Here is a 47,441-nt window from a genome sequence, read left to right as displayed (position 1 = left end):
CTGCTGGAAATAAAGTATCTTTAACTGTTGCTGATCCTAGAAGTGATGTAACTGAACAAGAGATAAAAGATGCTATGGAGGTTATTGTAACTAATAACATATTTGCTCCAAATGGATCTGAGTTAGTTGAAGCCCTAGAAGCTAGAGTTGTTAAGACTGACACTACTGATTACGATTTAGAAGTATAGGAGGGATTTTCTTGGATAATATGCAGACTTTGATTGCCAACGTTGGATTTCCCATTGCTATATCAATGTATTTGTTGATTAGAATTGAAGGAAAGCTAGCTAGCCTCACATCTAGCATAGATAATTTATCTTATAATATTTCTCATTCTAAGAAGTAGTTTTATAGTCTGAGATTTAATTTAACCCCTTAGATTAGTAAATGGATAAATTCCATGTGGTGCTAATCTAAGGGGTTATTTTACTTATTCCCAAATACATTTTCTCCAACTTCTTCTTCAAACTGCTTCACATATAGGGAATGATAATATCCTTTTTGCTTTAACAACTCTTTATGGCTTCCTTTTTCAACTATTCTACCATTTCTAACAACCAATATAATATCTGCTTTTCTTATAGTAGACAATCTATGAGCAACTAAGAAAGATGTTCTATCCTTAAGTAAATGAGAAATAGCATTTTGAATAATTTGTTCTGTTTCAGTGTCTATAGATGAAGTAGCTTCATCAAGTACAAATATCCTAGGATTTGCAAGCACTGCTCTAGCAAAAGATATCAGCTGCTTTTCACCTGTAGATAAATTAGATCCACCTTCTCCTACCTGACTATCATAACCTTCTTTCATGTTCATAATTACCTTGTGAGCTGATACTATTTTAGCTGCTTCTTCAACTTCTTCATCTGTTGCATCAAGCCTTCCATAGCGTAGATTTTCTCTTATAGTTCCTGAGAATAAATGTGGATTTTGAAGTACATAACCAATGTTATTGTGTAACCATAACTGAGATCTTTCTCTATAATCACGTCCATCTATTAATACATTTCCTTTGGTAGGCTCAAAGAATCTACACGCTAAGTTTACTAAAGTACTTTTTCCTGCACCAGTTTCTCCAACAAGTGCTACTGTAGTTCCTGCTGGTATTTTAAAATTAAAGTTTTCATAGATATATTCATCTCCATCAGGATATTTGAAATATATGTCTTTAAACTCTATATCACCTTTAATATCTTCCCAATTCTCTTTTTTAGGAGAAAATGAATCTCCATACTTTTGTATTACTTCTTTGCTATCCACTATATCTGGAGTTTTTTCTAATAATCCAAAAACTCTCTCTATATTGGCTTGAGTAGATATAAATTCTGATATGTTTTTAGCTAATTGCTGAATTGGTTCAAATATGCTTATTGCATAAGATATAAATGCCGATAGTGTACCTATTGCCATCAAATCATCAATTACTAAGTTTCCACCTTTTGCAAGGACAAAAGCTACAGCTAAAGAACTGAAAAATAGTATTATTGGCATATATATAGCATTTAATCTTGTAGCTCTTATACTTGTTTTATACATTTTATCTGTTATTTTAGAAAACTCTTCTAAATTTTTATCTTCTATTACAAGTGTTTTAGAAGTAATAGAACCTGTTATACCTTCGTTGAATGCTCCTGTTATTTTTGAGTTTATTTTTCTTACATCTCTATTTACATTTAATATTTTATTTTGGAAATATACTGTAAGTATTGCTATAAACGGTACTATTACTATTACATACATAGCCAGCTTTGCATTTAGCATAAACATTGCTATAAATACTCCTAATACATATGTAACAGACCAAAATAAATCAACCAATCCCCATCCTATCATTGATCCAATTTTATTGGTATCACTCATTACTCTAGCCATTATATATCCTACTGGTGTAGTGTTATAGTATGAAAATGATAGCTTTTGTAGATGCATAAATGTAGCTCTTTTTAAATCTTTACCTATATTCATTTCTAAGTATATTGAAAATCTTGTAAATATTACTACAAATATTACTTGTAAAACTATGGCTAATACATATACAATTATAAACTTATCTATCCCATCTGTACTCATAGGAGCTATAAAATTATCTATAGCGTACTTCTGAAAAATAGGAAACATTACATCTACAAAAGCAACAAATAAGTTTGCAGCTATGGCACATATAAGATGTAGTTTATATTTTTTTAAAAATGGTTTTAGCTTTGCCCATACCTTTATAGAAAAGCTTCTTTTATATTCTTCTTCCTCAAAATTCATTATTTATCACCACCCTTTATTTCATTTAAGGTGTCTGTTATTTCGTCTTCTACGCTTGATTGCATGTCGTAAACCTTTTTATATATTCCATTTGTTTTTATTAGTGAATCGTGATTACCTCTTTCTATTATTTTTCCATCATCTAAAACTATAATATAATCACAGTGCATAAGTGTAGTTATACGATGTGATATTATTATTACTGTACTATCTTTTACATGAGTTTTTAGCTCATGTCTGATTTTTGCATCTGTTTCTGTGTCTACTGCTGATAATGAATCATCAAATACTATTATTGGACTATTTTTAATCAATGTTCTAGCTATAGCTACTCTTTGCTTTTGTCCACCAGATAAAGTAACTCCTCTTTCACCTACTATAGTGTCATATCCCCTACTAAAGCCTAGTATATTTTCATGAACACTGGCAACTGTAGAAACATCTTTTATAGATTCAAAGTTCTCATCTGCATCTATATTCGATGCTATATTTATATTTTGTTTTATAGTTTTTGAAAATAAGAAAGGCTCTTGTAGTACTACTCCTATGTTATGTCTTAAATAATCAAGTTTTATATTGTTTATATTTACTCCATTTATTAGTATTTCACCACTATTTTCATCTAGGTTATATAGTCTATTTAACAAATGTACTATTGTAGATTTTCCAGAACCAGTACCACCTAAAATCCCAAATGTACTTCCTTTTTGTATTTTAAATGAAGCGTCTTTAAGTACAGGTTTGGTTCCATAGTAATCAAATTTTACATTTTTAAATTCAATATCACCCTTCATATCTGGAGTAGTAGCATCTTCACTATCTATCTCTTCTTTAGCATCTAGTATTTCTTTAATACGATTTATAGATACTCCTGCTTTACCCATTTCTGAAATAATTCTTCCAAGAGATCTTACTGGCCACACTAGCATTGAATTATAGAATATAAATGCTAAAAGTTCTCCTAGTGTCAAAGCTCCTGACACTGTTTCAAAGCATCCAAATACTACTATAAACATTACTTGAAGACCTGAAAATAAATCTCCTATGCCCCAATACAAACTAAGTACGCGTCCAAGCTTAACCCATAGTCTTGAAAATCCTATATTTTTTTCATCAAATCTTTCAATTTCATAAGATTGCCTACCAAAGGCTCTTACAACCCTTACTCCTGTAAAATTTTCTTGTACAAGAGATGATAATTCTCCTTCTGCTTCATCTGCAGCCTTAAACCTTTTTTGTATAAGACTATAAAATATTACAGAGTAAATGATTACCATTAATATAAAAGCTACTGCTATTAAAGATAGCTTTACATTCATAGAAAACATTAGTGTAAGTGAAATTAGTATTAGAAATATTATTCTGATAAATTCCAATAATTGAATTCCTAAAAAGCTTTTTACTACTTCCATATCAGAAGTACATCTTTGGATTATGTCTCCTGTTGGATTTTTCATGTGCCAGCTAAATGGAAGCCTACTAATATGGCTGTATAATTTATCTCTTAAGTTTTTTATAGTACCATCTGACGCTTTTGCCATATATACCTTGTAAAAGTAGTTACATATTCCAGATAAAATTGAAAATACTACCCCTATTATTGCTGGTATGTACAGGTTTTGTCTTAAAAATTCCCTACCACCTATATTATCTATTATGTTTAATGGCGCATCCCCAATTATTGAATCTACTGTAACTCTTATTACTTGTGGAGTAATATAGTTAAATCCAATTCCTAAAATAGTTATTATTGCCGCTATAAGAAAGTATCTTTTTAGCCCATATGTAAATTCAATTATTATTTTTATGTTACTTTTATTTTCTTTCATATATATCCTCCTTTCTAATGAAATATTTATGTTTTAAGTTTATAAAAACAGTATGCCTATAATATTTTTTTTATATAATCTAGATTATATTTATCTAGTATGAATTTTTATTTTACCCATACAAAATAAACTCCAACCTTTTATTATTCAATAGAATAATGTAACTTACCTTTAATTATTTTTTAGGGATATAAAAAGTTTATTATAATTTCATGTGTAGTATAGGGAATGGATTGCCTTGATCATCAAGTTCTGATCTCTTAAATGTAGCAAATCCCATATGTTCATAAAATCCTACGCCTTGTATATTCTGTTCATTTACATCTACATATTTTATATCCAAATTATTTATCGCATAATCTATAAGTTTTTTACCTATCCCCTTACCTCTACTATCATTACTTACAAATAGCATTTCTATCTTACTATCATGTACTCCCATAAAAGCTTTTATAGTACCTTCTTCATTTCTTACACATAGAAAATTGCTAACATAATTAGCACCTTCTATAACTTGAGGTTTTATTGATTTTACATCACTCTCACTTAAAAAAGTATGTGTTGCTCTTACTGATGACTCCCATACATCTAGTATATTATTCATGTCATCTTTATTAATATTATTTAAACTTTCTATTTTTATCATTTAAGAATTCCTCCTAAGACTATTTTACACTTAATATTATAACTTAAGTATCATTTTTGAGGTTTATCAAGATTATTTCTGTAAAAACTTTGCTATCTACAAAATGAATTATTACAAAATTTACAACCTAACATGTATCCTAGAATATAAAAAGAAAGCACTAATTTTAATGCTCTCTTTTTTTAACAAGTATTACCTACTAATTTATTAATTAAATCCAGGTAGCTCATTTATATCTGCAAATCTATTTTGTATTGCATGCTCACGAAGCACTGCATATAACTCAGCACGTGTAGACTCTATGTATGGATTTACATAAAAAATCCCCCTTATTATTTTCATGCCTTGTTTATCAGCAAGTCTTTGTTAAATAGTATCATATATTTTCTAACATATTATTAAACAACTTCCACTCGTAATTGTTAAAGTATACTTTTGGATTTAAATTCATTTTTTTCGAAAAACTTATTATTGCCATAAAAACTTTTGTAATAAAATAGAATTCTTCCAATTCATTTTTATTAATTTTATCATCACAAATAAATTTGATTTCTAAATTATTATTACAAATATCAACTAATATATCTTTAATGTATTGTAACTCCCTCATTCCATCTACATTGTATCCTTCTTTTGCCACTCTAGTATGTTTTATATCCAATTTATCGCTTAGAATCAATGTAAGCGCAATAATATTATCACTATCAAATCCGTCACTATGTATCTTTATTGCCTCTAATACTAAATCCTCATTTTCTAATATAATATTATTGTTTTTAAAATATTCTTTTGCAAATTTATAGCTTCTTAACGAATGATTCTGTTTTCCTTCTATTGCACCAGCATCATGTAATAAGGCTGCTATTTTTGCTTCTTCTATAAAGCTCTCGTCATAATCTAATCTTTTCAATAAGGATTCAACTAATTTTGAAACATTTTTAACATGGTCTAAATTGTGATGTGCCCACCCTTTATCTAAATCTTCAAATTCAGATATTTTATTATAAACTTCAATTATTGTTTTATCATTTTCTATCTTATCAAATTTATTCACTCTATTCCCCCTTCTAAACTACAATTTATCTGTGTAATATAAAAACAACCTTTCTTCTTAATTTATAGCCATGGTTAAATATTAAATTATATACACTATAAGTTATTATATATAATATATCAATACAATAAAAAGTCCAACAACTTAATTTGCTGGACTTTCATTATTAATAAGTAAATCTAATATAATATCACTACTATAAATTATTTTTTCTTAATAGTGGTTGGGTACTACATCTAAATGATCCACCAAAACTTCTAGAAACCTTAAAATCAATATACTCTACCCTAATCCCCTTTTCTTCTAATTGCTCACCAATAAATTTAAACTTTGAATCTGTAATGTATACATTTTCATTTATAGGAAGACCATTGACCGCCAGATCAGATGAATCTTCAAGAGTTACATTTATCTTTTCCCAGTCACTAAGTTCTTTTGGAATACCATTTAAGAATGCCTCTTCACAAACTATCATTAACCCTCTTCTAACAAAACTGATAGCACAGTCTAAGTGTAATATTTTTGGATGAAGAGGTACTTCTACAACCTTATATCCAAAATTAGATAATAAATTTCTTAGCCAGTTTATACCATTTTTGTTAGATGCTAAGCCAGATGTTCCTACAAAAACAGTCTTATCTAAAACAAGTATATCTCCACCCTCTAAAAAAGGTCCTTCCTCTGATTCTTTTCCATCAGAAATATCTGGCTTAGGTATTGATAAGTATAAACAATTATTTTCATTTGATTCTTTCACTAAAATATCTCTAGCTGGAAGTATCTCATTTCTTCTGTGAGTAAAACGTAAAGACCCTTCTATAACTAAATTCCCAATAGTGAAAAATGGATCTCTAATAAAGAAATTACAACATCCAGCCTCTTTTTCAATTTGCTTTTCATAGTCTGTAAGTAAACGAGGCTTTACTACTTCAACATTATATTTTTCTAACACATTTTTTAAATTTTCTCTTTCTTGCTCCCATTCTATTTGCTCCTTAGGAAATACTTCTGCAAAGTTTTTGCCATAAACATCCTTATATAAATCTAAACTTTCTTCAGTTAAAAAATCTGAATCCATAAAATTGTCACTTTCCGCAAACATAAATTCAGATTGTGCTAATACTACTTTTTTTAAAGGTGCAAATTCACTCTCAACTAAAATATTATTTTGTTTTGTATTATTCATATTAAAAATTCTCCTTGTATCTATTTATATCCTATCATTATTATGACTTGATTTATTATATATATTAGGGTATAGTGTTACACTATAGTCAAGGAGGTTTTATGAATAATATAAATGAGCAAAATTACTTCACAACTAGTGAATTTGCAAAGCTAGTTGGAGTTACAAAGCATACATTATTTTACTATGACAAAATGGGAATATTTTCACCTGAAATAAAACTTGATAATCAATATCGATATTATTCAGCTACTCAAATAGAAATATTTCTTGTGATTTGTACACTAAAAGAATTAGATATGACCTTGAAAGAAATAAAATTATATTTAGATAATCGTGATCCAAATAAATTAGTATCTCTTCTTGATTTAAAGGAAAGAGAAATAGATAATAAAATTGATAAATTAATTAGGATGAAGAATTTTATATCTCAAAAATCTAAATTAACTAAGTCTATAATATCTATTGATAGTAGTAAAATTAATATTACAAAAGAAAAGGAAGAAGTTTTATTTATAACAAAACCATCACTTTCAGATAATAATAAAAAAATTGCCAATGGGATTGGAAATCATATTAATAATTGTACTAATAACAATATCGTACAGCCTTATTCAATAGGAAATATGATAGATGTAGAGAGTATCTTAAAAGATAGTTACTCTGACTATCAATACTTTTTTACCAAAATCATTACTCCTGATAAAGATACTGATTATTATATAAAGCCTGCTGGACATTATATTACAGCTTATCATGCTCTTGGATATCATACTATTGATGATACCTATAAAAATATTCTTAGTTTTGCAAAAAATAATAACTTAAATTTGAGGGGATATTTTTTTGAAGATATAATTTTAGATGATTTATCAGTAGAAGGATATGAAAATTACGTAATTAAAATATCTATCAAGATTTAAATCTAAGATAGGTGTTTTGAGCCATGTAATAATTTGCAAAGCTTATAGCCTATTTAAATTTTATTTAATAATATTATATTGTTATATAGCTCATACTACTAATAACACTAAATATAAGGGATGATTCTTTTGGAGTTTAAAGGTATTTTGCAGGCTTTAGTTACTATATTAGAATGGTTATCTATAATAATAATAATTTATGGTGTAATGATACAGTTTGTAGGCTTTATAAAAGCTGAGCTTACATGTAAGAAGAGAAGCTTAGCTACTCAGAAAGTTCTTATGCTTAAAAACTTTTTAGGTATTTATATATTATTTAGCCTTGAGGTACTAATATGCGCAGATATTATAGAGTCTATTTTAGATCCTAGTCTAAATCACATACTTAGCTTATCCGCTATAGTTATAATTAGGACTGTTATTTCCTATTTTTTAAATAAAGAAATTGAATCCGAAGATAAAACTTAAAGATATCTCCGCTTATGGTGCTGTATGTAGAAGTAGATGTTGTGAACTCTTTAGTGAATATATATATATAAAAGGACCATTTCGTATTAATATACTGGTACTAGTATAACGAATATGGTCCTTATATAATAAAAAAACAATTCTTAGTCTAAGTTTATTTCCTCATATGCAAATTTATTTTTATCTTGATCCTACTTCAGGTACACAAAGTTATTATATTGGATTAGCACCCAAAGTCATTATGACAATGGTTTTTGCAACAACAATCATTGCAACAACATTTCTTACAACAGCAATCATTGCAACAACACTTCTTACAACAGCATTTACTACAGCAACATTGCTTAATTTCAACTTTAGCCTTTGCTATATTATTGTTAGGGTTTGGATCTGGTGTTGTTGAAGTAACCTCTGCAATATTTCTTAGTATACAAATACATGTTGGCTTTATGATACCTATTAAGATAATAACTCTTGAAGTTAATGCCGGCAATGTTCCTATATCAAGACTTCCAGTCCATGGCTCAAATGTAATACCTCCATCTACTGAAAATTTTACTCTTGCAAGACTATTTGCAACATTATCTATTAAAACAACATTTTGAGCATCTGATGGACCTCTATTCGATACTATTATTGTAAATTCTATTGTTTCTCCTATACAAGCCTTTCTCTTATTTGCAAATTTTAATACAGAAATATCTGCTGTTTCATTTGCCTCTACTTCTATTTCTACTGTTGAAGTATTATTGTCTGGATTTGGATCTGGTGTAGGTGAACTTACCATAGCTGTATTTATAATCACACCTACTGCTGATTGACTTACTGTTCCTCTTATTACAACAACTCTTACCTCTCCTGCTCCTAATGTTCCTATATTAATACTTCCTGTCCATGGATTAAATGTTACTCCTCCATCTAATGAGTACTCTGGGTTTAATATAGAAGCTGGTATATCATCTGTTAGAACTACACTCTGAGAGTCAGATGGACCTGCATTTGCAATCTCAATGTTAAAACTTAGCACCTCTCCTGGTACGGCAACTTCATCATTACTTCTCTTAACTACAGAAATATCTGCTGATGGAACTACCTCTATATCCAATGTTGAAGTATTATTATCTGGATTTGGATCTGGTGTAGGTGAGCTGACAACTGCTGTATTTATGATTACACCTGTTGCTGCTGGGCTTACTGTTCCTCTTATTATAATAAATCTTATCGCTCCTACTCCTAATGTTCCTATATTAAGGCTTCCTGTCCATGGATTAAATGTCACTCCTCCATCTACTGAGTACTCTGGATTTAATATAGAAGCTGGTATACTATCTGTTAGAACTACACTTTGAGCTACAGATGGACCTGCGTTTGCAACTTCTATCCTATAGTTTAAAACTTCTCCTGGTACGGCGAATCTATCACTACTTTCTTTTAGTACAAATACATCTGCTGATGGAGTTACATTGGTTTCATCAGTTGAAGTGTTATTGTTTGGATTTGGATCTGGTGTAGGTGAAGTAACCATTGCTGTATTTATAATTACACCTACTGCTGATTGACTTACTATTCCTCTTATGATTATAATTCTTACCTCTCCTACGTTCAAAGTACCTAAGCTTAGACTTCCAGTCCATGGCTCAAATGTTACCCCTCCATCTACTGAAAACTCTGGATTTAATATAGAATCTGGTATAATATCTATTAAAGTAACATCCTGTGAAGCAGATGGTCCTGCATTTGTAACTACTATTGTATAACTAAATTCTTCTCCTGGTACTGCAGTAGCTGTATTACTAGTCTTTACAACACCTATATCTGCTGATGGAATAATAGGTGTCGTTACTGTTGATGACTCAATAACTGGTTCTGGTACAAGTGCACTTACTTCGGCCGTATTTATTATTACTCCTGTAGCTGCCTGATTTACTAATCCTTTTATAATTACTCTTATTAGTTGACCTGGTGCTACTGTTCCTATATTAAGACTTCCTGTCCATGGCTCAAATGTTACTCCTCCATCTACTGAGAACACTGGATTTAAAATAACAGCTGGTATATTATCTGTTAAAACTACGCTTGTTGCATTAGATGGCCCTTCATTAAATATTTCAATATTATATACAAGCTCTTCTCCTGGTACTGCTATATCACTATTAGCCACTTTAGTAATAGAAATACCTGCCTGTGGGTTAACTGGTGTAGTAATAGTAGATACGTTATTGCTTAAATCAGGGTCTGGTGTAGATGAAGTAACTGTTGCTGTATTTACTATAATTCCCGTAGCACTTAAGCTAACTGTTCCTCTTATTACAATAGTTATTGATTCTCCTGCAACTAATGTTCCTATATTAAGACTACCAGTCCATGGATTAAATGTTGCTCCTCCATCTACTGAAAACTCTGGATTTAATATAGTAGCTGGTATATTATCACTTAACACTACATTCTCTGAACTTGATGGTCCTAAGTTTACGACCTCAATTGTGTATGTTAATACAGTTCCTGGAACAGCTGAGTTAGGTACTGCTGTTTTTACCACTGCAAGGTCTGCTATCGGGCTTACTTCTACTTCTACAGTAGACGTATTATTATCCGGATTTGGGTCTAATGTAGTTGAAGATACTATAGCTGTATTTATGATAGTACCTACTGCTCCTTGGCTTACTGTTCCTCTTATGATTATGACTCTTATCTCTCCTACTCCTAATGTTCCTATACTAAGACTTCCTGTCCATGGATTAAATGTTACTCCTCCATCTACTGAAAACTCTGGATTTAATATAGAAGCTGGTATACTATCTGTTAGAACAACACCTTGAGAGACAGCTGGTCCTGCATTTGCGACTTCTATAGTATAGCTTAATACCTCTCCTGGCATAGCAACTGGTTCATTACTTTGCTTTACTACAGAAATATCTGCTGTAGGAGTTACAGGCGTTTCATCAGTTGAAGTGTTATTGTCTGGATTTGGATCTGGTGTAGGTGAAGTAACTGTTGCTGTATTTATAATCACGCCTACTGCTGTTTGACTTACTATACCTCTTATGATTATAATTCTTACCTCTCCTACGTTCAAAGTACCTAGGCTTAGGCTTCCAGTCCATGGCTCAAATGTTACCCCTCCATCTACTGAAAACTCTGGATTTAATATATAAGCTGGTATACTATCTATTAAAGTAACATCCTGTGAAGCAGATGGTCCTGCATTTGTAACTTCTATTGTATAACTAAACTCTTCTCCTGGTACTGCAGTATCTGTATTACTAGTCTTTGTTACACCTATATCTGCTGATGCAATAATAGGTGTTGTTACTGTTGATGAATCAGTAACTGGTTCTGGTACAAGTGCACTTACTTCAGCTGTATTTGTTATCACTCCTGTAGCTTCCTGACTTACTAATCCTTTTATAATTACTCTTATTAGTTGTCCTGGTGCTACTGTTCCTATGTTTAGAGTACCAGTCCATGGCTCAAATGTCATCCCTCCATCTACTGAGAATACTGGATTTAAAATAGCAGCTGGTATATTATCTGTTAAAACTACACTTGTAGCATTGGATGGACCTTCGTTAAATATTTCAATATTATATACAAGCTCTTCTCCTGGAACTGCTATATCACTATTAGCCACTTTAGTAATAGAAATACCTGCTTGTGGGTTAACTGGTGTAGTAATAGTAGATACGTTATTGCTTAAATCAGGGTCTGGTGTAGATGAAGTAACTGTTGCTGTGTTTACTATATTTCCTACAGCATCTAAGCTAACTGTTCCTTGTATCAAAATTGTTAATGAATCTCCAGCAGCTAATGTTCCTATATTGAAACTTCCAGGCCATGGATTAAATGTTACTCCTCCATCTACTGAGAATACCGGGTTTAAAATAGTAGCTGGTACATTATCACTTAGTACTACGTTCTCAGCACTTGATGGTCCTAAGTTTATTACCTCAATTTGATACAGTAATAATGCCCCTGGAACTGCTGAGTTAGGTACTGCTGTTTTTACCACTGCAAGGTCTGCTATCGGGCTTACTTCTACTTCTACAGTAGACGTATTATTATCAGGATTTGGGTCTAATGTAGTTGAAGATACTACAGCTGTATTTATGATAGTACCTACTGCTGCTTGGTTTACTGTTCCTCTTATGATTATAGCTCTTACCTCTCCAACATTCAAAGTACCTATACTTAGACTTCCAGTCCATGGCTCAAATGTTACTCCTCCATCTACTGAAAACTCTGGATTTAATATAGAAGCTGGGATACTGTCTGTTAGAACAACACCTTGAGATATAGCTGGTCCTGCATTTGCAACTTCTATAGTGTAGCTTAATACCTCTCCTGGCATAGCAACTGGTTCATTACTTTGCTTTACTACAGAAATATCTGCTGTAGGAGTTACAGGCGTTTCATCAGTTGAAGTGTTATTGTCTGGATTTGGATCTGGTGTAGGTGAAGTAACTGTTGCTGTATTTATAATCACGCCTACTGCTGTTTGACTTACTATACCTCTTATGATTATAGCTCTTACCTCTCCTACGTTTAAAGTACCTAAGCTTAGACTTCCTGTCCATGGCTCAAATGTTATACCTCCATCTACTGAAAACTCTGGATTTAATATAGTAGCTGGTATGTTATCTCTTAGAGTAACATCTTGTGAATCAGATGGGCCTGCATTTGTAACTTCTATAGTATAACTAAACTCTTCACCTGGGACTGCTGTATCTGTATTGCTAGTCTTTGTTACCCCTATATCTGCTGATGGAATAATAGGTGTTATTACTGTTGAGACTTCTGTAACTGGCCCTGGTACAAGTGCAGTTACTTCAGCCGTATTTATTATGACTCCTGTAGCTGCCTGGCTTACTAACCCTTTTATAATTACTCTTATTAGTTGCCCTGGTGCTACTATTCCTATATTAAGAGTTCCAGTCCATGGATTAAATGTCATACCTCCATCTAATGAAAATACTGGATTTAAAATAACAGCTGGTATATTATCTGTTAAAACTACGCTTGTTGCATTAGATGGACCTTCGTTAAATATTTGAATGTTATATACAAGCTTTTCTCCTGGAACGGCTATATCACGATTAGCCATCTTAATAATAGAAATACCTGCTTGTGGGTTTATTGGTGTAATGATAGTAGATACATTGTTGCTTAAATCTGGGTCTGGTGTAGATGAAGTAACTGTTGCTGTGTTTACTATCTCTCCCGTAGCATTTAAGCTAACTGTTCCTTGTATCAAAATTGTTAGTGAATCTCCAGCAGCTAGTGTTCCTATATCAAGACTACCAGTCCATGGGTTAAACGTTACTCCTCCATCTACTGAAAACTCTGGATTTAAAATAGTCGCTGGTATATTATCACTTAGCACTACGTTCTCAGCACTTGATGGACCTAGGTTTACTACCTCAACTGGATATGTTAATAAAGTTCCTGGAACAGCTGAGCTAGGTACTGCTGTTTTCATTACTAAAAGATCTGCTATTGGGCTTACTTCTGTTTCTACAGTAGATATATTATTATTAGGATTTGGATCCGCTGTATTCGAGGATACTATAGCTGTATTTGTGATAGTACCTAATACTATAGGGCTTACTGTTCCTCTTATTAGGATAACTCTTACATCTCCTACTCCTAATGTTCCTATATTAAGGCTTCCAGTCCATGGTTGGAAAGTTCCCCCTCCATCTACTGAATACTCTGGATTTAAAACAGTAGCTGGTATACTATCTGTTAAAACCACATTTTCAGATGGAAATGGTCCATTATTTACAACCTCTATAGTATAAGTTAGCTCTCCTCCTGGATTCACTATAGTTGGCTCAGATGTTTTTACAACTGCAATATCTGCTGTAATTACTTCAAGAGGAACTGGATTAGAATCTACTGAAAAATTTCCTGGTATACCACCCTCTACAGGTGTATAGGAGTAATCTATAGTTGCTATATTATCAATAGGATTTGGATCAGGTATACTTATAACTAGAACCTCAAAAGTTACTTCAGCACTTGTTTCACCTTCAATATCTGGTAGTGGGAAACCTATATTAGGATCTACCCCTGCCATGGATACTCGATTAACTGTTACACTATCCGGTATAAATTCTAAACCATTTGGAATAGAATCCCTAAAGAATACATTAGTCAAAGAACTGCTGCAATCATTTGGTAATTTGACTGTATATGTTACCATATCGCCTATATTTGCAGTTGGTGTGCTGATTGTTTTTACTGGAGTAAATGTTGGTACTGTGACTTCCCTTAAAGAAACATCATCAATAGCATAATCATTACCAACAACAGCTTCACCTTCACTGAAAAATTCCACTGTAAGTTGATTATTATTTTGAGAATTAATGACAGTCCCTATTTCTTTCCACTCTGGTGCATTTGTATTGACTGGAATTAGAACTCCTAATGTTTGTTGAAACAGTATATTACCGTTTTGATCAAGTATTCTAACACCTAACTGTGCTGGTGGAAAGCCTGTTACCTTAAATAGATTTAAAATCCATGTACTAAATAAATAATTAGTATCCGGTATAACCGGCACTGTTGACTTAAAAAATACAGACCCTGGTTCAAAACCATTTACTACCATCATTCTTCCTGTTTCATTGCCCGTAGTATGATCAGCAATACGCCACCAAGCTCCTATAACATTACTCATTGCATTATTCATAATATTTTGTACTGTATATTCTCCATCTATAGGTGTAAACTTAGTTGGGTCTGGTACTACGTACGTAAAATCTGGTGTAACATTTGGATATGGTGCGGTAGCTGGTCCTGTATTAGCTTGTGTACCTGGTGGAAAAAATCCAAATGTTCCATTGTCTGCATCTGTAATAAGGTTTATATTTGATACGGATACACATGGATCCAATATATTTTGTATTGGTGTATATATTACTGCACCATTTAGTATACTTTGATTTGTTATATCAGCACCTGTTACTGTTATTAATATTGTATTAGGTACTGTATTGTCTAAATTTGTTGCTCCTGTAGGGGGATTTGAAACAAAACTAATAGGCGGTGTTGTAGCAACAGGGATTGGGCCTAATACTGCTGTCGCAAAATTTCCCGGTGTTGGTACTCCTCCTGTAGTTCCATAAGCCTCTACAATTCTATAGTTACCATTTGGTACATTAATAAATGAATAATTTCCTGCAGCATCTGTAAGAACAACTAGCCTAACACCTGTTGCTATATTTTGTAATACAACAGCTACATTAGCTATTCCTGTGTCTCCAGCGCTAATAGTAGCACTTCTATCTCTGTTAAAAACAACTTGGCCGGATACGGTTGCCATGTCATCACTCCTTTAAATCATAAAATTTTGTGCCCATAATATATTATTCTTTTAAGATTTTTAATGTGACATTTTCATACAACAAGTGCGCTATTTTAGCATAAACTAAAAGAATATGCTATTTATACAACTTATACTAACTAATTTCAACATAAAAACCATATTGACGATTTCATCAATATGGTTTTTATTTTAATAAATATACTTCTTTTATTAATCTATAGACTTTAAATATTCATTCATTACTTTTACTAATCCTTCAAAATCTCCAAATTGTATATCATGCCCAGCCTTCTTAAATTTCTCTACTCTAATACTCTTACTTCCTAGATTATCTACATAATTTACTATGTCATCACTACTTACAAGACTCTCCTCTAATTCTCCTTTTAAGATTAACGCCGGACAAGTAATATTTTCTAATTTTTTTGCGAAATAAATTTGCTCTGATTCATCCTCTATACCTTTCAACACATCATAAGTTATAGATATAGAATCACAATGCTCGTCGTAAAAATCCATAGATTCCTTCGCCCATCCATTTGGCATCTTTTTATGCTCTGGAGGATATTCATCTACTATAATACCTTTAAGTGATTCTGAATTAGAAACTGCATATCCTAATTCATAAGATACTCCTCTTGAAATTCCCATTATGCAAAATTTATCAAATCCTAATCCCTTTGCTACTGAATCTATATCTTTAATATGTTGTTCCAAAGTATATCCACTTTTAGGCGAACCACTTTTTCCTCTCCCTCTAAATGAAAATGCTACACATCTTCTATTATTAATTCTGCTCATCAGATTAACATAATCCTCAGCTGATTCTGATAATCCTGGACAAATTAATAATGGAGTTGTATTTGTATTCATTAAATCATTATCAATATAATGAATTTTTACCCCTTGATTATTAACAAAACCTTGCACAAATTCCATCTCCTCAGTCCCTCCTATATAATACACTAAGTATATTTAACTGAAATATATCTTTTTTCAATTAAGTTAGCTCATACTTCACTCTTTATCAACATTAAAATTTTATATTCTCTTAACATCTACGACTTCATGGTCTATTAATTCTACATAATATTTTGAGATACCTTTATTTATGCTTAAAAAGATTATAATTGAACCACTTTGCTCAATTATAACTATAAATTTATTCTTTCTACATTTTTTTTCATTTTATGTATCATTTTTACACCATTCTTAATATGATATATTGTGTAGGTTTTATAGAGCTTATACAGATTAATCCAAATACTAATTAAATAATAGGAGTGATTTATAATGTATAATTCCGAAAATAAAGATATGTGTAACTGTGGTTGGAAAGACGACTATAAAGATATGTGTAACTGTGGTTGCCAAGACGACTACAAAGAGCAAGACTATATGAGTGACTGCGATTACTTTGACTCTCATGTAGCTAGCTATCAACCTAGCTCTGCTCCTTATGATGATAATAAATGTAAATGCTGCTGTAGACCTGAATATAGACCTGATTATAAGCCAGATTACAAACCTTGCAACTGTGACAAATGCTGTGACTGCTGCGAGCATAAAAACCCTTCTCATGAGTACTTTGAATGCTGCGAATGCGTAAAAAGATGCTGTAAGTGCGGTTGCTGTATAAAATGGTGTTGCAAAAGAGAGAAGTAAAACTAAGTAATTTCAAATAATAAGATACTTTATTTACAATTGTTAATAAAACCAGCTAACTTAAAGTAAGTTAGCTGGTTTTATTTTATAATTTTTAAATTTTTGAAGTTTTTTTAATCTAACTACAAAGCATTTTATTAATAAGTGTTAAACTTACCTTTTTTATCTAAAACATATATAATAAAAATTCCTGCTAGTAGTACAATAGTAGCTCCAAATCCTGCTTCTGGTCCGAAAATCCCTCCAGAGATAAAGTTGTTTCCAACTAAATTTAAATCTACTAAAGTTCCAACTGAAGTATCTATTCCACTTACTTCAAATCCAAATAAATTTCCTTGTGCAAAGTTCCATGCACTGTGCATTCCACATACAGCCCATAAATCATTAGTTTTAATAACATATAGTCCAAAGAAAATACCAACTAAGGTTATATTTAAAATTGCTATAATGCTTACATTATCATTTCCTAAGTGAAGTAATCCAAAGAACGCTGAAGATATAATAAGACCTATTGCTACATTATATCTAGCCCCTAAAACATTCATAAGCCATCCTCTTGTTAATATTTCCTCAGTGCCTCCTTGTATTATCCAACCTATTAATATTATACATATAGGTAGTATTGCTGAGCCTCCTATTGGTTGAATATCATTTGTTTCAACAGTTACACATCCAAATAAAAATAATATTAATACAACTAAACTCATCATAGCTATACCTATAGCAAATCCAAAGGCGTATTTTTTAAGCCAATTATTTTTATAAAAACCTATGGAAGATAACTTCCTTTTTTCTATCTTTATAACTCTAAAAAATACTACTAATGATATAAAAACAAATGATAATAAACTAATTAATAAGTATAGCAATTCTTGATTTGATTTAAAGTACGATATTATACTTAAAGAAAGATAAATTGGTAGTATACCAAATCCTCCTATAAGTGAACCTCCATACATAAATATCATAGATAATACTAAAGCCCAAATAAAATTAGGTAGTTTTTTACTTTTCTTTGCCTCATTAATAAGGCTTTCATTTCTATTAACCATTATATTCCCCCATTCTTTAAGTTATCTTTTCCTAACTTATTTATATTGTAGTCTACTTATCAATAGAATTTATAATTATTTCTGAAAATAATAACTTTTAACTATACTTGTATATTGGATTTATCCCAATAATCAAAGGTTGCTTTGGGTCCATTATTAACAACACACATTCTAAAATTCTCTTTCAATTTCGGTAGTAATTCCCATAGTGGATCATATTTTCTATAAGACATAACAAGCTCTATAATCTCCTGTTCTATAGCAGTGTTTTGTAAAAGCTTAGCGTATATATCGTCTATTTTTTTATGGTTTCTATTATCATTTACAACTAATACACCATGCCAATCAAATAATATCCCTTTTATCATTAACTACTACCTCCTAACATATTAGACTTTAATATCATGCTATTCTTAAATTAATTATATCAGAACTTAGATTTCATAAAGTGTTCACTAAATAGGCGTTTTCCAACATAAAAAGAGTAGTAATTTTAATCTTACTACCCTTTTTAGATTTAATATTTTATATATACTTTTAAAACTTTCTAATTTCTCTCTTTATACTTAAGCTCTTAATTCTATTCTTTAATTATTAGTTCATAAAATGCTGATATAGATTTTATTGTCTCTAAATTAACTTTATCTAGATAAAGATTTATATTTTCTATTAAGTCCCTTGTATTTGATTCATTATATTTGAAGTTGTTAAGTTCTTTTTTTAGGATTTCCATATTATAATAATTGTACTTCATTTTTAAAGAGTACTTTAAAGCGTGTATAATTAGTATTTCTTTAATTTGATCTTCTTTAAATAATCTGTAATTACTCCCCTCTCCCCTAGCTGATTCAATTAATCCGATATTTGCCCAGTGGCGTATTGTTGTGATTTTTACATCTGTAATTTTACTGATTTCATTTATTGTCATTAACTTATTTTTATCTTCTTTTAAATTTTTGCTTTTATCATTCAGATTTTCTAAAAGATTTATCCCAACTCTTTCTAATCTAATTTTTTCATTATATAAATCAGCTTGAGATTTTGTAATCATCCACAATGCTTTATCTTTGTTGCCTTTCATATATTCTTTTAGCAAATCTCCAGTAAATGCTAAGCTATATCCTTTTATCATTGTTCTAATACATGTAAAATAGTCAAGATGTACTTGGGTAAATACCCTATAGCCAGAATCAGTTCTTTTAACTGGTGGGATTATTTCCATATCTTCATATACTCTAAGTGTTGATGTACTTATATTTAATTTTCTAGCTATATCTATAGGTCTATATTCCATTTATTACTCCTTTTATTAAAATAAAGATTAAACTATTATATAATGTTTTTAATTAAAATTCCTTATTTTTAATGTATTTATTTATAAAAAGTTTATAATCGAAAATATACTAAAGATATAAACAATACATACTTTATTAATTATATATTTTGTTAAACACAAAATAGCACTTATTTTTTATTAAGTGCTATTTTACTCATTAGTTAATATTAATATACAATTAGGTATAACTTGCAACAGCATATTTACAATGCTGTATATTTGTTTATTTTCACTAGCAACCCAAAATATTAATTATTACCATCTTCGTATAGATGCTCTAAGTTAATTGAATAAGAACTATCTGAACCTATATTTACTTTTTTGCATTTACCTGTAAACAAAAAATTTAAAGCATAATCTACTTCTTCTTGAGTTAATTCTTCATGCTTTTTATCTGGATAAAATTCCATAACATCCTTCATATCACTCTCATTAGCATTTTCAAGATTTTTTTTAAGTTCTTCTTTAGTTATTATTTTACGTTCTTTATTAGGCTCTAAAGTATTTTTATCATTTACAGTTTGCTCATTTTCTTGATGTGATGAAGCTTGATTTGCATATACTCTATTTTGATTATTACCTACATTTAATGATATAAGTGAAAATGCTGAAATAGTACATACACATATAGTTATAAGTGTTCCTTTTTTACGGCTTTTAAAATTCATAATTCCATCAACTCTCCTTTTAATTAAATTAATTTTGCTAGTATTAAACTGAGAATAAAGCATAGTAGCCTTTAGAGTATTTCTATATCTTAATGTGTTAACTAACACCAAAGCATACTCTTTTGTATCATCTACATTAGATTTTTTAAGCACTTTTTCATCACAAGAAAGTTCACATTGATCATCAAAGTATACTTTTAATATTTTTACTAATGGATTAAACCAGTGAACTGCACAAGAAATCATTAATATCAGCTTTAACAAATTGTCTTTTCTTTTTAAATGAGTTAACTCATGTCTAAAAATCCACTTTAATTGATTTTTATCATAGTCGTTATTAGGTATTATTATTTTACATCTTAAAGTATTTATTAAAGCTGGTGAAGAAAGTCCATCCACTTTAAGTACATCAATATTTCCTTTTATTTTTAAAGCTTTCTTTTCTTCTTCAAAACTATTTATTATTTTATCGTCAGTAACTTCGTAAGATATATTTCTTATTTTTTTATAAAATAGAATTTGTTTATATATATTTCTAAAGATAATATAAACAAACCCAAGCATCCAAATTACAAATAATATTTTAACGTAATTTAGTGAAGTGCTATTTTCATTATTTATGTAGTACATACTTTTTAGAGTTGTATTATTTTGATTTTGAAACTCAACAGGTAAATATACTTGAATATTTGATATAAAAATCATTCTTAAAGTTATCAATATGCAAAATATATAATTTACATTGTAAGTATATTTACTTAGAATTTTATCTTTTAATAAAGCTATTAATATAATTGGTATGCTTATGTATATGCTTGTTTTTAGAATATCAAATATGATATAACTCATAGTAATTACCTTCTTCTTCTGATTTTAGAAATCCTTTTACCACTATTTGTATAATTCATTAGATGTGATTACTTTTTATAGCACCTTCCTTTCTTACGGCAACTATCCACCTTTTGATTAAAGTATAGTGCGACAATTGCCTACCGTCAATATATTTATTTAATAATTCTATAAAAAAATCCAACAACTTACGGTTACTGGATTTCTTTACAGTAATAATCTTATCTTTTTTTAATTAATTTATAGCATATCATAGCTAATATAAATGCTACTATACTTATTTGAATAACTGTGTCAAACCCTATGCTAGCGTATATTGCACTAGGTCCATCACCTGAAATAACCCCAATTGATGTAGATGAATTAGTAGGGCTTATTATAAAATATGATATTAAGCCTATGCACAAAGAAATTACAGCTGATATCGATGTATGCTTTACTATATTCCAATTACTAAACATTTTAAATCTCCCCTTTTATTTTTTCTAATTCGAGTACCTTTTGAATACATTTATCATCCTCAATACTTTCTCTTCTCTTAACATCCACAACTTCATAATCTGGGGTAGTCTTAAATTCTTCATTACATACTCCATCCCCAGTTAAGAACATATCAGTAGTCATCCTTACTATCAATCCACTATTTTCTAGATTAAATAATATAGGAGTAACTCCTCCACCATCTCCACCTGTTCTTTCACCTATTAAAGTTGCAAAGCCCGTTTGTTTACAAAATATTGCAAAGGATTCTGCTGATGAATAAACTATGTCATCAACTAAAAGGTATATATTTCCTTTAAATTTAGAAGTCTTATCAGAAGGTATTGTTAATTTACTTTCAAAAAATAAATTAAAATCCTTAGTTACTTCTTCTGGTGCATTTTCTAACACTTCTTTTGGTAGTTTGTTTATATTTTGAAAACTTAATCCGAGTTTGTCATAATAATTTATCATGACTTCATTTTTATATCTAGCCAATACATATCCTGTCGAAGTTATGTCTTCAGTTATTAGTTTCTTTACTATATTTCTCCAATATGCATCATTACCACCTGAGTTACCTCTTATGTCTATAATAAGTGCTTGATGATTTTCTAATGTGTTTATATACTCCCCTATAATTTCCATATCAAATTTAATATCTTCTTCATTTATATACATTTGGGGTAGATGCATATATCCAACTTTGTTTTTTATTACATCTTTAACTGTTACGTCTTTTTTTACTATAGGACTTTTATTATTTTCACTTGTGGTTCCAATTGATTTATATCTATCAACTACTTTTTCATCTTCTAAAAAGTCAAACTCTCCAGAATCTGTATATATTTCTTTAAAAAACTCATATATACTTTCATCATTAATTGTATGAGTATGTCCATTGTTTAAGTCTGATAATATACTCGTCATTTCTGATATAAATTCTTCATCATTTTTAGTATTTTTAATTCTCTCTAAATATTTTTCCTTATTAGCTAACCAATCAACATTATTAACTCTTTTATTGACTTCTAGATATGGATAGCCTTCTTCTATTACTTTGTACAAATATTTAAAGTCTTCGATTTTTTCACTTTGAGATAATGATATATCTTTTGTATCTGTACACCCAATTAACAAAGTTGTTATTATACATATAAAAGATAATATTTTCTTCATTATATCCCCTCCTTTTATATAGTCTATCTATTCTACATAATATTTGGAGGTACCTTTATTTCTAACTTCCATTTATATTTATAGTTCAAACAATTTTAGTTGATAGTAAATTTACCATAAAAAAACTCATATCTTAATAGATATGAGTTTTAATGTACTTAAAATTACATAGCTCTAGCAGGAAATATTGCATCTAAGAATCCAATAACAACGGCTGCTAATGCTGCTCCTATAATAGATACGCCCATATTAGGAACTAAAAATTGAGCTAAATATATTATTATTGCTGCAATTACAAATCCTTTTATGCCTTTTCCAAAAGGAGATGCATCAATTCCCATAAGCATTTCTACTATATAATCTAATCCTGATATCACAACAGCAGCTATTAAAAATGACCACATTCCACGTATTGTAAACCCTGGAGTTACAAATGAAGTTATCATTAAAATAACTGCAACTAGCAAGAATCTTCCTATCCATCTTAATAGACTACTATTATTGTCTCTTTGTTTATCATCATATGCCATAGAAGACACTCCTTTAATAAAATAATATTTTTATGCTTTATACAAAACTTATAACTTATTCATTATTACTTCTTTATTATTTTATCTTTCAATTATATGTTAACCAGTTTATTAGATAATATTCCCTATAATTTTAGTAAATATTAGTAAATTTTTAAATAATCGAACAATACATCGAATTTTTTCATATATTGTAGTAATAAATCTAAGGAGGCCATTTATGGAAAATAATATACCGAATCTTTCAGGACCATACAATCAATATGCTTACTTTGTAGGTCCAAATCCTTCTACCAGTATAAACCCTTGTAGTGTATGCCCAAAAATAGATTCTTCTACCTTCATAGGTCCTTTTTCATCAATTATTGGAGATGTAACAATACTTAAAAATGTTTTTATAGCTTGTAGTGTTGTAATACGAGCAGATGAAGGTACACCTTTTTATATAGGTAATAACACTAATTTACAAGATGGTGTCATTTTACACGGTCTAGAAAAAGAGTATGTGCGTGTTAATGATGAAAGATATTCTATTTATATAGGCAACAATGTTTCTTGTGCCCATAATTGTATGGTTCACGGACCTTGCTTTATTGGTGATAATGTCTTTATAGGATTTAAATCAATTGTCTTTAATGCTTGTGTTAGCAGTAATTGCTATATTGGGATAGGGGCAGTTGTTACTAATGGAGTTGTAATTGCTAGAGGTAGATTTGTTCCTTCTGGAGCAGTTATTGATACTCAAGAAAAAGCAGACTCATTGTATCCTGTTCCTATAGATGATGCAGAATTTGCAAAGGCTGTTATTGCTGTTAACACTGAGTTTCCATCTGCATATAATCTTTTATTTGGAGATACTCGCTGTAGTTGTGGTCTATGCTGTCGTTCAAACTGTCTTAAAAAACATAATATACAAAACTAACTTAAATTCAATTAATTATAAAAAGGGCCATTACACAAAATTAGCCCTTTTTATAATTATAGTATTAAAAATTCAATATGCTATTTAACTATATTTTAAACTATTTCATTATTATCCAACTGACTCCATATTTATTCAATCTTTTTTTAACAATGTAATCACTTTTATTCTAAATGTATTAGGGTTATTTTTTTAATAAAGAAGTAATTTCCCCTAAGTAATATATATTTAACACATGAAGAGCTCTTGTACAACAAGTATAAAGAAGTAACCTTTCATCTTCATTATTATAATTTCTATTACTTGCATCATATATAAAGACTACGTCAAATTCAAGACCTTTAGCTAAATATGAAGGTATTACTAATATACCATTTATATACTTATCATCATCTTTTTCTATAGACTTTGCATCTATATCATTTTCTTTTAACAAGCTATATACTTCTCTAGTTTCTCGTGCTGTTTTTGTAATAATACCAATAGATTTATAATTCTTTTGCTTGTACTCTTTTATATCTTCAATGAGTTTTTTGTTCATGCAGTCTTTATCCGTAAAACCAATAACACTAGGCTCATCGCCATGCCTTTCAACATACTCATCATTTATATTTTCTATAAGAATATTTCTTGAGAATTTAGTGATTTCCATTGTTGAACGATAGCTTTTTGTTAAATTTATTATGCAAGTGTCATCCTTTGATATGTTATAAATATTATTATAATTTCCAACATTCATAAATGGGTTAATTGATTGATTTATATCTCCTAATATAGTCATCTTGGCAGATTTAAAAAGTTGATAGAATATTTCATATTGTAGTGGAGTATAGTCTTGTGCCTCATCTATAATTACATATTTAATTTGTGATGTATTTACAATATCCCCAAGTGCTCCTTTTAAGTATAAAAGTATAACTTGATCTTCATAATTAAGTATATTTGCGTTTAAATTATCTAATGTGTAAGTCTTTATACTATATATAAAGTTCTTATCATATTCAATATTTGCTTTATTTAAGAATCTATTTAAATTCTTGAATAAATTTCTATAAATCTTAATTAAATTAAATTCTGTCATTTGTGAGATTTTAACATAGACATCATTTAAATTGTTCTTTACAAATTGTGTACTTTTTTCTTTCATCTCTTCTTTGTCTATAAAATCTCCAGATTCATCAAGTTCCTTATATACTTCATCAATCCAAGCTTTTTCATAGGGTTCAATAAGAAAGATAATTCTTGATTTTATTTTTTCAAGTCTCCTTTTAATTGGTAGGTTTGAATAATCATCAAAGAATAGATTTTGTATATCTTTTGCTGAAATTACTAATTCACCTCTTACAGTAATATCTTTAAAGTATCTATCTTTTGTTTCTAAATCATTTATATATGCTTTTAAAATGTTCATAAATTCTACTGATGTCTTAAGCTTTATATTTTTAATTCTATCTTTATATGTTAATTTTTCATTAGAATCAAGTATATACTCCATCATTTGTGAAGAAGTCTCTTTTTTAAATCTATTGCCTAACTCTTTATGCATATAGTCTTTAAATGTTGTTTGATACATATTGTCTTCACCAAGTTGAGGTAATACATTTGAGATGTAGTCATTAAAAATATCATTGGGAGAAAATATTATTATGTTTTCAGCTGTTACTGTCTCTCTGTGTTTATATAGTAAATATGCAATTCTATGAAGTGCTACAGAAGTTTTTCCACTTCCGGCAGCTCCTTGAACAATTAAATTTTTATATTCTTCATTACGAATTACTTGATTTTGCTCTCTCTGAATAGAGGTAACTATACCTTTCATCTTGTCATCAGAGTTTTTACTCAAAAGTGCTTGTAACATTTCATCATCAATACTTAGATTACTGTCAAACATATACTCAATTTTACCGTTGTTAATTTTGTATTGCCTTTTACTTGTTATTTCTCCAGAGATTATGCCATCCAAACATTCATAACTTGCTTGTCCTGTTTCATAGTCATAAAACATACTTGAAATAGGTGCTCTCCAGTCATATACAAGAAAATCATAATCGTCATCAATAAGATTTGAAAATCCAATATAACACTTTTCCTTAATCGATTCCTTTTCTTCAACAAAGTCAATTTTACCGAAATAAGGAGATACAAGCATTTTTTCATACTTTGACTCAAGTTTTTTTGTAAATTCATGGCTTCTTTTTTGATGTTTCATAGTATCCATAAATGACATGAACTCAGAAAGTTGATCTAATCCATTTTCAGAAGAAAGAGACCCTAAGTCATTCCATAGTTCTCTTTGTGTTTCTATAGCCTCTTTTTCTAACTTCTCTTTAGCATTACGTTTTTCATCAAGCTGTCTTTTAGCTTCTTCAAGGACTTTTTGCAAATATTCATTTTCCAGGTTCCATTCATAATTATTTATGCTCATGGTACATCCTCCTTTATTATATAAATTAACTTGTTTAATTCACTCTATCAATTATATAGAAATATATATATATTCCCAGTCTAAAAAAAATAAATTATTTGTGGTATAATTATAGTGGGATAGAAATATAAACATATTATATATATTCTAGATTGCTTGTTTTTTAATCTTACTCTTTTGTTATTGTCGTACCCTCGTTTTTTAACTTCTTAATCTATAAAATCTTTTTCTTATAAAATTAATTTTCCCTTTATATTAATACTTTTTTCGTAACATTTCGACATTTTTATACATATGTTATATTGTGTAGATCTTATCCAACTTATTTAAAAGATAAAATCTATACCAAATAACTAAAAGAGTATCTTTTTATGTACAATTGTAATAATAATGATAGCTATATGCCTAAATATAGCTGCTTCAAAAAACTTCGCAATAAATATTAATTAATTTTAGCATGAGAATTTACTGGTATTCATATTTTATTTGTCATGATAACTTCATCTTCTAAAGGGCTATAGCATAAATGCTGTAGTCCTTTAATATATAACCTTTAAATATTATTTTATACCTCACTATGTAATAAATTAAAAATAATGTCATATAATAATAGTATTATCAGGTGACTTTAAAGTTTTGCTAAAATAGAGATATTATTTAAAGCAATATAACTTCTTGTCCTGATATTTATATATACCAGCTAACTTATTCAAGTTGGCTGGTTTTTATTTTTTAATTACTGTCACTCGCCCCGAAACACCTACTCTTTTACTTTACTCATCAATACAGCATCTACCTGCTTATCATGCATGTTTTTTATATATTTTTTAAATTTATCTGTATATTGTAAAATATTCCAAGAGTATACTCAAATCCCTCACTCCCAAGAGTAAGTAATTTTTACTCAATTATTGGTTAAAATAACATAAATGCTAAATCTTTTAAAGAAAGGATATATTGTATGGATTTTTTATATGGTCAGGAAACACTTAGCACCATTGAATGGATACTTCGTGCTATTATTGCTTATTTCTTTTTGCTTGCTGTTGCAAAACTCTTAGGTCAACGTTCCATATCTCAACTAAGGCTGATTGATTTTGCTATCACTTTAGTAATTGGAAATATTATTGCCCATCCATTGTCTGATGAAAAACTAGGACTTGAGGGATCAATCATTACAACAATTGTATTAGTCGTTCTATATCTTAGTGGAATATTTATGATTCTTAAATTTCCATCTCTTAGAAGGCTTATTAATAGTTCACCGATTACAATTGTTCAAAATGGTGAAATACTTTATAACGGATTAAAAAAGGCAAGACTATCAATAGATGTATTATTAGAGGAATTACGTGAAGAAAAAGTAGATAATGTTAAAAAGGTAGCGTTAGCAACTTGGGAACCTAATGGTAAATTCTCTGTTTTTTTAAAGTCTGAGTACGAACCAGTTACTCATTCATCGTTACAAATAAAAACAGAACCGTTTTATTATCCCAAAATCATTATTAAAGAAGGTAAAGTTAATTTTAGTGAGCTAAAAGTACTTAATAAAGATGAAGGTTGGGTTATTTCAAAACTACAAAGTTTATATCAAACTGATATAAGAAATGTCTTACTTGCAACCCTTGATAATAAAGATAACCTAAAGGTTTTTTTATATAAATAATTTAAAATTAAATATAAAAATACACTGCTAAATAAGCAATGTATTTTTATACTTAATATTTATTTAACTTCATTGTAAATACTACTGTTTACTCACCAAGATTAGTCAAAATACTAGAATCAGAGCCAACTACTTGAGGTAACTTTCCATCCCATTTTTTTATGTACTGCTCTCTTAATATTCTTTCATCCAATCCTTGTGCTTTTATTTCATTTGCCTTTTTTTCACCTTCTGCTTGAATTATCTTTTTTTCTGCTTCAAGCTGTGCTGCTTGTTTGGCTATTTCCGCTTTTTCTAATTGTAGACGTTGTTGTTCTACTTCTTGGCTTATTTGTTGTCTTTTCTCTATTGCTGCTTGTACTTCTTTAGATGCTCTAGTTTCTGCTAGTGATACATTTTCAAACATTACACCATATTTCTCTGCCTTTTTATTTAAGTGTTCTGTTAATTTTTCATTAACAACTTCTTTTTTAGTTAAATGAACTTCCATAGTAGAATAGTTCTTAGTTACTTCACTTATCCAGCTTCTTAACTGCCCTCTAAGCACACTATTCATTATTTCCTGTCCACCTTTTCCTCTGTACTGTCTTTGTACTTTTGGCACATCTTCTGTTTTGAATCTGTAACTAAAAGTTAAGTCTGCACTTAATGAACCATCATTGCAGCTTATTAATATAGATTCATCTGCTTCTGACCCTTCTCTCATATCTTTACTCATATATACTGTTTCTATAGATACTGGAAATTCATTTACGCTTTGCCAAGGTGTTTTAAAATTTATTCCCTCTGATAGTGTATAACCTTGAATCCCTTTTTTAAATCTGTCGTATACTGCCCCTACATGCCCTTGTTTTATTGTTGTTGTGCATGTTAATATAAGTATTACTAGTAACGCCAGTAAAGGTATCGCTATTGATATTTTTTTAACTATATTATTCCCACTATTGTCTTTTTTATTTTTACTTACTTCTTCATCTTGTTTTACTTCATTGTCCCCCATTTTATTTCCTCCCTATGCATATATAATATTGATTATATCAGAGTCAATACGTTAGTTCCATATTTTTACATTTTATGTAGGATTATTTCTGTCTTCTATTAGCATCATAAGATTTACCTTTTCATAAATTTTTCCTTTATATTTTATAAATATAGACTCTGCCAGATACTTGTCTAACAGAGCCTATACATTAAACTAATTTATAATTATAGTAGTTTTATCTAACACATTATCATAAATCCACTGAGCATTTTCTACAGCCAATCGAATACATCCATGACTCAAAGCCATTCCAAGTCTATCATCAGTTATTTCAGTTCCAGCTGCATTAAATAAAATTGAATGATAGTAGTAGCTTCCTCGAATTCTAGTAGCGTATTTTACTCTATAAGTATCAGAACCAAAGTAAGGTTTTCTACCATTAACATAAAAAGTTCCCTCGATAGTTGGTGTACTAGGTTTGCCTATTGTACATGACCACTTGTATAGTAATTTCCACAAACCATCATTATTTTTTTCAAATACATAAGTAAGTTTATTTTCTAAGTCTGTTGTAATTAAATTTGTAGTAGGGCTTTTAATTTGATTGTCATTTACAAACATAGTCATATCCGTATAAAAATACTCAAAATCATATCCCTCAGGCGGATTTCCATCATCAGAAAGGAAATAGCTAAATATATATCCTTCTTGATTGTCATACATAACATGGCTCCAGTCTCCATTTACAGATAGCACTTGAACTATAGATTTCGGAAGAATTGTAGTTACTGGATTTGACTCGGCAGATGGGTAAGATCTTAAAGTAACATCTGTCCATGTATATTTTGTTTTGGATAAATAATCACTATATACATATCCTCTTTGTCCATTATATGATACTTCATACCAATCTTCTTCACCATCGATAACTTGAACCATAGACCCAGCAGGTATTACAGTGATTATATCTGCAGAAGTAGATTTTTCTTTTCTTAGGTTAGTATTAGCTAGAGTGTATTTATATAAATTCGGTTGTCCTCTTTTATATTTTTTCATGCTTCACCTCAAAATTTACTTTTTATAATATATTATGAGACTTTTACTTTATTTAGCACTATTATACTCAAGACTAAGTAATACAAATTTATCAACTATTTCAATCTCATACATTAGTAGTAAATTTTTAATTTATAACCTTTAATATTGCATCAACTGCTTTTTTTGATCCTCCTGCATCCTTAAAGCTTTTTGCTAATTTATCTGCAGATTCTTTGTAGTTATTATTGTTCATAACTTGTAGTGCATTACATCTAATATATTCTGACTTATTTTCATCTAACATAATCCCTGCACCTAGGTCATAAACTCTCTGTGCTACCATTCTCTGTTCTGAATGATTGGGAAATAATACCATTGGCACTCCATAATACAAGCTTTCATTAACACTATTCATACCACAATGAGTAATAAATACATCCGTATTTTGAAGAACTATAACCTGCTCAACGCTGTTTTCTACTTGAAAGTTATTCGGTATATATCCTAACTTTTTAATATCAGTATCCTTACCAACAGACATAACTACATCAACTTCACACTCTTCAAAAGCTTTTATACAGTTTTTATAGAAATTGATATTTTTATTATTAACAGTTCCAAGTGAAATATATATTTGCTTCCTAGTTCTTTCTTTAGACTCAATAATAGTCTTGGATACAGATGGACCTACAAAAAAATACTTATTGGAAAAAGTCTCTACCATTGGTTGAAATGCCTTTGATGTATATACAATAGTATTTGTATCATTATCATTAGTAACCATAGAAATGAAATTTTTAACCTCATATCCACTTTTTCGTAAAAGCTTTATTTTTTTATTAATACGACCCATTCCCAAAATTATACGCATAATTTCACCAAAACTTTGCTTCATCATCTTTGCTGTATAATTATTAAATGCAAAAGTTGTTGTAGAGCATACATATGAAATATTTAGTTTTTGTGCAAATAGCTTCCCCCAAAAACTTAAGGAGTCTGATACAATACAATCTGGATTAAATTCTCTAAGCTCTCTACAAACTTTTTCATCTAAAGACAAGGTAGTATCAACAACCATCTCAATTAGTGCAGAAAAATCTTTACCAATTTTTTTCTCATCTCCCAAACGTAATTCTGGAAGATATTCATCACAGCAAATACATTTTGCTCCAGTAGATTCAATTTTATCTTTAAATTCATTAAAAGAATAATATAATACTTTATTACCTCTGTCTACTAAGTCACGAACCACCTCAATTGTAGGATTAGTATGACCATATGCAGGAATACTGAAAAACACTATTTTACTCATATATTAACCATCCTTTTTATAAGTTTTACTTAAGAGTCACTCTTCTTTAGTTACTATACCTATGTTTCCTATAAAGTTTATCAAGTCGCGTTCATGAACAATTCCAAGCCCTCTTTCTTCATCTCCTAGTACCAATAATCTATCACCTGATTTTATATTAAACACTTCTCTTGCATCTTTGGGAATAACAATCTGACCACGCTCTCCAACTACAACAGCTCCAAAGAAATACTTTCCTTTAGGTGGTACCATAAGACCAGATATTTCTTCCGAATGATTAACCAAGTCGTCTAGTCTGACATTATATAATTTTGAAAGTCTGATGCAACTATCTATATCAGGAGTAGATTCTCCATTTTCCCATTTTGCTACTGATTGTCTAGAAACATTAAGTTTATCAGCTACGTCCTCTTGTGTGTATTGATGGATTTTTCTTAATCTTTTTAAATTCGTATTAATCATATTTTTCATACCTCCTTTATTTATTGTATACAGATTATAGCTTAAATTCTATCAACTAACCTTAACATCTATGTATATATTTATATATTTTATATTATAAAAAAGAATTGGACCAAAATATCGCAAATGAATATTTTAATCCAATTCTTATGTTCTTACATGCTACTATTTCTCATCATCATCTTTTGACTGTTTAAAAATATACATATCAACTATTACTCCAAATAACAATCCAAAAGATATTCCAATAGCCAGTTTATTAAATATAACACCAAAAGCAACACCTAGACAAAGCCCTACACCGAGATAAGTCCCTCCAGTATTTTCTTTATTTCTCAAAAGTATATTTCCCCCTTGTTTTCTTAAATCTGCTTTTACTATCTATTTTTTACATGCTTATTTAATTATCCAAATACATCATAACTTTTTTCATTATAAAATATCTAACTAATTTATCATCTTCTTTTCTCTCTGTATTCCTATAATACATAAACCCAGCTTTTTCATAAGCTTTTATTGCACGCTTATTCCAATCTACAACTTTTAAAAATATGTATTCTCCACTATACTTCTTTAAACTAATTAACTCATCTATACATTTTTTTACAAATAAATCTCCAATTCCACTCCCACATAAACCAGGCTTCAGAGACCATCCAACCCACATATTATCATCGATTATTTGGCATGCCACTTGGCCAATTATATCTCCACCATTTACTAATGCAAATTGCTCATTTCCCCACTTATCTTTATTTATCAAATAATTATTTAGATGTAAATCATATATATTGTATGGCTTTTCATACTTCCACGAAAGTAACTCTTCTATAATATCATCATTAACATCAACTAATTTATATACATCAAAATTCATAATGCTTCCCCCTTAAAGTTGCATAACTTCTATATATATTCATATTAATATAAGTACTATTACATACAACCATCAATATTATTTAGATCTTTAGTTAAAATAACGTGATTAAAAAATGAAATATTCTTATACTCCTCTATCTCACAAACTCTCATCTCAACTTCAAACATCTTCTCCTGCCAACTTAGTTCAGTTTTAATCTCATTGTCCTGCTGTAAAGCCCAAAAGGTTCTTACACCATAAACTTTTTCCAAATTGAAATACCTTGACCACTTCAGTATCTCATCATTATGATAATAATTTACCTTGCCAAAACTCATTACCTCAATATCTCCACCATCTAATAGCATCAATGCTTCATCTATATTATTTTCAAATACAACCTTTTGCATAATTCTTCCTACATGATTATGCTTTACAATAGAAAGCTTTCCTTTGTCTTTAAGAATACGAGAGATTTCTTTGATTATATCCTCACGTTCATCTGCATATTCTAATACATTATGACAAACAACTACATCAAATATTTCTCCTTCTATTTCTTTTAATCTTTCAATACCCCCTAGTATCTGAGTATAATTATTTTCCTTTTCTCTTATCTCTAGCATATCTATATTTGGTTCAATTGCTGTAACATCATTTGTTTTAGCCAAATAATTAGCTGTTATCCCAAATCCACTTCCAAAATCTAGGACTTTCATCCCTTTTACCAAAGATAATTGTTCCCATACCATTTTATAAAATAAAATTCCCCAAGGTTTTTTTGTATTGTCCAAGTAATTCTTCAAATCATCTTTCATAACTATTCCTCCCACAAAAAAATCCTAAAGCTTAATAGTTCTTCTGCTTTAGGATTAATGATTTTATATTTTCTTCTTATAATATGATTATATCATAGTGCTAGACTTTACTAACTTAATTGTAATATTAATAGCAATACAAATCTATAAAATAAATTAAATGTTCTACTTAAAGTTCCTTATTATATTTATTCATAAGCACTATCCATATAATATATTTCGCTAAGAATACCCCTAAAATAAGGAATATTAGCCAAATTGGGTACCCCATTACAATACAGATATAGGCAATTAATAACACAAGCCAGTTAGATATGTCTCCAGCCTTAGCACTTGCTTTATCTCTTATAAGTTCATTTCTTTCATCTTTATATTCAATCTCCATCTGTTTAGACTTTCCAGGTATTTTCTCTATGCGCTTAATTTTATATAAACTACCTAAAGCCCCTCCTATTAATCCAAAACCTAAAGCAAAAACTAGTGTAGATAATCTTGAAATCATATCTCCCCCATCTACAAAAATTGTGGATAATAAACCAACTATCGCCAACACTATTCCTAATAACATAATAATTAAACTCTTTTTCTTATCTAGCATCTTTATCCTCCTCCTCATATATAAATATTTCTTCAATTGACATATTAAAATATCGTGCAATTTTAAAAGCAAGCATAATCGAAGGATTATATCTTCCTTTTTCTAAAGAACTAATAGTCTGCCTAGAAACCTCTAATACAGTTGCTAGTTCTTCTTGGGTAATTTGTTTTTGTTTTCTAATTTCTTCTAACCTATTGTTCATATATAATGCACTCCTTCTTAATATTATGTAAAGTTAACTTTACATATATTGATAGTAGCATATATTTCAAACTCATGTCAAGTTAGCTTTACATTTAATATTATAAAAGTTTTATATTTATATAACCCCTTAGATTGGTAATTTAGTAAATTCTATGTACATACTAATCTAAGAGGTTATTTTATTATTAACTATAGTATTCAAAACACAATTTTAAGTGTGGTCTTTCTAAGATTATCTTATTTATATTGTTAACTGAGGATTTGTGTTTTATTAATACTTCTTACTTAAATACGCTCTAACATTTTTTCTAAAATATTAATAGAGTTAATAGATACTGATACACAGTTATCTTCAAATATATCTATACCACTTTGAGTTGGTGTATCTGTTATTGACCTTATTGCTAAAAATGGGATATTGTTCACATGGCATACATGAGCAATACTTGCACTTTCCATATCTACACAAAGAGGATTATATTTATTAATTATTTCGTTACGACCATGATCACTTATAAATGCTTCTCCTGTGACAATCTTACCAAATAAGATTTGCTGTTTAAATATATTAAGCTCTAATACTTTCCTACACAATTTAAGAAGATAACTATCTCCACTAAAATAAATACTTTCCATCCATGGATGATATTCTGTCAATATACCTTCATCAACATCATGGTATGCTACTTCTGTAGATATAACTGTATCTCCTATTTTTAATATTGAATCAATACCTCCTGCCACTCCAGTTACTATAATATGAGTAACATCAAACCTATCTATCAATATTTGAGCTGCAATTGAAGCATTAACCTTACAGACACCAGAGTATAATGCTACAACCTCTATATCTTTATAATTACCACTATAAAATGTCAACATTGCAAATGATTCTAATTTCTTATTTGAGATTTTCTTAATAAAAGGCATAATCTCATCTTCTGATGGACCTATAATTCCAAATTTCATAAATTTCCCCCCATATCTGATTACTATATAACTCACTTTAATAATCTTTTACCTATTCTCATATATTAATATTCAATATGTACACTTATTTCTATACTTGAACTATATCTTCATCTTGTATATGTATTTATATTTTCATATATTAGACATTTATTTTATATAAAAAGTTTTAAATTTTATATATATTATTAATTTATTTCCCAATCAAACCTAAAAACAATAAGGTGATTCGAGTTACCATTTCCTGTAACTTTAACACTAATAGATAATTAAATCATATTATTCCTTCTGTTTTAATTATATGTGATATCTTACTTAACAAATGTGCTATTCTACTAAAAATATTCAGAATAGTTATAAATCTTATTATTTTCTATATTTTTATAAGCATCATTATAAAAATATTATATTTCTTAGTTTCAAGTCTATTGAATTATCAATGTGTTCGTTATTTTTTCGACAAAAAAATATATTTTTGTCGAAAAAAGTATTTACATTTTTTATTCTTTCTCCTATAATTGTAATTGTCCAGGTAACACATAAGCCCTTTACGGACAGGGGAAAACAATACCAAATTAGGTATACGTAATTATATTTTTATATTGTAGGAGGTAACCATCATGGTTCAAATTTTAACAGGTACTGCTCTATTATTAGTAGTATTAGCATTATTTACTTTATTCAGTTACAAAGCTCCACAAGGTATGAAGGCAATGGGTGGTCTTGCAAACGCTGCTTGTGCTAGTTTCTTAGTTGAAGCTTTCCACTTCTCATTCTTTGGTGAAGTTTTAGGAATCAAATTTTTAGAAAACGTTGGGGCTGCAAACGGTTCTTTAGGTGGAGTTGCTGCTGCTACTCTAGTACCTTTAGCATTAGGTGTTTCTCCAGTTTATGCTGTATTAGTTGGTTTAACTTGTTTAAACTTTAAGATATTACCAGGTTTCATAGCTGGATACTTAATATCTTTCGTTATAAAGAAAATGGAAGAAAAAGTTCCTGCTGGTCTTGATTTAATAGTTATAATAGTAGTTGCGGCTCCTTTAACTTATTTAATAGGTTCTGTAACTAGCCCAGTTGTAAATGGTGTATTAGAAACTGTAGGTTCAGTATTAACTTCAGCTTCTTCTGCTTCTCCAATATTAATGGGTATAATACTTGGTGGATTAATAACAGTAGTAGCTACTGCTCCACTTAGTTCAATGGCTTTAACTGCTATGATAGGTTTAACTGGTCCTCCAATGGCAATAGGTGCATTAGCAGTATTCGGTTCTTCTTTCATGAACTTCGTATTCTTCTCAAAGATGAAGTTTGGTACAAAGAAAGACAATATAGCTGTTGCTATAGAGCCTTTAACTCAAGCAGACTTAATATCTGCTAACCCAATACCAGTATATGTTACTAACTTCATAGGTGGAGCTATGTCTGGTGTTATAATAGCTATGATGGGTCTTACAAACATGTCTCCAGGAACTGCTACTCCAATAGCTGGTCTTGCAGTAATGTTCGCTTACAACCCAGCTATAAAAGTTATAATAACTGCTGCTGGATGCGCTTTAGTAAGTATACTTGCTGGATTTATAGGACATGCAATATTCAAAAACTACAAAATAACAACTGCTGATGTAGTTCGTGGAACTAAATCAGAAGAAACAGCTGCTTAATTATAAACAGTTAAAACCCGAGATTTAATATCTCGGGTTTTTTTATTATATTTATTTTTTCCAAGTTAAAATAGGAATCTTTACAGCTCTCGAATCATCAACTCTCTTAACAATAGTATTATGAGGAGATGTTCTTAAAAGCTCTGGATTTTCCATCGCTTCAATAGCTATTTTTTTCATTACATCAATAAAGCTATCTAAAGTCTCAAGACTTTCACTTTCAGTAGGCTCAATCATAATAGCTTCACTAATAATAAGAGGGAAGTAAATAGTAGGTGGATGATATCCATAATCAAGTAATCGCTTAGCAATATCAGTTGTTTTTACCTCACTATAGCCCTTCTCAATTCCACCTAATACAAATTCGTGCTTACATAATATATCTATTGGCAAATAGTAAAACTCTTTTAATCTTTCTTTTAAATAGTTTGCATTTAAAACAGCCATTTCACTACTTTCTTTTAATCCATTTCCACCCATACTTAATATATAAGTATAAGCCCTCACCAACACTCCAAAATTGCCATAGAAATTCTTAATCTTTCCAATTGATTTTGGTTTATCATAATTTAGTAAATACTTATCTTCTACTTTTTCAACTACTGGTACTGGTAAAAACTGAATTAAATCTTTCTTAACTCCTACAGGTCCACTACCAGGTCCTCCTCCTCCATGTGGTGTAGAAAATGTTTTATGAAGATTTAAATGAACTACGTCAAACCCCATATCTCCAGGTCTAGTAATCCCCATAATAGCATTCATATTTGCTCCATCGTAGTATAAAAGCCCTCCAGCTTCGTGAACAAGTTCTGATATTTCTTCAATATTTTCTTCAAATAATCCAAGTGTACTAGGATTAGTAAGCATAAGCGCTGCTACTTCATCATCTAGCACTTCTTTTAATTTATCTATATCTACTGCTCCATTTTTATCTGATTTAACTTCTACTACCTTAAAGTTTGCCATATGTGCACTTGCTGGATTTGTACCATGAGCAGAGTCTGGTATTATTACTTTTTTTCTGTTAAAGTCTCCTCTACTTTCGTGGTAAGCTTTTATCATCATAAGCCCTGTGTACTCTCCATGAGACCCAGCTGATGGTTGAAGAGTTACTGCATCCATACCTGTTATTTCAGCAAGCATATTTGATAAATCATACATTAAATTTAAAGAACCTTGCACACTCTGCTCTGGTTGATATGGATGTATTTCTGTAAAGTTTGAATTTGATGCTGTATCTTCATTTACTTTAGGGTTATATTTCATAGTACAAGATCCAAGAGGATAAAATCCTGTGTCTACACCAAAGTTTTTATTACTAAGCAGAGTGTAGTGTCTTACTAAATCTAGCTCACTTATCTCAGGTAGATTTAACTCACTTTTTCTAAGCATATTATCATCTATAAAATCATTTGCTTTAGAATCTTCAATATCAAGCTTTGGAAGCGAATAAGCCTTTCTACCTTTTTTAGATATTTCTTTTAGTGTACTATTATATTCTCTCATTACATTCCCTCCACTATTGAAACTAACTTATCGATTTCTTCTTTGCTTCTTTTTTCAGTTACACATATTAGTGTAGAATTATTTAGATTTTCAAAGTCTTTTTCTAATTCATATCCGCCTAATATATTTTCCTCTAGTAATTTATTATTAATATCTTTTACAGAAGTATTGCTTTTAACTACAAACTCCTTAAAGAATTGACCTTTAAATACTGGCTCAAATTCTGAATTATTTATTAACTGGTTATATGCATAGTGAGATTTTTTCAAACATAAATCTGCAACTTCTTTAAGCCCTTCCTTGCCCATAGTTGCCATATATATTGATGCTGTAAGAGCATTTAATGCTTGATTTGAGCAAATATTAGACGTTGCTTTTTCTCTTCTAACATGTTGCTCTCTAGCTTGTAGTGTAAGTACATAAGCCTTATTTCCATCAGCATCCAAAGTTTCTCCTACTATTCTACCTGGCATTTTACGTGCAAATTTTGATTTAGTTGCCATAAACCCTATATATGGACCTCCAAAGTTTAGAAGATTCCCTAAAGATTGAGCCTCACCAACTACAATATCTGCTCCTATCTCACCAGGCGTTTTTAATATTGATAGTGATATAGGGTCTACACTCATAATAAGCATCGCTTTATTTTCATGAGTTATTTTTTCTATTTCATCCATACTTTCTATAATTCCAAAGAAGTTTGGATTTTGAACAAGTACACAAGCTGTTTCTTTATCTACTACTTCTTTTAGTTTATTTATATCAGTAATTCCGTATTCATTACAAAAATCTACTTCGATTATTTTTGTATCATTATATTGCATATAAGTTTCTAATACTTTTCTAGTTTCTGGGCTAGTAGTTTTTGATACTACTACTTTTTTTCTTTTAGTTTGAACTGTTGCCATTATACATGCTTCAACTGCTGCTGTAGCTCCATCATACATGGATGCATTTGATATTTCCATATCAGTTAATTCTGCTATCATTGATTGAAATTCAAATATTACTTGAAGAGTTCCTTGACTTATCTCTGCTTGGTATGGTGTGTATGCTGTATAAAACTCGCTTCTACTTGTTATATGTTTTATAAGTGATGGAATATAATGATCGTATGCACCTGCTCCTAAGAAGCAAGTTAGTTTTTCTAAATTGATATTTTTGTTTGCTAGTTTTTTTACTTTATTTACAACTTCTAGTTCTGATTTAGATTCTTCTAAATTTAAGGGTCTATTTAACTGTAATTTCTTTGGTATATCATCAAATAGATTTTCTATAGAATTTACTCCTATTGAGTCTAACATCTTTCTTTTGTCATCCTTAGTTGCTGGTATATAAGAAAATTCATTGTTGCTATTACTATCTTTATTTTGCTTATTTTCTTCTATCTCTTTTTCACTTTCTTTTGTGATTGCCACTTGATTACTTTGAGCTTCTAATGACTTTTTATACTGTTTTTTATAAAAAGGTCTTTTAACTATTTTTGCCTTAACAACTTTCTTCCTAATTACTATTTCTATTTCATCTCCTATATTTGCATAGGTTGATTCTATTATTGCAAGACCTATTGCTTTATTTATAGTAGGAGGTACACTACCTGTAGTTACAAATCCAATAGTTTTATCTCCACTCTTAATCTCATATCCATGTCTAGCTATTCCCTTACCTATTAATTCAAAGCCTATAAGTTTTCTTCGTACACCTTTTTCTCTCTGAGCTAATAGTGATTCTTTACCTATAAAATTATCTTTGTTTAACTTAACAAATATAGAAAGACCTCCTTCTAGCGGCGATATATCCTTTGATATTTCATTTCCATAAAGAGGTAGGCAAGCTTCAAACCTTAATGTATCTCTAGCACCTAGCCCAATTGGCTTTATATCTTCTTTACCAACAGTTAATATTTCATTCCATATATTTTCTGCATCCTTATTCTCACAATAAATCTCAAAACCATCTTCTCCAGTGTATCCTGTTCTTGAAATCATACATACTGCACTACCTATTTTAACCTTTGGATTCATCTGAAAAAACTTAATACTATCTAAATTTATATCTACAATATTTTGAAGTATTTCCTGTGCTTTTGGACCTTGAATTGCTAGTTGGCACACTTTATTGCTTATATTTTCTATTTCAACTTTATAATCTGAACTATTTTTTAATATCCAATCAACATCTTTATCAATATTACCAGCATTTATAACTAGTAAATAATCTTCTTTATTAAACTTATAAACTAATAAATCGTCTACTACTCCACCATTTTCATAACACATAGTAGTATATATAACCTCATCATCTTTAAGAGTACTAATATCATTAGTTATTAAATTTTGAACAAACGCTTCAGCTTCACTTCCCTTTACTGTAACCTCTCCCATATGTGACACATCAAACAACCCTGCACTATTTCTTACACTTTCATGTTCACATCTCATACCTTTATACTCTAATGGCATTTCCCATCCTGCAAATTCAAAAAACTTTGCACCATACTCCTTGTGAGTATTAAATAAAACCGTTCTCTTCATTGCTTCCATTTAAATACCTCCAATATTACTTAATTAGAATTTATAAAAAAATAAAAAGAGAGTATACAAGCATAGCTAATAAAGCTGCCTATATACTCTCTGTTTGTAGACCTGAAAGTTTTACTTCTTCGGTGATTTATTATTTATAATAAATCTTTCCAGAGTTCCATCAATTAATGATATCTTTGCCTGAAAGTTTCTTTAAGAATTGGCAATTCTCAAATTGCTTCTTCGGCTTCTTTATAAAATAAAGACATCTCTCATTAATCTCAATTGGATAATATTTCATTTTTAATTACATTGTATGAATTTAATTTTAAAATGTCAATTAAGTTAAAAAAATATCATCATAATTTTATAATTTTATTTTTCTTGATTTTGTAACTCTTCTTCATTTTCTTGTACATCTATTTTACGAAATAATAGTTTTGATAAAAAATATCCAAGTGACCAAGAAATAATATAAACTCCAATGTAAATTGATGCCGAAGTATTTAGGTAAATTACCATAATTACAATAAAAGTTACTAAAGATATACCTAGTGATAAAAATATGTTTATTCTGTTTTTACCTGATAAAATCCCTTGCATAAATATTAAAGTAGGAAATATAAGCACCAGTGATAATACAAAGAAACCTTTAACATCTAAGTGACTTATAAATGAGATTTCTCCAAATGAAATTATAGTTGCTAAAATCATTAATATAGATGGAAAAATAATAATACCAATATCTTTCTTTTCCATAAACCACTCCCCTAATATATGTGTATATTTAATAAACTACACATATTGAATATATTTATATCTAAGCTTGTCCTTGTTACTATTTACCTTATAATTATTGTAATTTTTTTTATTATCCCTTACACTATAATTTAATATATAAATTGCGACAAAGTAGATGTTGTATCTTAATTAAATTGCATAATCATAGATATTTTTATATTTATTACACAAATTAAAATGTTAACTTATATTAAAAGCTATAATGCTTTAAAACATAACGTGTAATTATAATAAATTAAAAACATATAGTTTATATATATTCCATCAAAACAAAATTTGATATATAAAAGAGGTGATTTATATGATTAACTTAGATTCTATTTCAAATAAGTATCCTTTTCTAAATGCTTTAGATAACAATACTAAAGATTTAATCAAATCTTCAGTAATAATAAAAAACTTTGAACCAGATTACACGTTAATTCATGAAGGAGATTCTTGTATAGGATTTTCTCTTATACTAAAGGGGTCTATAAGGGTATACAAACTTTCAGATAAAGGTAAAGAAGTAACACTTTATCGATTATCTTCAGGGGACACTTGCTATTTATCCATGTCTTGCTTACTCAGTAATACAAGCTATCCAGCTTTTGCTGAGGTGCTTGAAAGTACACAAATTGCATTTATACCAAGCAATATTTTTCATAATTATGTTTACGATACATTAGAGTTTCAAAAGTTCATGTTTAACAATCTTTATTCAAAATATAATGAAGTATTAGATGTTTTAGAAGAAGTAGCATTTGAACGAATGGATGTAAGAATTGCAAAGTACTTACTTCTCTCTTCAAAAAAATCTAACAATACAAAGTATTTATACTTTACCCATGAGCAAATATCAAAAGAGCTTGGAACCAGTAGAGAGGTCGTAAGTAGAATACTTACTGATTTTAAAAATAAAGATGTTTTAATATCTCAAAGAGGAAAGATAACTATTACGGATTTTGATAAGCTTGAATCTATCAGTAATTTATAATAAAAAAGAACTATTAAGCAATTAAGCTTAATAGTTCTCTAATTGGTGCGGATGAAGGGAGTCGAACCCCCACGCCATAGGCGCCAGATCCTAAGTCTGGTGCGTCTGCCAATTCCGCCACATCCGCGAATATTTACTACTCTTTAATAATAACTCATCTCCCACTTTTTAGCAACATTTTTTTATCTATCTTACTATTTTTCTTGTTAAAGTACCAATACCAAGCCCCATCATTATAATTCCTATTATCATTTCTGCATTTGAAATCATGTAACTTAGCTCTGATGGTTTTCCATTATTTACACCAATTCCACCAAACATACCTGTACTTAGGTTTAAGGTTTCATTGAAATCTTTTAAGAATTTAGATAGTGACATTCCACTCATATTAAATAAACTATAATTTATATCTTTTCCTTCCATACTTACACCTGTAAATAAATATAAGAACGCGAAAAATATAATAATTCCTATCCCTGTGTATAAAGCAAACTCTGGACGTTCTCCATAACCACAAGTTATCCAACTTATATAAGAAGCAATTTTTGGCCAAAAGTCTAATGTCTTTCTTTCTGTTGATTTTCCCAAGTAATAATATTCTCCAAAGTTATTATTTAGGGTATTTTCTTTAAATTTATCTGCAAGAGTTTCATAAGTCATATATATTCCTTCATACTCTTGTCTAGTTTTTTCCACAGGCTGTATTTTATCAAAGAAAGTTTTCTCATCAAACTTAGTTTTATATTTGTCATTAAAATCTAAATCTTTAATATATGTTTGTAAAAATTTTGCTCCACATAAGTCACAATCTTCAAATGTAACTACATCTAACTCACAGTTATGAATAATAGTACTTCTCATCATAGTTTGTTCAATAGATACATTTTTCAACTTACATTTTTCAAATATTGCATAAGACAAATCAGTATTTAAAAATTTAACATACATATCGCAATTATTGAATTCACATGAAAGATTATCTTTCTTATTTAATGAAGGGGTAGATTCTGCGTCTTCCTTTATTAATATACAATTTTCAAATACTACTCCACCTGCAGCAAAATTACAATCTTCAAATGTACAGGCAACAAATCTACAGTCTAAAAATTTAACATTTAAAAAACTGCAATTTATAAACTTTGTAGCAACTATATCTTCTTTGCATATAATATGAAAATGTTCTTCGTCAAATACACCTTTTTTTCCTATAAGCTCACCTTCAAATGTATTGTAGCAATACTTATTATGTGTTTCATAGCCCTCTTGCTCATCTTTATGTTTTAGTAAGTATCTATGTAATTGGTCATTATTGGTTCTTCTCTTATGTAGCTGTTTATCTGCAGCATAATTTTCTTCCTTAAAATTTATATAAGCCATATTTTAACTCCTTTTACTTCTATTGTATTGATTGTATAAAAATTTAACATAATTATATGACTTATTATTCTTCCTTTACTATTTTTCTATACTATAATTAAATCTTAATAATTAAATCAAAGATTTATGTTACCTAAACAACATATGAGCAGAGTACTTGAAGTTTACCTAATAAAAAATAAGAGCTATACTAATAAGTATAACCCTTACTTTTATCTATTTTTGAAGTTCTAATACTAGCTCTTCTTCACTTAAATCTACTCTCTTACCAAATATTTGTACTCCCACAAACACTGCTACTAAAGCAAGTGGTAATACTAAATAAACAGAAACTCCAAGTCCTGCTGGTATATATCCAAATAAAATTGTTATAGCACCAACAAACAATGCATATGGCATCTGAGTCTTTACATGGTCTATATGATTACACCCTGCACCCATTGATGATAAAATAGTTGTATCTGATATAGGTGAACAGTGATCTCCAAATATTGCTCCTGTTAAAACAGCACTTGTACTTACTATTATAAATGACATCTCAGGATTTATTGAGTGTGCAAGTGGTACTGCAAGTGGCATAAGTATTCCCATAGTTCCATAAGCTGTACCTGTTGAGAAAGATATTATTGCCCCTAATACAAATATTAAGCTTGGTAGTAAAAATGATGGGAATGATCCAGATAATAATTGTATTAAATACTTAGCTGTACCCAGCTCTTTTATTACTGAACTTAATGACCAAGCAAGTATTAATATAACTCCTGTTATAACTAAAGTCTTCATACCATCTACCCACACTTCTATTGCTTCTGATACTGTGAATATTTTCTTACCTACAGCCATAACTATTGCAACTATACCTGCAAGTAACGCTGATTGGAATAGTGCTACAGATGCATCAGATGCACTAAATGCCTCTCTTATAGCTTCAAATGAGAACGGAGAATTTGTAAATAATTGAATAAGTTCTTTATCTTCTCCACCCATTATTCCTGAATATCCACTGTAGTAAAATGCTACTAAAGCTGCTACTATTAAAGTCCCTATAGGAATAATAGCATTCCATATACTTAATTTTACACCTTCTTTTGGTTCTAACTCAGAATGATCGTTTGATACATTTTTATTGTCTGTTGCTTCTAATGCAATACTTTCACCTCTTCTAGCTCTTAACTCTGCTTTTCTCATTGGCCCAAAATCTTTTAATAATAAAGCAGTAATAACTATAAAAGCTAGTATTAATATATTGTAAAATCTAAATGGTATAGTACTTAAAAATACTCCAAATGCATCTGCCTCTACTCCTATACCACTAAATGCATCTCCTATTAACCCAACTTCAAGACCTATCCATGTAGATATTATTGCAAGACCTGCAATTGGAGCTGCTGTTGCATCTATTATAAATGCTAATCTTTCTCTAGATATTTTCATCTTATCTGCAACTGGTCTCATCATAGGACCGATTATTAATGCATTTGCATAGTCATCAAAGAATACTAATAATCCAGCAAACCAAGTTATAATCTGCGTTCCCTTTGCAGACTTTGCTCTTTTTGCAAGTGCTTCAGCTATAGCCTTAGCTCCACCCATTTTAGCAACTAAGTTGATTACTCCACCTATTGCTAAAACCTGTAATATTATACCTGCGTTCCAAGGATCTGCTAAAGACTCTAGTGCTCTATTAACAACATCTAAAAATGCTAATACTATTGCGTGTAATACATTAGTCCCTGATAAACTAATTATAAAGCTACCTGACATTATACCAATAAACAATGAAACAACAACATTTTTAGTAATAAAAGCAAGTATTATTGCAATTACTGGTGGTATTAAAGTTATAATTCCAAACTTCTGGGCATTAACTGCTGCTACGTCTACCTCTGCTGCAAAAGCAAATGGTACTGACATAATAAAAATCATAAGTGTAATAAATAAAATTCTAAAATTTCTACGGTTCATAAGAACTCCCCCTTAAATATAATTTTAGTGAATGGTCGAGGGTATATTTGTAATAAAAAAGAGCCTCGAGTTAACACTCAAGGCTCATAATATACTACAAATAAATCTATCTATAATAAAAATCCTTAAATGATAGCTCACCACAATTACTTGCGACAGTAATACATATATTCTATGTATCCCCAGTTATATAACCTCAAAGCGTCAGTTATACACTTCGGCGATAATTCCTTTCCTAGTAAGTCATTGTGCTTACCTCGTTACTAGTACTAATAAGTATCGCGCCTCTACCTCTTAAATTCACTTTTTAATTTTCTATGATTATGAGTATATATCAACTTATTTTATTTTGCAATATATTTTTTAAATTTTTACTCAAAACTAAATATTTAATATCTTTTAAATAATTCTGAATTTTTTATTTACATTTTTTTAAATTAATGATACTATAATAAACATAAAATTTAATACTCTTATCCAGAGTGGTGGAGGGACTGGCCCTATGAAACCCAGCAACCAGTATATTTTATATACATTGGTGCTAAATCCTGCAGTATTTTACTGATAGATAAGTATAAATTTGCTTACAAAGCCTGAGTTTATACTCAGGCTTTTATTATTTTCAAGAAATTATATTATTACAACAAGGGGGAATTTATTATGAAATTCAAAAAATTATTAGGGTTAGCATTATGTGCTACATTAAGTTTATCGGCAGTTGGTTGTTCTTCATCAAATGCTGATTCTGGTAACGACAAAAAAATTGTAGTTGGTGCAACTTTAGTTCCAGCTGGTGAGTTATTAGAGGAACTAAGACCACAAATTGAAGAAAAAGGATATGAGCTTGAAGTTAAAATATTTAATGACTATATAGTACCTAATACTGCTCTAAACGAAGGTGATCTAGATGCTAATTTATTCCAACATGAG

41 protein-coding genes, 1 tRNA gene and 3 riboswitches are annotated in these 47,441 nt (G+C 29.6%); of the genes, 10 read left to right on the top strand and 32 right to left on the bottom strand.

Translation table 11 applies throughout. The features are described 5' to 3' along the window. Both CHL78_RS13035 and CHL78_RS21510 read left to right on the top strand, forming a co-directional pair. Nucleotides 1-188, top strand: a 188-nt coding sequence (locus tag CHL78_RS13035; RefSeq protein WP_147295823.1) for a DUF2922 domain-containing protein, incomplete at its 5' end; no start/stop codon positions are given. 20 nt (nt 189-208) lie between these two features. After that, the gene (locus tag CHL78_RS21510; protein WP_199534050.1) at nt 209-346 is read left to right on the top strand and encodes a YvrJ family protein; all 138 of its coding nucleotides are present in this window, start codon (nt 209-211) and stop codon (nt 344-346) included. Nucleotides 347-426: 80 nt separating this feature from the next. Here CHL78_RS21510 and CHL78_RS13025 read toward each other — a convergent pair whose 3' ends face one another. The 6 genes from CHL78_RS13025 to CHL78_RS13005 all read right to left on the bottom strand — a co-directional run bounded on the left by CHL78_RS13025 (nt 427) and on the right by CHL78_RS13005 (nt 6,971). Then, nucleotides 427-2,256: an ABC transporter ATP-binding protein gene (locus CHL78_RS13025; protein WP_330408632.1), complete on the bottom strand. Its 1,830-nt coding sequence runs from the start codon at nt 2,254-2,256 to the stop codon at nt 427-429. Then, nucleotides 2,256-4,085, bottom strand: coding sequence for an ABC transporter ATP-binding protein (locus tag CHL78_RS13020; RefSeq protein ID WP_094368124.1), 1,830 nt, complete (start codon nt 4,083-4,085; stop codon nt 2,256-2,258). The genes CHL78_RS13025 and CHL78_RS13020 overlap by 1 nt, the downstream gene beginning before the upstream one ends. Nucleotides 4,086-4,287: 202 nt before the next feature. After that, a complete protein-coding gene (locus tag CHL78_RS13015) occupies nt 4,288-4,731 on the bottom strand; it encodes a GNAT family N-acetyltransferase (RefSeq protein WP_094368123.1) in 444 nt (147 codons plus the stop codon). 207 nt (nt 4,732-4,938) lie between these two features. Further along, the gene (locus tag CHL78_RS21360; protein ID WP_274541855.1) at nt 4,939-5,073 is read right to left on the bottom strand and encodes a hypothetical protein; all 135 of its coding nucleotides are present in this window, start codon (nt 5,071-5,073) and stop codon (nt 4,939-4,941) included. Nucleotides 5,074-5,107: 34 nt separating this feature from the next. Next, on the bottom strand, nt 5,108-5,785 hold the full coding sequence (locus tag CHL78_RS13010; protein ID WP_094368122.1) for an HD domain-containing protein: 678 nt from the start codon (nt 5,783-5,785) through the stop codon (nt 5,108-5,110). Between the two features lie 196 nt (nt 5,786-5,981). Continuing rightward, nucleotides 5,982-6,971 carry a dimethylarginine dimethylaminohydrolase family protein gene (locus CHL78_RS13005; protein ID WP_094368121.1) on the bottom strand — a complete coding sequence of 330 codons (990 nt, stop codon included), beginning with the start codon at nt 6,969-6,971 and terminating at the stop codon, nt 5,982-5,984. Nucleotides 6,972-7,072: 101 nt separating this feature from the next. Here CHL78_RS13005 and CHL78_RS13000 point away from each other — a divergent pair, with 101 nt between their 5' ends. Further along, entirely contained in the window at nt 7,073-7,894 is an 822-nt protein-coding gene (locus tag CHL78_RS13000; protein ID WP_094368120.1) for a MerR family transcriptional regulator, read from the top strand. Nucleotides 7,895-8,023: 129 nt separating this feature from the next. Beyond that, on the top strand, nt 8,024-8,362 hold the full coding sequence (locus CHL78_RS12995) for a DUF1622 domain-containing protein (RefSeq protein ID WP_330408631.1): 339 nt from the start codon (nt 8,024-8,026) through the stop codon (nt 8,360-8,362). 223 nt (nt 8,363-8,585) lie between these two features. On the opposite strand, the gene CHL78_RS12990 is transcribed toward CHL78_RS12995, so the two are convergent. Both CHL78_RS12990 and CHL78_RS12985 read right to left on the bottom strand, forming a co-directional pair. Beyond that, nucleotides 8,586-15,686, bottom strand: a complete 7,101-nt coding sequence (locus CHL78_RS12990) for a DUF11 domain-containing protein (RefSeq protein ID WP_116041498.1) — start codon at nt 15,684-15,686, stop codon at nt 8,586-8,588. A 213-nt stretch (nt 15,687-15,899) separates the two neighbouring features. After that, the gene (locus tag CHL78_RS12985) at nt 15,900-16,628 is read right to left on the bottom strand and encodes an alpha/beta fold hydrolase (protein WP_094368117.1); all 729 of its coding nucleotides are present in this window, start codon (nt 16,626-16,628) and stop codon (nt 15,900-15,902) included. A 354-nt stretch (nt 16,629-16,982) separates the two neighbouring features. Between CHL78_RS12985 and CHL78_RS12980 the strand changes: the two genes are divergently transcribed. Next, nucleotides 16,983-17,354 carry a hypothetical protein gene (locus tag CHL78_RS12980; RefSeq protein WP_094368116.1) on the top strand — a complete coding sequence of 124 codons (372 nt, stop codon included), beginning with the start codon at nt 16,983-16,985 and terminating at the stop codon, nt 17,352-17,354. A gap of 137 nt (nt 17,355-17,491) precedes the next feature. Here the strand turns inward: CHL78_RS12980 and CHL78_RS12975 are convergent, their stop codons facing one another. The 7 genes from CHL78_RS12975 to CHL78_RS12945 all read right to left on the bottom strand — a co-directional run bounded on the left by CHL78_RS12975 (nt 17,492) and on the right by CHL78_RS12945 (nt 23,448). Continuing rightward, nucleotides 17,492-18,406: a CPBP family intramembrane glutamic endopeptidase gene (locus CHL78_RS12975; protein WP_094368115.1), complete on the bottom strand. Its 915-nt coding sequence runs from the start codon at nt 18,404-18,406 to the stop codon at nt 17,492-17,494. Between the two features lie 101 nt (nt 18,407-18,507). Next, nucleotides 18,508-18,774: a hypothetical protein gene (locus tag CHL78_RS12970; protein WP_094368114.1), complete on the bottom strand. Its 267-nt coding sequence runs from the start codon at nt 18,772-18,774 to the stop codon at nt 18,508-18,510. A 212-nt stretch (nt 18,775-18,986) separates the two neighbouring features. Beyond that, nucleotides 18,987-19,700, bottom strand: a complete 714-nt coding sequence (locus CHL78_RS12965) for a MerR family transcriptional regulator (protein WP_094368113.1) — start codon at nt 19,698-19,700, stop codon at nt 18,987-18,989. 290 nt (nt 19,701-19,990) lie between these two features. Then, the gene (locus tag CHL78_RS12960) at nt 19,991-21,259 is read right to left on the bottom strand and encodes a M56 family metallopeptidase (RefSeq protein WP_094368112.1); all 1,269 of its coding nucleotides are present in this window, start codon (nt 21,257-21,259) and stop codon (nt 19,991-19,993) included. A gap of 221 nt (nt 21,260-21,480) precedes the next feature. Further along, a complete protein-coding gene (locus tag CHL78_RS12955; protein WP_094368111.1) occupies nt 21,481-21,720 on the bottom strand; it encodes a hypothetical protein in 240 nt (79 codons plus the stop codon). Nucleotide 21,721: 1 nt separating this feature from the next. After that, the gene (locus CHL78_RS12950) at nt 21,722-22,918 is read right to left on the bottom strand and encodes a S41 family peptidase (RefSeq protein WP_094368110.1); all 1,197 of its coding nucleotides are present in this window, start codon (nt 22,916-22,918) and stop codon (nt 21,722-21,724) included. 164 nt (nt 22,919-23,082) lie between these two features. Further along, the gene (locus CHL78_RS12945; protein ID WP_094368109.1) at nt 23,083-23,448 is read right to left on the bottom strand and encodes a phage holin family protein; all 366 of its coding nucleotides are present in this window, start codon (nt 23,446-23,448) and stop codon (nt 23,083-23,085) included. A gap of 220 nt (nt 23,449-23,668) precedes the next feature. Here CHL78_RS12945 and CHL78_RS12940 point away from each other — a divergent pair, with 220 nt between their 5' ends. After that, on the top strand, nt 23,669-24,370 hold the full coding sequence (locus CHL78_RS12940; protein WP_094368108.1) for an LbetaH domain-containing protein: 702 nt from the start codon (nt 23,669-23,671) through the stop codon (nt 24,368-24,370). Between the two features lie 184 nt (nt 24,371-24,554). Here the strand turns inward: CHL78_RS12940 and helD are convergent, their stop codons facing one another. Then, nucleotides 24,555-26,795, bottom strand: a complete 2,241-nt coding sequence (helD, locus tag CHL78_RS12935; protein ID WP_094368107.1) for an RNA polymerase recycling motor HelD — start codon at nt 26,793-26,795, stop codon at nt 24,555-24,557. Between the two features lie 961 nt (nt 26,796-27,756). Between helD and CHL78_RS12930 the strand changes: the two genes are divergently transcribed. Then, the gene (locus tag CHL78_RS12930; RefSeq protein WP_094368106.1) at nt 27,757-28,461 is read left to right on the top strand and encodes a DUF421 domain-containing protein; all 705 of its coding nucleotides are present in this window, start codon (nt 27,757-27,759) and stop codon (nt 28,459-28,461) included. An 88-nt stretch (nt 28,462-28,549) separates the two neighbouring features. On the opposite strand, the gene CHL78_RS12925 is transcribed toward CHL78_RS12930, so the two are convergent. The 10 genes from CHL78_RS12925 to CHL78_RS12885 all read right to left on the bottom strand — a co-directional run bounded on the left by CHL78_RS12925 (nt 28,550) and on the right by CHL78_RS12885 (nt 35,703). Then, on the bottom strand, nt 28,550-29,461 hold the full coding sequence (locus CHL78_RS12925) for a prohibitin family protein (protein ID WP_094368105.1): 912 nt from the start codon (nt 29,459-29,461) through the stop codon (nt 28,550-28,552). Nucleotides 29,462-29,656: 195 nt separating this feature from the next. Next, a complete protein-coding gene (locus tag CHL78_RS12920; protein ID WP_094368104.1) occupies nt 29,657-30,499 on the bottom strand; it encodes a L,D-transpeptidase family protein in 843 nt (280 codons plus the stop codon). A gap of 127 nt (nt 30,500-30,626) precedes the next feature. Further along, on the bottom strand, nt 30,627-31,793 hold the full coding sequence (locus tag CHL78_RS12915; RefSeq protein ID WP_094368103.1) for a macrolide family glycosyltransferase: 1,167 nt from the start codon (nt 31,791-31,793) through the stop codon (nt 30,627-30,629). 36 nt (nt 31,794-31,829) lie between these two features. Continuing rightward, the gene (locus tag CHL78_RS21615) at nt 31,830-32,255 is read right to left on the bottom strand and encodes a helix-turn-helix transcriptional regulator (RefSeq protein ID WP_094368102.1); all 426 of its coding nucleotides are present in this window, start codon (nt 32,253-32,255) and stop codon (nt 31,830-31,832) included. Between the two features lie 165 nt (nt 32,256-32,420). Continuing rightward, on the bottom strand, nt 32,421-32,594 hold the full coding sequence (locus CHL78_RS21000) for a hypothetical protein (protein ID WP_199534048.1): 174 nt from the start codon (nt 32,592-32,594) through the stop codon (nt 32,421-32,423). A 61-nt stretch (nt 32,595-32,655) separates the two neighbouring features. Then, nucleotides 32,656-33,132, bottom strand: a complete 477-nt coding sequence (locus tag CHL78_RS12905; RefSeq protein ID WP_094368101.1) for a GNAT family N-acetyltransferase — start codon at nt 33,130-33,132, stop codon at nt 32,656-32,658. A 59-nt stretch (nt 33,133-33,191) separates the two neighbouring features. Then, nucleotides 33,192-33,932 carry a class I SAM-dependent methyltransferase gene (locus tag CHL78_RS12900; RefSeq protein ID WP_094368100.1) on the bottom strand — a complete coding sequence of 247 codons (741 nt, stop codon included), beginning with the start codon at nt 33,930-33,932 and terminating at the stop codon, nt 33,192-33,194. A gap of 169 nt (nt 33,933-34,101) precedes the next feature. Beyond that, the gene (locus tag CHL78_RS12895; RefSeq protein ID WP_094368099.1) at nt 34,102-34,530 is read right to left on the bottom strand and encodes a hypothetical protein; all 429 of its coding nucleotides are present in this window, start codon (nt 34,528-34,530) and stop codon (nt 34,102-34,104) included. After that, entirely contained in the window at nt 34,520-34,732 is a 213-nt protein-coding gene (locus CHL78_RS12890; protein WP_094368098.1) for a helix-turn-helix transcriptional regulator, read from the bottom strand. Before CHL78_RS12890 ends, CHL78_RS12895 begins: the two co-directional genes overlap by 11 nt. 287 nt (nt 34,733-35,019) lie before the next feature. Continuing rightward, on the bottom strand, nt 35,020-35,703 hold the full coding sequence (locus CHL78_RS12885; RefSeq protein WP_094368097.1) for a 5'-methylthioadenosine/adenosylhomocysteine nucleosidase: 684 nt from the start codon (nt 35,701-35,703) through the stop codon (nt 35,020-35,022). Nucleotides 35,704-36,323: 620 nt separating this feature from the next. Between CHL78_RS12885 and CHL78_RS12880 the strand changes: the two genes are divergently transcribed. After that, a complete protein-coding gene (locus tag CHL78_RS12880; RefSeq protein WP_094368096.1) occupies nt 36,324-37,364 on the top strand; it encodes a PTS sugar transporter subunit IIC in 1,041 nt (346 codons plus the stop codon). A gap of 51 nt (nt 37,365-37,415) precedes the next feature. On the opposite strand, the gene gcvPB is transcribed toward CHL78_RS12880, so the two are convergent. The 3 genes from gcvPB to CHL78_RS12865 all read right to left on the bottom strand — a co-directional run bounded on the left by gcvPB (nt 37,416) and on the right by CHL78_RS12865 (nt 42,151). Continuing rightward, complete coding sequence (gene gcvPB, locus CHL78_RS12875; protein ID WP_094368095.1) at nt 37,416-38,870, bottom strand: aminomethyl-transferring glycine dehydrogenase subunit GcvPB; 1,455 nt, start codon at nt 38,868-38,870, stop codon at nt 37,416-37,418. After that, nucleotides 38,870-41,413 carry an aminomethyl-transferring glycine dehydrogenase subunit GcvPA gene (gcvPA, locus tag CHL78_RS21450; protein ID WP_094368094.1) on the bottom strand — a complete coding sequence of 848 codons (2,544 nt, stop codon included), beginning with the start codon at nt 41,411-41,413 and terminating at the stop codon, nt 38,870-38,872. The genes gcvPB and gcvPA overlap by 1 nt, the downstream gene beginning before the upstream one ends. Before the next feature lie 158 nt (nt 41,414-41,571). Continuing rightward, a riboswitch (glycine riboswitch) is annotated at nt 41,572-41,677 on the bottom strand. 90 nt (nt 41,678-41,767) lie between these two features. Next, the gene (locus tag CHL78_RS12865; RefSeq protein ID WP_094368093.1) at nt 41,768-42,151 is read right to left on the bottom strand and encodes a hypothetical protein; all 384 of its coding nucleotides are present in this window, start codon (nt 42,149-42,151) and stop codon (nt 41,768-41,770) included. Nucleotides 42,152-42,494: 343 nt separating this feature from the next. Here CHL78_RS12865 and CHL78_RS12860 point away from each other — a divergent pair, with 343 nt between their 5' ends. Further along, a complete protein-coding gene (locus CHL78_RS12860; protein ID WP_094368092.1) occupies nt 42,495-43,169 on the top strand; it encodes a Crp/Fnr family transcriptional regulator in 675 nt (224 codons plus the stop codon). 43 nt (nt 43,170-43,212) lie between these two features. On the opposite strand, the gene CHL78_RS12855 is transcribed toward CHL78_RS12860, so the two are convergent. The 3 genes from CHL78_RS12855 to CHL78_RS12845 all read right to left on the bottom strand — a co-directional run bounded on the left by CHL78_RS12855 (nt 43,213) and on the right by CHL78_RS12845 (nt 46,511). Next, nucleotides 43,213-43,296, bottom strand: a tRNA-Leu gene (locus tag CHL78_RS12855). A 59-nt stretch (nt 43,297-43,355) separates the two neighbouring features. Then, entirely contained in the window at nt 43,356-44,546 is a 1,191-nt protein-coding gene (locus tag CHL78_RS12850; RefSeq protein ID WP_094368091.1) for a pentapeptide repeat-containing protein, read from the bottom strand. A 216-nt stretch (nt 44,547-44,762) separates the two neighbouring features. Further along, complete coding sequence (locus CHL78_RS12845) at nt 44,763-46,511, bottom strand: Na+/H+ antiporter NhaC family protein (protein WP_094368090.1); 1,749 nt, start codon at nt 46,509-46,511, stop codon at nt 44,763-44,765. 125 nt (nt 46,512-46,636) lie between these two features. Then, nucleotides 46,637-46,809, bottom strand: a riboswitch (Lysine riboswitch). Nucleotides 46,810-46,981: 172 nt separating this feature from the next. After that, nucleotides 46,982-47,086: riboswitch (SAM riboswitch) on the top strand. An 85-nt stretch (nt 47,087-47,171) separates the two neighbouring features. Here CHL78_RS12845 and CHL78_RS12840 point away from each other — a divergent pair. After that, the coding region (locus CHL78_RS12840; RefSeq protein ID WP_243446439.1) for a MetQ/NlpA family ABC transporter substrate-binding protein at nt 47,172-47,441 on the top strand (270 nt) is incomplete at its 3' end.

Source organism: Romboutsia weinsteinii (assembly GCF_002250835.2).
GTDB lineage: Bacteria > Bacillota > Clostridia > Peptostreptococcales > Peptostreptococcaceae > Romboutsia_A > Romboutsia_A weinsteinii.
This window is presented reverse-complemented; position numbering and strand designations above follow the sequence as displayed.

Bases quoted from the DNA above. Each gene is read 5' to 3' on its own strand.
- CHL78_RS21510 (WP_199534050.1), top strand. From the start codon at position 209: ATGCAGACTTTGATTGCCAACGTTGGATTTCCCATTGCTATATCAATG.
- CHL78_RS13025 (WP_330408632.1), bottom strand. From the start codon at position 2,256: ATGAATTTTGAGGAAGAAGAATATAAAAGAAGCTTTTCTATAAAGGTA.
- CHL78_RS13020 (WP_094368124.1), bottom strand. From the start codon at position 4,085: ATGAAAGAAAATAAAAGTAACATAAAAATAATAATTGAATTTACATAT.
- CHL78_RS13015 (WP_094368123.1), bottom strand. From the start codon at position 4,731: ATGATAAAAATAGAAAGTTTAAATAATATTAATAAAGATGACATGAAT.
- CHL78_RS21360 (WP_274541855.1), bottom strand. From the start codon at position 5,073: ATGAAAATAATAAGGGGGATTTTTTATGTAAATCCATACATAGAGTCT.
- CHL78_RS13005 (WP_094368121.1), bottom strand. From the start codon at position 6,971: ATGAATAATACAAAACAAAATAATATTTTAGTTGAGAGTGAATTTGCA.
- CHL78_RS13000 (WP_094368120.1), top strand. From the start codon at position 7,073: ATGAATAATATAAATGAGCAAAATTACTTCACAACTAGTGAATTTGCA.
- CHL78_RS12990 (WP_116041498.1), bottom strand. From the start codon at position 15,686: ATGGCAACCGTATCCGGCCAAGTTGTTTTTAACAGAGATAGAAGTGCT.
- CHL78_RS12985 (WP_094368117.1), bottom strand. From the start codon at position 16,628: ATGGAATTTGTGCAAGGTTTTGTTAATAATCAAGGGGTAAAAATTCAT.
- CHL78_RS12980 (WP_094368116.1), top strand. From the start codon at position 16,983: ATGTATAATTCCGAAAATAAAGATATGTGTAACTGTGGTTGGAAAGAC.
- CHL78_RS12975 (WP_094368115.1), bottom strand. From the start codon at position 18,406: ATGGTTAATAGAAATGAAAGCCTTATTAATGAGGCAAAGAAAAGTAAA.
- CHL78_RS12970 (WP_094368114.1), bottom strand. From the start codon at position 18,774: ATGATAAAAGGGATATTATTTGATTGGCATGGTGTATTAGTTGTAAAT.
- CHL78_RS12965 (WP_094368113.1), bottom strand. From the start codon at position 19,700: ATGGAATATAGACCTATAGATATAGCTAGAAAATTAAATATAAGTACA.
- CHL78_RS12960 (WP_094368112.1), bottom strand. From the start codon at position 21,259: ATGAGTTATATCATATTTGATATTCTAAAAACAAGCATATACATAAGC.
- CHL78_RS12955 (WP_094368111.1), bottom strand. From the start codon at position 21,720: ATGTTTAGTAATTGGAATATAGTAAAGCATACATCGATATCAGCTGTA.
- CHL78_RS12950 (WP_094368110.1), bottom strand. From the start codon at position 22,918: ATGAAGAAAATATTATCTTTTATATGTATAATAACAACTTTGTTAATT.
- CHL78_RS12945 (WP_094368109.1), bottom strand. From the start codon at position 23,448: ATGGCATATGATGATAAACAAAGAGACAATAATAGTAGTCTATTAAGA.
- CHL78_RS12940 (WP_094368108.1), top strand. From the start codon at position 23,669: ATGGAAAATAATATACCGAATCTTTCAGGACCATACAATCAATATGCT.
- helD (WP_094368107.1), bottom strand. From the start codon at position 26,795: ATGAGCATAAATAATTATGAATGGAACCTGGAAAATGAATATTTGCAA.
- CHL78_RS12930 (WP_094368106.1), top strand. From the start codon at position 27,757: ATGGATTTTTTATATGGTCAGGAAACACTTAGCACCATTGAATGGATA.
- CHL78_RS12925 (WP_094368105.1), bottom strand. From the start codon at position 29,461: ATGGGGGACAATGAAGTAAAACAAGATGAAGAAGTAAGTAAAAATAAA.
- CHL78_RS12920 (WP_094368104.1), bottom strand. From the start codon at position 30,499: ATGAAAAAATATAAAAGAGGACAACCGAATTTATATAAATACACTCTA.
- CHL78_RS12915 (WP_094368103.1), bottom strand. From the start codon at position 31,793: ATGAGTAAAATAGTGTTTTTCAGTATTCCTGCATATGGTCATACTAAT.
- CHL78_RS21615 (WP_094368102.1), bottom strand. From the start codon at position 32,255: ATGATTAATACGAATTTAAAAAGATTAAGAAAAATCCATCAATACACA.
- CHL78_RS12905 (WP_094368101.1), bottom strand. From the start codon at position 33,132: ATGAATTTTGATGTATATAAATTAGTTGATGTTAATGATGATATTATA.
- CHL78_RS12900 (WP_094368100.1), bottom strand. From the start codon at position 33,932: ATGAAAGATGATTTGAAGAATTACTTGGACAATACAAAAAAACCTTGG.
- CHL78_RS12895 (WP_094368099.1), bottom strand. From the start codon at position 34,530: ATGCTAGATAAGAAAAAGAGTTTAATTATTATGTTATTAGGAATAGTG.
- CHL78_RS12890 (WP_094368098.1), bottom strand. From the start codon at position 34,732: ATGAACAATAGGTTAGAAGAAATTAGAAAACAAAAACAAATTACCCAA.
- CHL78_RS12885 (WP_094368097.1), bottom strand. From the start codon at position 35,703: ATGAAATTTGGAATTATAGGTCCATCAGAAGATGAGATTATGCCTTTT.
- CHL78_RS12880 (WP_094368096.1), top strand. From the start codon at position 36,324: ATGGTTCAAATTTTAACAGGTACTGCTCTATTATTAGTAGTATTAGCA.
- gcvPB (WP_094368095.1), bottom strand. From the start codon at position 38,870: ATGAGAGAATATAATAGTACACTAAAAGAAATATCTAAAAAAGGTAGA.
- gcvPA (WP_094368094.1), bottom strand. From the start codon at position 41,413: ATGGAAGCAATGAAGAGAACGGTTTTATTTAATACTCACAAGGAGTAT.
- CHL78_RS12865 (WP_094368093.1), bottom strand. From the start codon at position 42,151: ATGGAAAAGAAAGATATTGGTATTATTATTTTTCCATCTATATTAATG.
- CHL78_RS12860 (WP_094368092.1), top strand. From the start codon at position 42,495: ATGATTAACTTAGATTCTATTTCAAATAAGTATCCTTTTCTAAATGCT.
- CHL78_RS12850 (WP_094368091.1), bottom strand. From the start codon at position 44,546: ATGGCTTATATAAATTTTAAGGAAGAAAATTATGCTGCAGATAAACAG.
- CHL78_RS12845 (WP_094368090.1), bottom strand. From the start codon at position 46,511: ATGAACCGTAGAAATTTTAGAATTTTATTTATTACACTTATGATTTTT.